Annotated in this window: 52 protein-coding genes and 1 pseudogene (2 of these 53 only partly in view); 22 read left to right on the top strand and 31 right to left on the bottom strand. The window is 61.8% G+C overall.

Going from position 1 to position 55525, the window contains the following annotated elements; all coding sequences use genetic code 11:
* Positions 1-1410: the 5' portion of a methyl-accepting chemotaxis protein gene (locus ACIGHL_RS01055; RefSeq protein WP_128119001.1), read on the bottom strand. It extends 186 nt beyond the left edge of the window; 1410 of the gene's 1596 nt are visible here — the first part of the coding sequence; the start codon lies at positions 1408-1410; the stop codon falls past the left edge of the window.
* Between the two features lie 297 nt (positions 1411-1707).
* Between ACIGHL_RS01055 and ACIGHL_RS01050 the strand changes: the two genes are divergently transcribed.
* Positions 1708-2079 (top strand): SpoIIAA family protein, encoded by a 372-nt coding sequence (locus ACIGHL_RS01050; protein ID WP_045425438.1) that lies wholly within the window; start codon positions 1708-1710, stop codon positions 2077-2079.
* A gap of 21 nt (positions 2080-2100) precedes the next feature.
* Here ACIGHL_RS01050 and ACIGHL_RS01045 read toward each other — a convergent pair whose 3' ends face one another.
* A complete protein-coding gene (locus ACIGHL_RS01045) occupies positions 2101-2997 on the bottom strand; it encodes a CAP domain-containing protein (RefSeq protein ID WP_241508971.1) in 897 nt (298 codons plus the stop codon).
* 165 nt (positions 2998-3162) lie between these two features.
* On the opposite strand from ACIGHL_RS01045, the pseudogene ACIGHL_RS01040 reads away from it, so the two are divergent.
* The 7 genes and pseudogenes from ACIGHL_RS01040 to ACIGHL_RS01010 all read left to right on the top strand — a co-directional run bounded on the left by ACIGHL_RS01040 (position 3163) and on the right by ACIGHL_RS01010 (position 12048).
* Positions 3163-3896, top strand: a pseudogene (locus ACIGHL_RS01040) (sulfite exporter TauE/SafE family protein).
* Between the two features lie 95 nt (positions 3897-3991).
* Positions 3992-4078, top strand: a complete 87-nt coding sequence (locus ACIGHL_RS01035; RefSeq protein WP_101153254.1) for a small membrane protein YohP — start codon at positions 3992-3994, stop codon at positions 4076-4078.
* 126 nt (positions 4079-4204) lie between these two features.
* Positions 4205-5503 carry a mechanosensitive ion channel family protein gene (locus ACIGHL_RS01030; protein ID WP_128119000.1) on the top strand — a complete coding sequence of 433 codons (1299 nt, stop codon included), beginning with the start codon at positions 4205-4207 and terminating at the stop codon, positions 5501-5503.
* A 150-nt stretch (positions 5504-5653) separates the two neighbouring features.
* Positions 5654-6838, top strand: a complete 1185-nt coding sequence (locus ACIGHL_RS01025; protein ID WP_064480266.1) for an efflux RND transporter periplasmic adaptor subunit — start codon at positions 5654-5656, stop codon at positions 6836-6838.
* Positions 6835-10002, top strand: coding sequence for a multidrug efflux RND transporter permease subunit (locus tag ACIGHL_RS01020; RefSeq protein WP_128118999.1), 3168 nt, complete (start codon positions 6835-6837; stop codon positions 10000-10002). The genes ACIGHL_RS01025 and ACIGHL_RS01020 overlap by 4 nt, the downstream gene beginning before the upstream one ends.
* Positions 9995-11473 carry an efflux transporter outer membrane subunit gene (locus tag ACIGHL_RS01015; RefSeq protein WP_128118998.1) on the top strand — a complete coding sequence of 493 codons (1479 nt, stop codon included), beginning with the start codon at positions 9995-9997 and terminating at the stop codon, positions 11471-11473. The genes ACIGHL_RS01020 and ACIGHL_RS01015 overlap by 8 nt, the downstream gene beginning before the upstream one ends.
* Positions 11474-11568: 95 nt before the next feature.
* Entirely contained in the window at positions 11569-12048 is a 480-nt protein-coding gene (locus tag ACIGHL_RS01010) for a DUF3597 domain-containing protein (RefSeq protein WP_128118997.1), read from the top strand.
* 523 nt (positions 12049-12571) lie between these two features.
* Here the strand turns inward: ACIGHL_RS01010 and ACIGHL_RS01005 are convergent.
* The 11 genes from ACIGHL_RS01005 to ppc form a co-directional block, all read right to left on the bottom strand.
* Complete coding sequence (locus tag ACIGHL_RS01005) at positions 12572-13384, bottom strand: inositol monophosphatase family protein (protein ID WP_128118996.1); 813 nt, start codon at positions 13382-13384, stop codon at positions 12572-12574.
* A 152-nt stretch (positions 13385-13536) separates the two neighbouring features.
* On the bottom strand, positions 13537-13788 hold the full coding sequence (locus tag ACIGHL_RS01000; RefSeq protein ID WP_128118995.1) for a DUF2789 domain-containing protein: 252 nt from the start codon (positions 13786-13788) through the stop codon (positions 13537-13539).
* A 189-nt stretch (positions 13789-13977) separates the two neighbouring features.
* Positions 13978-14238: a hypothetical protein gene (locus ACIGHL_RS00995; protein WP_128118994.1), complete on the bottom strand. Its 261-nt coding sequence runs from the start codon at positions 14236-14238 to the stop codon at positions 13978-13980.
* A gap of 265 nt (positions 14239-14503) precedes the next feature.
* Positions 14504-14929, bottom strand: coding sequence for an HPF/RaiA family ribosome-associated protein (locus ACIGHL_RS00990; RefSeq protein ID WP_045425410.1), 426 nt, complete (start codon positions 14927-14929; stop codon positions 14504-14506).
* Between the two features lie 154 nt (positions 14930-15083).
* Positions 15084-15866 carry a class I SAM-dependent methyltransferase gene (locus ACIGHL_RS00985; protein ID WP_128118993.1) on the bottom strand — a complete coding sequence of 261 codons (783 nt, stop codon included), beginning with the start codon at positions 15864-15866 and terminating at the stop codon, positions 15084-15086.
* Positions 15867-15923: 57 nt separating this feature from the next.
* Positions 15924-16616 carry an extensin-like domain-containing protein gene (locus ACIGHL_RS00980; protein ID WP_128118992.1) on the bottom strand — a complete coding sequence of 231 codons (693 nt, stop codon included), beginning with the start codon at positions 16614-16616 and terminating at the stop codon, positions 15924-15926.
* Between the two features lie 60 nt (positions 16617-16676).
* Positions 16677-17552, bottom strand: coding sequence for a DUF72 domain-containing protein (locus ACIGHL_RS00975; RefSeq protein ID WP_241508969.1), 876 nt, complete (start codon positions 17550-17552; stop codon positions 16677-16679).
* A gap of 207 nt (positions 17553-17759) precedes the next feature.
* Positions 17760-18122: a hypothetical protein gene (locus ACIGHL_RS00970; RefSeq protein ID WP_231107995.1), complete on the bottom strand. Its 363-nt coding sequence runs from the start codon at positions 18120-18122 to the stop codon at positions 17760-17762.
* A 58-nt stretch (positions 18123-18180) separates the two neighbouring features.
* Positions 18181-18858 (bottom strand): tRNA (adenosine(37)-N6)-threonylcarbamoyltransferase complex dimerization subunit type 1 TsaB, encoded by a 678-nt coding sequence (gene tsaB / locus ACIGHL_RS00965; RefSeq protein WP_128118991.1) that lies wholly within the window; start codon positions 18856-18858, stop codon positions 18181-18183.
* A 143-nt stretch (positions 18859-19001) separates the two neighbouring features.
* Positions 19002-19649, bottom strand: a complete 648-nt coding sequence (gene adk / locus ACIGHL_RS00960; RefSeq protein WP_128118990.1) for an adenylate kinase — start codon at positions 19647-19649, stop codon at positions 19002-19004.
* 255 nt (positions 19650-19904) lie between these two features.
* Complete coding sequence (ppc, locus tag ACIGHL_RS00955) at positions 19905-22541, bottom strand: phosphoenolpyruvate carboxylase (RefSeq protein WP_128118989.1); 2637 nt, start codon at positions 22539-22541, stop codon at positions 19905-19907.
* A gap of 198 nt (positions 22542-22739) precedes the next feature.
* On the opposite strand from ppc, the gene ACIGHL_RS00950 reads away from it, so the two are divergent.
* The 3 genes from ACIGHL_RS00950 (at position 22740) to lptF (ending at position 24578) form a co-directional block, all read left to right on the top strand.
* The gene (locus tag ACIGHL_RS00950; RefSeq protein ID WP_128118988.1) at positions 22740-23081 is read left to right on the top strand and encodes a pilin assembly protein; all 342 of its coding nucleotides are present in this window, start codon (positions 22740-22742) and stop codon (positions 23079-23081) included.
* Between the two features lie 250 nt (positions 23082-23331).
* Complete coding sequence (locus ACIGHL_RS00945) at positions 23332-23730, top strand: DUF4398 domain-containing protein (RefSeq protein ID WP_128118987.1); 399 nt, start codon at positions 23332-23334, stop codon at positions 23728-23730.
* Between the two features lie 44 nt (positions 23731-23774).
* The gene (gene lptF, locus ACIGHL_RS00940) at positions 23775-24578 is read left to right on the top strand and encodes a lipotoxin F family OmpA-related lipoprotein LptF (protein ID WP_128118986.1); all 804 of its coding nucleotides are present in this window, start codon (positions 23775-23777) and stop codon (positions 24576-24578) included.
* A 78-nt stretch (positions 24579-24656) separates the two neighbouring features.
* Here lptF and ACIGHL_RS00935 read toward each other — a convergent pair whose 3' ends face one another.
* Positions 24657-24995: a PA3694 family proteiin gene (locus ACIGHL_RS00935; RefSeq protein WP_045425387.1), complete on the bottom strand. Its 339-nt coding sequence runs from the start codon at positions 24993-24995 to the stop codon at positions 24657-24659.
* 286 nt (positions 24996-25281) lie between these two features.
* Here ACIGHL_RS00935 and ACIGHL_RS00930 point away from each other — a divergent pair, with 286 nt between their 5' ends.
* Positions 25282-26850 carry a class I adenylate-forming enzyme family protein gene (locus tag ACIGHL_RS00930; RefSeq protein ID WP_128118985.1) on the top strand — a complete coding sequence of 523 codons (1569 nt, stop codon included), beginning with the start codon at positions 25282-25284 and terminating at the stop codon, positions 26848-26850.
* 241 nt (positions 26851-27091) lie between these two features.
* Here the strand turns inward: ACIGHL_RS00930 and ACIGHL_RS00925 are convergent, their stop codons facing one another.
* From ACIGHL_RS00925 to ACIGHL_RS00890, 8 genes are all read right to left on the bottom strand, one after another.
* Positions 27092-28021 carry a 2-hydroxyacid dehydrogenase gene (locus tag ACIGHL_RS00925; RefSeq protein ID WP_128119285.1) on the bottom strand — a complete coding sequence of 310 codons (930 nt, stop codon included), beginning with the start codon at positions 28019-28021 and terminating at the stop codon, positions 27092-27094.
* A 51-nt stretch (positions 28022-28072) separates the two neighbouring features.
* Complete coding sequence (locus ACIGHL_RS00920) at positions 28073-28819, bottom strand: class II aldolase/adducin family protein (RefSeq protein ID WP_045425379.1); 747 nt, start codon at positions 28817-28819, stop codon at positions 28073-28075.
* 65 nt (positions 28820-28884) lie between these two features.
* Positions 28885-30567 (bottom strand): long-chain fatty acid--CoA ligase, encoded by a 1683-nt coding sequence (locus ACIGHL_RS00915; RefSeq protein WP_128118984.1) that lies wholly within the window; start codon positions 30565-30567, stop codon positions 28885-28887.
* A 21-nt stretch (positions 30568-30588) separates the two neighbouring features.
* Entirely contained in the window at positions 30589-31371 is a 783-nt protein-coding gene (surE, locus tag ACIGHL_RS00910) for a 5'/3'-nucleotidase SurE (protein ID WP_128118983.1), read from the bottom strand.
* The gene (locus ACIGHL_RS00905; RefSeq protein WP_128118982.1) at positions 31368-32435 is read right to left on the bottom strand and encodes a phosphotransferase; all 1068 of its coding nucleotides are present in this window, start codon (positions 32433-32435) and stop codon (positions 31368-31370) included. The genes surE and ACIGHL_RS00905 overlap by 4 nt, the downstream gene beginning before the upstream one ends.
* 10 nt (positions 32436-32445) lie before the next feature.
* On the bottom strand, positions 32446-33213 hold the full coding sequence (locus ACIGHL_RS00900; protein ID WP_128118981.1) for an SDR family NAD(P)-dependent oxidoreductase: 768 nt from the start codon (positions 33211-33213) through the stop codon (positions 32446-32448).
* A gap of 34 nt (positions 33214-33247) precedes the next feature.
* Positions 33248-34459 carry an acyl-CoA dehydrogenase family protein gene (locus ACIGHL_RS00895; protein WP_128118980.1) on the bottom strand — a complete coding sequence of 404 codons (1212 nt, stop codon included), beginning with the start codon at positions 34457-34459 and terminating at the stop codon, positions 33248-33250.
* Positions 34452-34970, bottom strand: a complete 519-nt coding sequence (locus ACIGHL_RS00890) for a PaaI family thioesterase (RefSeq protein ID WP_181689940.1) — start codon at positions 34968-34970, stop codon at positions 34452-34454. The genes ACIGHL_RS00895 and ACIGHL_RS00890 overlap by 8 nt, the downstream gene beginning before the upstream one ends.
* 435 nt (positions 34971-35405) lie before the next feature.
* Here ACIGHL_RS00890 and dctP point away from each other — a divergent pair, with 435 nt between their 5' ends.
* The 3 genes from dctP to ACIGHL_RS00875 all read left to right on the top strand — a co-directional run bounded on the left by dctP (position 35406) and on the right by ACIGHL_RS00875 (position 38365).
* Positions 35406-36440: a TRAP transporter substrate-binding protein DctP gene (gene dctP, locus ACIGHL_RS00885; protein WP_045425362.1), complete on the top strand. Its 1035-nt coding sequence runs from the start codon at positions 35406-35408 to the stop codon at positions 36438-36440.
* 78 nt (positions 36441-36518) lie between these two features.
* The gene (locus ACIGHL_RS00880; protein WP_045425359.1) at positions 36519-37058 is read left to right on the top strand and encodes a TRAP transporter small permease subunit; all 540 of its coding nucleotides are present in this window, start codon (positions 36519-36521) and stop codon (positions 37056-37058) included.
* Positions 37055-38365 carry a TRAP transporter large permease gene (locus ACIGHL_RS00875; protein WP_045425356.1) on the top strand — a complete coding sequence of 437 codons (1311 nt, stop codon included), beginning with the start codon at positions 37055-37057 and terminating at the stop codon, positions 38363-38365. Before ACIGHL_RS00880 ends, ACIGHL_RS00875 begins: the two co-directional genes overlap by 4 nt.
* A gap of 60 nt (positions 38366-38425) precedes the next feature.
* Here the strand turns inward: ACIGHL_RS00875 and ACIGHL_RS00870 are convergent, their stop codons facing one another.
* The 7 genes from ACIGHL_RS00870 to recJ form a co-directional block, all read right to left on the bottom strand.
* Positions 38426-39721, bottom strand: coding sequence for a flavohemoglobin expression-modulating QEGLA motif protein (locus ACIGHL_RS00870; protein WP_446697501.1), 1296 nt, complete (start codon positions 39719-39721; stop codon positions 38426-38428).
* A 284-nt stretch (positions 39722-40005) separates the two neighbouring features.
* The gene (gene lysS, locus ACIGHL_RS00865) at positions 40006-41508 is read right to left on the bottom strand and encodes a lysine--tRNA ligase (protein WP_446697502.1); all 1503 of its coding nucleotides are present in this window, start codon (positions 41506-41508) and stop codon (positions 40006-40008) included.
* A gap of 196 nt (positions 41509-41704) precedes the next feature.
* A protein-coding gene (gene prfB / locus ACIGHL_RS00860) for a peptide chain release factor 2 (RefSeq protein WP_101153256.1) occupies positions 41705-42800 on the bottom strand; the annotation gives its coding sequence in 2 pieces (ribosomal slippage) (positions 41705-42727 and positions 42729-42800; 1095 coding nt in all).
* A gap of 158 nt (positions 42801-42958) precedes the next feature.
* Entirely contained in the window at positions 42959-43729 is a 771-nt protein-coding gene (locus ACIGHL_RS00855) for a tellurite resistance TerB family protein (RefSeq protein ID WP_128118976.1), read from the bottom strand.
* Positions 43730-43756: 27 nt separating this feature from the next.
* Entirely contained in the window at positions 43757-44866 is a 1110-nt protein-coding gene (locus tag ACIGHL_RS00850; RefSeq protein ID WP_128118975.1) for an NADH:flavin oxidoreductase/NADH oxidase, read from the bottom strand.
* Positions 44867-45161: 295 nt separating this feature from the next.
* Positions 45162-47258, bottom strand: coding sequence for a molybdopterin oxidoreductase family protein (locus tag ACIGHL_RS00845; protein WP_128118974.1), 2097 nt, complete (start codon positions 47256-47258; stop codon positions 45162-45164).
* A gap of 314 nt (positions 47259-47572) precedes the next feature.
* Positions 47573-49288 (bottom strand): single-stranded-DNA-specific exonuclease RecJ, encoded by a 1716-nt coding sequence (gene recJ, locus ACIGHL_RS00840; RefSeq protein WP_128118973.1) that lies wholly within the window; start codon positions 49286-49288, stop codon positions 47573-47575.
* A 305-nt stretch (positions 49289-49593) separates the two neighbouring features.
* Between recJ and ACIGHL_RS00835 the strand changes: the two genes are divergently transcribed.
* The 3 genes from ACIGHL_RS00835 to ACIGHL_RS00825 are packed head-to-tail and all read left to right on the top strand — an operon-like array spanning position 49594 to position 51955.
* Entirely contained in the window at positions 49594-50343 is a 750-nt protein-coding gene (locus ACIGHL_RS00835; RefSeq protein WP_128118972.1) for a 5-oxoprolinase subunit PxpA, read from the top strand.
* The gene (pxpB, locus tag ACIGHL_RS00830) at positions 50340-51044 is read left to right on the top strand and encodes a 5-oxoprolinase subunit PxpB (RefSeq protein WP_128118971.1); all 705 of its coding nucleotides are present in this window, start codon (positions 50340-50342) and stop codon (positions 51042-51044) included. Before ACIGHL_RS00835 ends, pxpB begins: the two co-directional genes overlap by 4 nt.
* Complete coding sequence (locus ACIGHL_RS00825) at positions 51041-51955, top strand: 5-oxoprolinase subunit C family protein (RefSeq protein ID WP_128118970.1); 915 nt, start codon at positions 51041-51043, stop codon at positions 51953-51955. The genes pxpB and ACIGHL_RS00825 overlap by 4 nt, the downstream gene beginning before the upstream one ends.
* Before the next feature lie 107 nt (positions 51956-52062).
* Here the strand turns inward: ACIGHL_RS00825 and ACIGHL_RS00820 are convergent, their stop codons facing one another.
* A complete protein-coding gene (locus ACIGHL_RS00820) occupies positions 52063-52605 on the bottom strand; it encodes a YaeQ family protein (protein ID WP_128118969.1) in 543 nt (180 codons plus the stop codon).
* Positions 52606-52780: 175 nt separating this feature from the next.
* Here ACIGHL_RS00820 and ACIGHL_RS00815 point away from each other — a divergent pair, with 175 nt between their 5' ends.
* Positions 52781-52999 carry a bacterioferritin-associated ferredoxin gene (locus tag ACIGHL_RS00815; protein ID WP_082082138.1) on the top strand — a complete coding sequence of 73 codons (219 nt, stop codon included), beginning with the start codon at positions 52781-52783 and terminating at the stop codon, positions 52997-52999.
* 198 nt (positions 53000-53197) lie between these two features.
* Positions 53198-53668 carry a bacterioferritin gene (bfr, locus tag ACIGHL_RS00810; RefSeq protein ID WP_045425321.1) on the top strand — a complete coding sequence of 157 codons (471 nt, stop codon included), beginning with the start codon at positions 53198-53200 and terminating at the stop codon, positions 53666-53668.
* Positions 53669-53824: 156 nt separating this feature from the next.
* Here bfr and grxD read toward each other — a convergent pair whose 3' ends face one another.
* Positions 53825-54151 carry a Grx4 family monothiol glutaredoxin gene (grxD, locus tag ACIGHL_RS00805; protein WP_019341028.1) on the bottom strand — a complete coding sequence of 109 codons (327 nt, stop codon included), beginning with the start codon at positions 54149-54151 and terminating at the stop codon, positions 53825-53827.
* Between the two features lie 270 nt (positions 54152-54421).
* Between grxD and argF the strand changes: the two genes are divergently transcribed.
* Together argF and ACIGHL_RS00795 are read left to right on the top strand one after the other, a co-directional pair.
* Positions 54422-55342 (top strand): ornithine carbamoyltransferase, encoded by a 921-nt coding sequence (argF, locus tag ACIGHL_RS00800; protein ID WP_128118968.1) that lies wholly within the window; start codon positions 54422-54424, stop codon positions 55340-55342.
* Positions 55339-55525 carry the 5' portion of an ABC transporter ATP-binding protein gene (locus ACIGHL_RS00795; protein WP_128118967.1) on the top strand. 923 nt of this gene lie beyond the right edge of the window, so only the first 187 of its 1110 coding nucleotides appear in the window; the start codon lies at positions 55339-55341; its stop codon lies beyond the right edge, outside the window. The genes argF and ACIGHL_RS00795 overlap by 4 nt, the downstream gene beginning before the upstream one ends.

The raw sequence follows: 55525 nt of genomic DNA, 5'->3' as shown, positions 1-55525 counted from the left end.
CTGGTTGGTCATGCCGCGAATGGTCTGCACCGCGCCGACAATCTGTCCCAAGGCATGTTGCGCCGCTTCGATCTGTGTAAGCGTTGTCGTGCTGCTCTGCCGTGAAGCGTCCATGGCTTCGCCGGCACGTGTAGCCTGGCTCTGAAGCCGCTCGACCAGCACACTGACTTCCTTGGCTGAATCCTGCGTACGGCTGGCCAGGCTGCGGACCTCATCTGCCACCACGGCAAAGCCGCGACCCTGCTCGCCCGCGCGCGCAGCCTCGATGGCAGCGTTAAGCGCCAACAGGTTGGTCTGCTCGGCGATGCCACTGATGACGTTGAGGACCTTGCCGATTTCGTGGCTGTCCTGCACCAGCTGCTGCATCACGCCGGCCAAGCCATCGACATGCCCGGTCAGGGCGCGAATAGCCGTAACCGATTGGTTCATCACTGCGTTACCAGCGCTGGTTTCCTGCTCGGCGACGTCGGCGGCGCTGGCCGCTTCGACAGTGCTACGCGCGACTTCCTGCGAAGTGGCGAGCATCTCGTTCATTGCAGTGGCCACCTGATCGATCTCGGCCTGCTGACTTTCAACGTTGCGCGCACTGTCGCCCGCCAGACTTGCCATGCGCACGCACTGACCATCGGCATCATCGGCGGCCTGGCGCACGCCACGGATCATCTCGCCAACCTCTCCCAGCAGACGGTTGTAAGCGAGGGTGATCATGCCGATTTCGTCGTCCGCATGGCGTACCTGCATAGGCGAAGAGAAGTCGCCCTGGCTAACCTTCTCCAGCCGCTCACGGAGCTGATCGACATGCCGCATCAACCAGTTCATGCCAGCCACCCGACCGAGGACAACCAATAACAAAATGGTCAGAGTCGAACCCATCGCAACCCAGAGCTGCTGGGTCGTATTGCGGTTCACTTCAGTCGAAATCAGAGACACCACCTCGTTGGAGGCGGCGAGAATCTCATTGGCATCCGCCGCGATCGTTTTGAGATCAGCCTGCTGGCCAGCCGCCAACAACTGTACGGCTGGACGATAGCGCTGCCATATCTGGTCGACGCGCTGCAGATGAGGCTTGGCGCTGGCCAACTCCACCGGGGCGATGCCCTGGCTACCATCGCCATTGAGCAGGAGACGATGAGACTGCTCGAAGCGCTGGATGGTTTTATCCACCTCAGCCGGGCCACCGATGCCCTGTGCGGCCAGCAACGCCTCTTTCATCATCTTCTGGCTGAGCATGCGCTGGGCACCGGCCATGTCGATCTGGCTGGCGTCCTTACTGGACATGAATAGCACACCGGCCGTTAGCGCCGCGCAAAGAAAGATCAGGCTGTAGGAAAAGAAGAATTGCTGATTGATGGTACGCAGACCCAGCCCGCGCAAGAGAGATTGAATGACGTTCGCCAAGGTGCTGGTCATGGGAGATATCCAACTGCAGGAGAGGATGCGACACAGTCGACAGAAAGGATCGCGATTACACACTTCTCGGCTGCAGCCGAAGCAACTTGATAGCCATAGACAAACTTTCGCAAAAGCCCGCCACACAAGGGTTTTAGCCGATTTTAATCGCTCATGACCGGCCGGTCGGCGCCTTGATCCAGATCACTAAAGAGGCTGGTAAAAGTGGTTTTTTAGCTCAACCGAACGCCACATAACGACTATGGTCAGGTAATGGCAGGGCTACTTGGCTGCCACCCATTTCATTGAGGATTCGTCATGTTTCATGTAACCCGCATTGGTGATAAACGCATCGACGTGGATTTCTCCGGCAAACTCGACAGCAGCGAGATGCGCTTTGCCTTGGACGAACTGCTGAGAAAATCAGAAGGCATCAGTCACGGCCAGATGCTCTATCGCATCGGCGACTTCGATGTTCCGACGCTGGGCGCGATGGGTGTCGAACTGGCACGAATTCCCCAGCTGTTTCGCTTCATCCGCCGTTTCGATCGCTGCGCAGTGGTGTCCAGCAAGGAGTGGCTACGCAAGGCCAGCGAGATTGAGGGCGCACTGTTCCCCGGCCTGTCGATCAAGGCCTTCGACGAAAACCAGAACACCGAAGCGCACAACTGGCTGGAGAGCCAGAACTGAACCCGCTCCCTCACCAGCAGCCTAGCGAGGCGTGCCGAACACCTGTGTCCAGTAGCTGCCGGCGGCGCTGGACTTTTCGATCGCATAGGCCGCGCCCATCTCGGTGAAATCCGGGTTCATGATGTTGCTGCAGTGCCCAGGGCTGGCCAGCCAACCGGCCATGACCTGCTTCTCCGAGCCTTGCCCAGCCGCAATGTTTTCGCCGATCCGCTGCCAGCTATAGCCGGCACGGCTGGCGCGGTCGCTGACCTGACTGCCATCCGGAGCCCGATGGCTGAAGTAATTCTGCGCTGCCATGTCACGGCTGTGGGCGAGCGCAGCATCGCCCAGCTTGGCATTCCAGGTCAGTGCGGGAGCCGCCTTGAACGAACGGCTGCCGCAGGTTCGCGGCTTGGACCGCGCTTCGTTGACCCGTTGCAGAATGTTCTTGCCCACCTGCTGCCAGTCGCCTAGATCAGGCGACAGCAGCGGTTGGGCCAGTAGCACCTGCCAGGTGTTGCCCTTGCGTGACACGCCGATCTCAGCGAACTCGTGACTACGTAGCGGCGCGCAATAACGCTGCTTCAACGCTTGCATGGCTGTTTTCGCGTCCCCCGGGCCGGCAACGGACATGGCCTGCAGCTTGGCCGGTCGATAATCCGCAGCTTGCAGCGCTTTCTGCAGCTGAGCGCCGCTGGCGGCCGGCTGCACATTCAGTGCCTCGTTCGGCGCCAGAGGCCCGACAGTTTGGCCCTTGCCGTCCCCGCAACTTTCTTCCGCCTCACGGAATTCGTTTATCAAGCCAATCAATGGGTGAGGCTCCTGAGCTTGCGCCTGGCACGCCAGGCTTGTCGCCAGTACCAGCAGAACGCCAGCTGCCGCGCGGGACGGCTCCATGCATGCGGAGGCGTGAAATGGAATCGCGTTAAATGGGCTCATGGATCACCTGTCAGTCTGCGTTAAAGATGCTGACCACGATCCACTGCAAGCGATCCTCTCTCTCGCACATTGCCGCGGCCAGGCACGTGGCGAAGATGCGATGATGCGATGATGCGATGATGCACAACGAAGCCAACCCGTGACCCTGCCCGGCCGATCACACTCATGACGCTTTCTGACTTTCTGCTGTTCGCCCTGCCGGCGATCTTTCTGACCGGCCTGTCCAAAGGCGGCTTCGGTGGCGCTCTGGGCGGGATCGCCGTACCGTTGCTGGCCTTGGCAATCTCGCCGAAACAGGCCGCCGCGGTAATGCTGCCGATTCTCTGTCTGGCCGATGTGGTGGGTCTCAAGGCCTATGTCGGTCACTGGGACAAGGCGAACCTGAAAGTGATGATGCCCGGTGCGTTGATCGGCATCGCGCTGGGTTCGCTGACCTTCGGCATGCTCGACGAGCGCATGATCGGGCTGATGATGGGCGCGATTGCGGTCGGCTTCGTGCTGTTGGGTCTGTTCACCAACAACGACAAGCCGCGACCGCTGCAGCGGGGTCGCGGTACATTGCTTTCCTCGATTGCCGGTTTCACCAGTTTCGTCGCCCACGCCGGCGGGCCGCCAATCATGATGCACCTGCTGCCGCAGCAGCTGGACAAGCTGCGCTATGTGGCGACTATCAACCTGTTCTTCCTGATGACCAACGCGATCAAGCTGATTCCCTATGCCGCGCTCGGCCAGTTCAGTCGCGAAAACCTGTTGATCAGCCTGACGCTGGCACCAGTGGTGCCGTTCGGCGTCTGGGCCGGGCTCTGGTTGCACAAGCGCATCGACCACAAACTGTTTTACCGAATCGCCGCGTGGGCATGCTTCTGGCCGGGCTGCAGCTGATCTGGAAAAGCCTCTGAATCTGCAGCGGCTATGACCGGCCGCCCGGTTTTCTGAACGTTTTGCGCGCATGCCCAGTCGGATTCAGTGAACCCAATGCAAAGGAGTCATCCTCATGCTGAAGTTTCTGGGCAGCACAGTAGGCATCATCTTTCTGATCGGTCTGTTGGTTGTGATCGGCTTGTTCGCGCTGATTTTCTAACGCCAACTGAAGACGATCGCATAGCAACCACAGTCCCTCGGTACGCACAACCGCAGGTTGCAAGTTTCATCAACAGGCCGCCGCCAACCCGGCGGCCTGTTTGTTTACGGCTACGGCATTTCAACCATGATGACCCTGTCTCCTCGCCTCGTGACTGCTTTTTCCGTCCTGCTACGAACGCTTGGCCTGCTGGCCCTGCTCTGCGTCGCAATGCTGCCGACATCACACGCCTGGGCGCAGGAAGGGGTCGCGACCGTGCGCCTGGACGGCCGTGCCTTGTTTCGCATCGGCCCCCACGAAGAGCTTGAAGCGCGCCCGCGAGCACGACAGATCGAACGGCAATTGGCGGCTGTGCTGGAAACGCCGAAGGGCATCACGAAAGCGCGCATCGAGCCCACCGAAGCCGAGGACGACGACGGCCTGCAGATCAGCGTGGCCGGCCGCCCATTGATGGTGGTTACACCAGCTGATGCCGAAGCCAATGGACAACCGCTCGACCGCCTCGTCCGAGACTGGGCAGCGATACTCGACCGGGCCCTGGCGACGGCTGCCAAACGCCGCGATTCGGACCGTGGACGGTTTATAACCTCGGTACAGTCGAGCGTCGAAAATGCCTTTGCGCGCCTGCTCGAGTCAGCGATCAATATCATTCCGCGGGTACTGGCCGCCCTCCTGGTCCTGCTGCTGTTCTGGGGGCTTGCTACTGCTGTACGCGCGCTCATGAAGAAGATTGTGAGCCGCCTGGCCAACGACCTGACCGTCGAAAATCTGGTCCGGCAGGTGAGCTATTACGCGATATGGGTGCTCGGCATCATCGTTGCCGCAAGCGCCTTTGGCTTGGAACCGAGCACCCTCGCCACCGGGCTTGGCCTGACCAGCCTGGCGCTGGGTTTTGCCCTCAAGGACATCCTCTCCAACTTTGTCAGCGGCCTGCTGATCCTGACGCTGCGGCCGTTTCAGCTGGGCGACCAGATCATCATTGGTGAAACCGAAGGGAGCGTGGAGCGCATCGAACTGCGCGCCACCCAGATTCGCACCTATGACGGGCGCCGGGTACTGGTGCCCAACGCTGAGACCTTCACTTCGCGCGTCACCAACAACACAGCGGCGCCGATCCGCCGCGGCAAGGTGGTCTGCATGCTGTATTACGGCATCGATATCGACACTATCAACGCGGTCATGCGCGACGCCGCCCAGCAGACGCCCGGTGTGTTGGCCACTCCGCACGCTGAGGTACTACTCAATGATTTGGGCGAGAGTCAGCTGGTGTTCGACGTCCTGTTCTGGTGCGACTCGCGCCGCTCGGATTTCGTTACCACCGCGTCGGAGGTGCGCAAGGCGCTGGTCGCCGCGCTGCGCTCGGCCGGCATAGCGCTGCCGGACCAGGCGCGACAACACATCGTGGTACATACGCCGAAAAGCTGACCGCCCATCGCGTCGAGCATTTGCGGCAGCGTGGCCGCTATCGAGCCGAGACGGGGGATTTAACCGGAACCGTGCCCGCCACCCGCGGTCGAGTGTAGGTCAGCGCGCTATACCGCGGCGAAGACAGTACGAGACAAAAGGTCCGACTGAATGAGGCAGTTATTGCAAAACGCTGTGCTGATCAGCGCCACGGCGCTGCTCATGGCGGCCTGCTCCGACGACAAAAAAACCGAGCAAGCCGCACCGCCACCGCCCAAGGTGGAGGTCGTGACGGTCGATCCCAAACCGATCCCCAACATCATCGAGCTTCCAGGGCGCGTCCAGGCCATTCGCATCGCCGAGATCCGCGCGCGGGTCAACGGCATCATCCAGGAACGGCTTTACGAAGAAGGCACCGACGTCGAGGTCGGCACGCCCCTGTTCCAGATCGACCCGCGCGAGATGCGCGCCAACCTCAAGGCAGCCAAGGCAGCCCTAGAGCGTGCCGAAGCCACCGCGTTGAATGCAGCGCAGGACGTCAAACGCTACAAAGGCCTGGTCGCCAAACAGGCCATCAGCCAGCAGGAATACGACACCGCTCTGGCCACCTTACGCACCGCCAAAGCGGATGTATCGCAAGCCGAGGCCAACGTGCAATCGGCCGAGCTCGAATTGGAATACACCACAGTCGAGTCCCCCATCGAAGGTCGGGCCGGGCGCGCGCAGGTCACCGAAGGCGCGCTGGTCAGCGCCAGCGAGGGCACCCTGCTGACCACCGTGGAGAAGTTCGACCCGGTCTATGTGAACTTCGCCCAATCCAGCTCCGATCTCCTGCAGATCCGTGCACGGCTCGCCTCCGGCGCCCTTGAGCTGCCGGAGGGAGGGCGTGTGGAGGTCAAGCTGATCCTGGAGAACGGCCACGAATACCCGCATCTCGGCTACGTCAACTTCTACGCCATGAGCATCGACGAGAACACCGGCACCGTGGCCTTGCGCGCCGAGTTCCCCAACCCGGACAGGTTGCTCCTACCCGGCCAGTTCGTTCGCGGGCGCATCAATGCCGGCATCCGGCCTGATGGCGTGCTGATTCCGCAGCGTGCCGTCATGGTCAACGACCAGGCCGCGCGCGTACTGCTCGTGGGCGAGGACGACAAGGTCGTCTCGCGTGAAATCGAGCTCGGCGAGCTCCAGGGCAGCAAATGGGTCATTCGTGAGGGGCTGAAGGCCGGCGAAGTCGTGATCGTCGAAGGCGGCGGCAGCGTCCGCAGCGGTGCTGCGGTACGGACCACGCCTTACCAGCCTGAAGGCCCACCGGAAGCGCCAGAGTCCTCCATGGCGACCGAGTCCAGCCAATGACGCCGGCGTTCTTCATCCGGCGCCCGGTCTTTGCCTGGGTCATTGCGCTGGGCATCCTGCTGGGGGGCGTGTTGGCCCTGCGCTCATTGCCCGTCGAGCAATACCCGAGCATTGCCCCGCCGACGCTGCGCATCAGCGTGACCTACCCTGGCGCAGACGCATCGGTGCTCGAAACCAACGTCACCCAGGTGATTGAGCAGGAGCTCAATGGCGTCGAAGGCTTTCTGTACATGGACTCGTCGAGCCGCTCCAATGGCAGTGCGTCGATCGAGCTGACATTCGAGGCCGGCACCGACATCGACATTGCCCAGATGGAGGTGCAGAACCGACTGAGCCGGGTCGAGCAACGCCTGCCGGAGGAAGTCCGCCGACAGGGCATCCAGGTCTTCCAGGCCTCGCAGGATTTCCTGCTGATCATCTCGCTGTTTTCCGAAAACGGCACCATGAGCACGCTGGAGCTCGGCCATTTCGCGACCACCCACGTCCTCGATGAGCTGCGCCGCGTGCAGGGCGTGGGTGACATCCGCGAGTTCTATACCGCCTATGCCATGCGGATCTGGCTAAACCCGGATCGGCTGGCCAGCTTCGGCCTTTCCGCTGCCGACGTGCTGGCCGCGGTGCAAGAGCAGAACAGCCAGTCTGCAGGCGGTGCACTGGGTGCCCTGCCGCTGGCAGAGGGAATCGAGATCAACGCGCCGCTGGAAACCCGCGGTCGCTTCAGCACCCCGGAAGAGTTCGCCTCGATCATCCTGCGTGCGGGCCCGGACGGTTCGGCAATCCGCCTGCGCGACGTCGCGCGCGTGGAGCTTGGCGCGCAGAATTACACATCACGCAGCGAACTCAACGGCCAGCCGGCAGCGGGCCTGGCCGTGCAGCTGTCGCCAGGTGCCAATGCCCTGGATACGGCGGCTGCCGTCAAACAGCGAATGCGAGAGCTGGCTGAGGGCTTCCCGGAGGACGTCTCCTGGACGGTACCGTTCGACTCGACCCCTTTTATCGCCTCGTCGATCCAGCAGGTGGTCGTCACGCTGCTCCAGGCAATGGCATTGGTGGTGCTGGTCATGCTGCTGTTCCTGCAGAACTGGCGCACCACGGTCATTCCCACCATCGTCATCCCGATCACACTGGCCGGTACCTGCCTCGGCCTGTGGATCGCCGGGTTCTCGATCAATCTTTTAAGCCTGTTCGGCATGGTCCTGGCGATCGGCACCCTCGTGGACGATGCCATCGTGGTGGTTGAGAACGTCAAACGGATCATGGACGAAGAGCAGCTGCCGCCCTATCAGGCGACGGTCAAAGCCATGGAGCAGGTGACCGCGCCCATCATCGGCACGACCCTGGCACTGATCGCGGTGTTCGTGCCGCTGGCGTTTTTCCCGGGGTCGACCGGCGGCATCTATCGGCAGTTTGCCGTGACACTGTCGATTGCCGTGGCCACCTCGACAGTTCTGGCGCTGGTGCTGACACCGGCGCTCTGCGCAGCGTTGCTGAAACCCAGCCAGCCGGACAATGGCAAGCCTGGACTGGGCCAGCGTATCTTCGGTCCATTCAACCGCTGGATGGAGCGCACCACTGACCACTATCACCATGCGGTCGGCGGCATGCTCGCGCGGCCGATCTGGTTTCTACTGGCCTTTGTCGGCTTGCTGGCGCTGACGGCCTTTCTCTACCTGCGAATGCCCAGTGCCTTCCTACCGGACGAAGACCAAGGGTCGTTGATGACGGTCATCCAGGCCCCCGCCGGCGCGACGGTCGAGCGCACCGAAGAGGCCATCGAACAGGTCAAGGCGTTCTACGCCGATCATCCGTTGGTCGACGACGCCATTACGGTCTACGGCTTCAGCTTTTTCGGCCAGGGCCAGGCCCATGCGATGTCTTTTGTGCGGCTGATCCCGTGGGAGCAACGCACCGAAGAGGGCAGCTCCGCCCAGGCATTGGTACGCGAAGCCATGGGCCGTTTTTCGCAGATCAACGAAGCCCGCGTGTTCGCCCTGAACCCGCCCTCGATTCCCGGACTGGGCGTGGCCGGCGGATTCACCTTCAAGCTCGAGGACCGCGGTGGTCTGGGCTACCAGGCACTGCTCGATGCACGCAACCAGCTGTTGGGTAAGGCGAGCGAAAGCCCGGTGTTGCAGAGCGTCCGGCCAGAAGGTGCTGATGACGCTCCGCGCCTGCGGGTCAACATCGACCGTATCAAGGCCCGTGCGCTGGGTCTTTCAATCAGTGAGGTCAACGCGACACTGGCGATCGCTTTCGGCAGCGCTTACGCCAACGACTTCAACCGTGACGGTCGCGTCCTGCAGGTGCTGTTGCAGGCGGATGCGCCCTATCGAATGACGCCTCAGGATGTGCTCGACCTGAAGGTGATCAACGACGAGGGCGAAAGCGTGCCATTCGGCGCCTTTACCACCGTGGAGTGGACCGAAGGGCCGACTCAGTTGCAGCGCTACAACGGTTACCCTGCCCTGACCTTGTCCGGCAGCGCCGCGCCTGGTTCGACCACCGGTGAAGCCATGACCGAAATGGAACGACTGGCGAGCGAGCTGCCGGGCGGATTCAGCTACGAATGGACCGGCGCCTCGCTGGAGGAACAGCAGGCGTCCGGACAGGTCGGAATGCTGCTGGGGCTGTCATTGCTGGTGGTGCTGATGGTATTGGCAGCGCTGTATGAAAGCTGGACAGTGCCCATCGCGGTATTGCTGGTGGTGCCCTTCGGCGCGCTGGGCGCCGTGCTGTTCGCGATGTTTCGTGACCTGCCGGCGGACGTCTATTTCAATGTCGGCCTGGTGACCATCATCGGCCTGTCGGCCAAAAACGCAATTCTCATCGTCGAGTTCGCCATCGAAGAGGAAGGCCACGGCAAGAGCCTCACCGATGCCGTGATGAACGCGGTGCGTCTGCGTTTCCGCCCGATCCTCATGACGTCGCTGACCTTCATCCTCGGCATGCTGCCGCTGGTGTTGTCTACCGGTGCCGGCGCGGCTGGCCGCGTCGCGGTCGGTACTGGCGTCATGGGCGGCATGATCGTCGCCACGCTGCTGGGCCTGTTCTACATCCCGCTGTTCTATCTCTCCGTCCGTCGCTGGCTGACCAAGCGTCGCCCGCCGACTGCAGAAGACAAGGCGCACCCAGCCGAGGAAGAGGAGGCGCCAGACAATGCCTAGGTTTGCGCCCTTGCTGCTGATCGGCGCCCTGACGGGCTGCCAGCTTGCGCCGTCCCATGAGCCACCGCCCTCGCCCACCGCTGCGCACTACCCGGCAGACTATAAGCCCATGGACGGCGAGGTGTTGGCCAACGAGATCGGCTGGCGCGAGTTTCTTGAAGATCCACGCCTCGAGCTGTACATCGAAACGGCCCTGCAGCGAAATCGAGATCTGCAGATCGCCGTAGCCCGAATTGAAGAGGCCCGCGGCCAGTTCGGTGTCCAAGGCGCCGACCGCTACCCGACGCTGGCGGCTACGGCCGATGCCAGCCGTGGCCGCTTTCCAACCGGTAGTGCCGGTCGCGGTTCCACAGGCGGTGCGACCTCGGGAACATCGAGTGGCCAGATCACTGAGCAATTCTCCGTAGGGCTCGGTATCTCAGCGTTCGAACTCGATTTCTGGGGACGGGTGCGCAACCTTACCGAGGCTGCGCGCGCGCAATACCTGTCGACCATCGAGGCACAGCGGGCCTTCCGACTGTCGTTGATAGCCGATGTGGCCTTGACCTACCTCGCTGTGCGCGGCGCTGAGGCGCGCATCGAACTGGCCGAAGCGACCCTGCAAAGCCGCCGCGACGGCCTGCGCATTGCCCGCGTACGCTTCGAGGCCGGGATCACCTCGGCCTTGGACCTGAACCAGGCACAGGCGCTGCTGACCCAGGCCAAGACCGAGTTGGCCAACCTGCACTTGGTCCGAGCCGAGCAGGTCAACTACCTCACCCAGCTGATCGGGGGGCCGCTGCAACAGCCGTTGCCGGAGCCGCTGCCGCTGAACGAACAGATCGAACCACTGCGCCTGGATGCGGGGCTGCCCTCGGAGCTGTTGCTGGTACGCCCGGACATTCTCGGCGCCGAACTGGACCTGCGTGCGGCCCGCGCCAACATCGGCGTGGCGAGAGCTGCGTTCTTCCCGCAGATCTCGCTGACCGGCAGCTTCGGCTATATCTCCAATGAGCTGGACAACCTGGTCAGCCGCGACAACCGCACCTGGAGCATCGGCCCGAGCCTCTACCTCCCGCTGTTCGACTTTGGCCGCAACCGCGGCAACCTGACCGTCGCTGAGGCCCGCGAGAACGCGGCGGTGGCGCAGTACGAAAGCGCCATCGAAACCGCCTTTCGCGAGGTAGCCGATGCACTGGCAGGCCGCCGCTGGCTCGCAGAGCAGGTTGCCGCGCAAGCGGAGAACGTCGCCACGCTGCGCCGTATCGCCGACCTCGCCCGCGAACGCTACGCCGAAGGCGTGGTGAACTACCTTCAGGTGCTCGATGCAGAGCGCAACCTGTTCGACGCCGAACAGGCGTTCATCCAGGTAAAGCGTGCTCAGATTCAGAACCTGGTGAGCCTGTACATCGCGCTGGGCGGCGGTACCGAGGGTCCGTCGCCCGCAGCACCAACCGATACGACGCAGCGGGCCGCGACCTCTGGTCGCTAAGGCCCGGAGCAGCGCGCTTCCCGACCTGCGGCGCCGAATCCTCGACCTGTCATGGTGGTCCAAAAAATCACCACGTAATGACTAGAGGAATTGAAATGGGCCTGTTCGACACGATCAAAGACAAACTCGGCATGGGCGGCGTGAGCAACGAAGCGCACAAGCCGGTCGATCCGAACAACACGCCGAACCAGCATGCGCCGGACTCCGTGGTCGATTCGGAGCGGCCAACCGCTGCACACAACGCCACCACCACACCGCCTGGAACTGCGCCCAGCCCCGAAGGGGTGGCTCACTCTACGGGCCAATCAACCAGTGCTGTGGATGTTCCAGCAAAGCTCGACGCAATGGCTGCCAACCATCCAGAGCCGTTGAACTGGCGCACCTCCATCGTTGATCTGCTCAAACTGCTGGGTCTAGACAGCAGCCTGGAGTCGCGCAAGGAACTCGCCACCGAATTGGGCTGCCCGTCAGACAAGATGGGCGATTCGGCCCAGATGAACAGCTGGCTGCATCGCACCGTGATGCACAAGCTCGCCGAACATGGCGGCACCGTTCCACCTGAACTACGTACCTGATAAAGGTCTGGGTCTCGCCGGGTGCTGGTCACTCGCGGGCACTGATCGCCAGCAAGCTGGGCTCCTACAAGAAGACCGCGAGCGCCGGTAGGCGCGAGCTTGCCCGCGAACAGCTCCAGGCACCTCGTAGCATCGTCATCCGCAAACCCGGATCGCCAGCAAGCTGGCTCCTACAAGAACACACGCACACCCGTAGGAGCGCGAGCTTGCTCGCGATCAGCCCCAGGCACTCGTAGCACCGTCAGCCCGCAAAGCCGGATCGCCAGCAAGCTGGCTCCTACAAAAACACCGCGCATACCCGTAGGAGCGCGAGCTTGCTCGCGAACAGCTCCAGGCACCTCGTAGCAACATTAGCCCGCATACCCGGATCGCCAGCAAGCTGGCCCCTACAAGAACACACGCACACCCGTAGGAGCGAGCTTGCTCGCGATCAACCTTCAGGCACCTCGTAGCACCGATAGCCCACACGCCCCAGGTTTCGCCAATAGCCAAGCTGCCAATGCGAGAACAGCTAACGGCACACTCAATCGTCGAGCGATGGCCCGATCATCTCCGCCAACTGTGAATACACGCCCGGGCAGGCGACGAGATACGGATTGCCAAGCAGCAGCCCGTCGTTGCGGAAGAAGTCGTTGACCCGACCGCCCGCCTCTTTCACCAGCACCAGCCCCGCCATGCAATCCCAGCTTTTCAGCTCGGTCTCGTAGTAACCAAGCAGCCGCCCCGCTGCCACATAGGCGGTCATCAGGGCGCCGGAGCCATTGCGGAAGAACATACCGCCTTCGGCCAACAGCTTTTCCATGAACGGAATGAAGTGCTCCTTCCCACGAGGATGAAAGGTGCCAGTCGCGGTCACGCCTTGGCCGACGTGGGTCGCCGCGCTGACTTTCAATGGGGCGTCGTTGACGAAGGCACCCTTGCCCAGGCAACCGTGAAACAGTTCATTGTGGTTGGGGTCGGCAATCGCACCGAGGTGCGGCTCACCGTCAATCAACAGGCCGATCGACACGCACCAGTTATGCAGGCCGTTGACGAAGCAGGCAGTGCCATCGATCGGGTCGATGACCCAGACGCAGCGGGCGCCCAGATCGGCCGAACCGCTTTCTTCTCCCAGGAACCCGTCCTCGGGGAAAAGCTGGGTCAGTCGCTCGCGGATAAAGGCTTCGATCTGCTTGTCGGCAATGCTGACCACATCCTGCAGGTCGTCGCCTTTGTGTTCGATGGTCAGTGCCTCGCGCTTGCGGTAGAAGTCCATGCCAAGCTGAGCGGCCTCGAGGGCAAGGGCTTTGGCGCTGGCATAGCGCGCGTTGATATCGAGCAATTGCTGGGAAGTCATGTCCGTCCTGTGAAGCGGCTGCGCGGTAGTCGCGCGGAAAGGCGGATTCTAGTCAATCGATCACGATGGGCATACAGAGCGCCTTGGCTCACTGGCGCGCCAAGGCGTTGTCCACCTGACCTGACCGGCCAGGCGGAGCCGCCCGTTCTGACTCAGGGCAATTCTTCGCCCTGCTCGTGCAGGCGCACGTTGAGTTCATCGACCACTGGCGCCCATTCGGCGTCGTCCATCAACAGCTCCTTGAGAAAGGAGCCCTGCGCTTCGCTCCAGAATGGCGCCTCGGAGACTTTCACATGGTTGGGAATTGGGCGGTGGCTGGCGATGAACGCATCGATGCTCGCCGGGTCCGACGGCAGGCCGAGCTGTTCGAAGAGTGTGCCGAGGTCTTTGTTAGGTAATTCCATGTGCGGGCTCCATCAGGCTATGCAGAAAATTCGACCGCCTCGCTGGCGATCCCTGTTCTAGATAGAGACGATGGAGCACCGCACAGTTCAACCCGAAGCCGGCAAGGAGCTAATGCCAGCGCTTTGTAGGTATCACGAGGGAGTCAAAAAACCCGCCGCAGCCAATGGGCTGCGACAGGTTAGAAAGGGTCAGGCAGCCCTGTCGAACAGCTGCCGTCCCTGATCGAGGCACTGATCGACCAGCCACTTGCCATGGGCGATGGATGCCCGCTGTGCCTGTTCGAGTTCCGCCATGAAGGCGTGCCCAACCGGAAGCGCCATGCGCCGGGTTGTCTGCCCCTGGGGATTGCTGATACGGCATCCGCCGGCCCAAGGGGTCGGTGTGCCGGGATGTTCCATTACCTCCGCGGTAATGACGTGGTCACGGTATTCACACTGCATCATGGTCATGGTGTCACCTCGCCTGCTGGTGGCACGGGTTAGCCACTGGAGCTCGCCCACGTGCCTGATGATCCCCCTTTTCGTCATCCAATTGCCGCATATTCCCGAGCGCGCTACGGCCCGGCATCCAATGCAGCTCCATGGGGTATAGCACAAGCACGAACGCTCAGAGGCCCGGCCATCGGATCGACGGGGTCATGTGAGAACAGATGGTGGCGAGGTGTAGCGAGGGGGCAGGCTTCGCGGAGCGATGCCTGCCTGTTGCGAGATGACGTCAGGTATCAGAGCTGCGCAGCTGCTCGTCGGCAAGGAAGTCTTCTTCCAGCAAGGCGTCGCGGCCTTCCACTTCCAGGGTCTCGCCTTCCAGGGGCGTCGGCGCCGAGGCGCGCTTGCTGCGCAGCTTACCGAACTGGTGACTCAGCGCGTTGTTAAGCTTGTCGATGGCGCCATCGACCGCCAGCTCAAGCGAGGCTGCTTTGTGCGTAACGGAAACGGGTTGTTGGCCCTTCGGCCGTGCCTCGATCTGGCAGCGCTTGTCCTGCGCGCCGGCCTTCACGCCGTTCTCGTCGTTCAGGTGCACCACGACGCGGGTGACTTCATCGTCGAATCGATCCAGCTTATCGGCAACACTGCCACTGACCCAATCTACGAGACGGGCGCTGCCTTCGATGTGGTTATCGCTATGAACTTGGATCTGCATATGCTCTTCCTTCTACGCGATCTGGTAACCACCGTTCAGCCACAAACGGCCTGATCTAGGAATGCCACTATTGCGCAGAATAAGCAAGACCAAGAAAGTCGCGTTTCGCTTGTGATCACCGGCCTGATGCGGCCGGATCGTTACGAGACGTAAATCAGCTGCCAGATGCCAGTTTCTTCTTCGGGTAGATATCGTAACGACTGGACTTGCCCTCCAGGCTGTAGCCCGGATTTCGCCCATCGATTGCCGGCGCCTTGCGTGGCCGCTTCACCACCACCCGATGGCTGGCCAGCGCCAGCGCCTGTTCGAGCAAGACGCCCGCATCCAGATCATCACCAACAAAAGGCCGGAACAGGCGCATCTCCTTTTTCACCAGTGCGCTTTTTTCCCGGTGCGGAAACATCGGATCGAGATAGACGACCTGCGGCGGTTCGCCCTGCCAGTGCCCCATCAATTCGATGGCGTTGCCCTGCTGCAAACGCATGCGTTCGACGATGGGGCGCACCTCGCCATCGTCACGACCACGCCTCAGACCGTCTTCCAACAGTGCGGCAATCAGCGGCTGCCGCTCGAATAGCACCATTTCGCAGCCCAATGTCGCCAGCACGAACGCATCGCGCCCCAGGCCAGCCGTCGCATCCAAAACACTGGGACGGATGCCGGACTGGATGCCAACCGCCTTGGCGATCATCTGCCCGCTGCCCCCGCCGAACTGCCGACGATGCGCAGCACCGCCTTCGACAAAATCCACCCGCACCGGCCCTGGCGCGTTCGGCCCGAGCAACTGCAGCTGCAGACCGTCTTCCCCAAGCTGGAGCGCGAACTCCGCGTCGTCCGCTCGCATCGGCAAGCCCAGCCGCATCGCCCAGGCGTCAGCCTCTTCGGCGAATCGAGGAGCGAGGGCTTCGACGCAAACCAACGGAGAAGAGGCGGTCATAGGAAAACTCGGAAGCGGAAAAACGCCGCATTTTGCCAGAGGCGGCGCCGGGCTGCCTCAGCGGCACATGCCGAAACCGCCCATATCCACATGAAAATGATCGTGATGGGCAGCGTTGTACTTAGGGCTCAGGGTGATCTTGAACGCATTACAGGCGGCTGCCTTGACCTCACGGAGAAAGCGCGCCTTATCGTCATCGCCGTTCCAGTCGCGCGCAACGGTGATACGCGTGCCGTCTTCCAGGCGGAAGCCGGCCAGATCCAGCGCATTGGCCGAGGCGTGCTGACTGCGCCTGTTGCTTCGCGCAATATTGCGGCAGGCGAAACTGCCGAAGTGATCGATTCGAGCAACCGGCTGACCGAATACCCGCTGGGCCGCAGGCTGCAGACCATGCCGTTCGAACATCGCATAAGCTGCGGCCAGAGGACAGGTGGCCAGAAACGCACCGTTGAAGCGTACCGCTGAACCGCTGACGCGAACGGCGTTCTCGATCGGGCAGCCAGGCTGCGGCGTGCTGTCGGGCACGGCCACATAGTCCAAGTCGGACGTCTTCAAAGCCTGTTCACACAGGGCACGATCCTGCTGCAAGCGCTGCAGTTTGAACGAGGTCAGCAGGTTTGGCGCCTCGCGGATGTCCAGCGGTGCCCAGGGGTCCCACTTCGCCGGGACATCGACGTGCCCGCGCCACACCGCGTAGGCAAACCCAGCCAGTGCGACGAGCAGCAGCAGAAAGAAACGGCCAAATGTCATAGCCGTTTCGGCAACGTTGGGACATGAAGGTTGCAGCGCTGGCGATTGCGGCCTGTGCTGTCAGCCTTCCCCAGCCGCGCCGAGCAGGGAGAGCTGCGACTCGGTTTGCATGGGCGGCGCGGCCAGCGATGGCAAGCCGGGTAGGCGCTCGCTGAGCTGCTCATGGAAGCGCATGGCCAGCTCGGGCGCCAGGCGATTGTCTGGGGTATGCAAGTAAACGTGCGGACGCTTCCCTGCTTCGATCCAGTCGGCGACCTTGCCTAGCCAAGGCGCCATGAAGCGGTCATTGGCTTCCAATGCCGGATGCCCGACGAAGCGGAGCTGCGGAGACTCGCTGAACGCCGCTGGCCGCACCGGCAGCCGTGGCTTCTTGCTCTGGGCATGCAGCAGCGCCGGATCGCTGGACTGGCAGCTGAACAGCGCGCGCGTGTCCATGCAGACTCGCTCGACACCCCGCTCATGCAGCAACCGGTTCAGCGCCCGCTCCTCCTCACCCTTGGCAAAAAAGGCGTTATGGCGTACCTCCACGGCAAGCGGTCTGTCTAGCGTCTCGATCAGCTGCGCCAGCTCTGCCAGCCGAGCAGGGCCGAACGACGCAGGCAACTGCAGCCAGAATGGCGTCACCCGCGCGCCAAGCGGTGCCAACAAGGTGCGGAACGACAGGATCAGATCTTCGACTTCGTACAGGTTCGGCGCCTGGCTGATCTCTCGAGGCAGTTTGGCGCAGAAGCGAAAACCTTCTGGCATCAGCGCTGCCCACCGCTCGATCTTCTGCACCGAAGGCCAAGCATAAAGCGTGGTATTACCCTCGACCGTGTTGAATACGGAGCAATAGCGCGCAAGGTATTCACTGGCGGGCAAGCCCGGCGGGTAGAGCGAGCCACGCCAGGCGGCATCGTTCCAGGAGGGGCAGCCGAGAAAATAGGGAAGATTCAAACGCGGTTCACTAGCAGGCCGTTGAAAAAACGTGGGCGAAGCAGCCAGTGCAACACCGAAGGCGGCCCCGCAAAAACAGGCGAAAAGCGGTCGGAGTCGCGCTCGACTTTACGAGTTGTAAATGAGCATTTTGATCGGACTCGCGCACGAGCCTGTTTTTAACGCAGCAATGGCAACGCAGGTAGTTTTTCAACAGCCTGCTACGCCTCAGGCATAGAGATCCAGACCTAGCACTTCGTGAGCGTCGAGGTCAGCCGTGAAGCTGGCGGTGGTGCCATAGCTCTGCAGCGCCTGGGTGGCGCGGCTGGTAAGCGGTCGCTCCATCATGGCTTCGAAGCGCGCCGGCATAAAATCACCGGAGATAACCGAACCGTAGTCAGTCGACTCGCTTTTATTGCGTCGTGCGAGGTGTTCGTAGGTGGCATCGGCTTGGCTAGCCGGTGTAACGATGGACTCGCGTGCCTGCTCCGCAGCCCTTTCGCTTTCACGATAAGGGACCGGCGCACTGCCAGGCTGGGCAGGACGTTCAATGGGGTAGGCAGAGGGGGCGAGACCGTTAAGGCGCATCATTCACCTGTTCAAGTTCGCCGACTCTAGCGAGCCGACCCGCAATTGGCAATGCCGCTTGTCACCGAGGGGCCTTGGGAGTGGCGACATTGTCACGCAGGTAGATGGGCTGGGCCTGATCGGCCTCCACCGCTTCCCCACGCTGCCAGGCAAAGCCGGCCAACGTAAGCAGATCCAAAGAATGCGGTAGCAGGGTAGCGTCGCTCGCGGAAGGCTGAACGGCGAGACGCGCGCCATAACCCCAGCCCGTACCCGCACCGAACCATTGCCCTTCGCTTCCACGGGGAAGGCTGACCTGTTCCGGTGGCAACACCGCTTCGCTGCCGGCCAGCCGCATTTCACCCTGCTGCGCCCGATAGCAACCCCAGTAGACCTCGTCCATGCGGGCGTCGATCGCCACCGCCACCTGCTCCGCACGCTGTTCGCGGTAAGCGCGCTGGGCGATGGTTGCCAGGGTCGAGACTGGCAGCACCGGCCGCTCCAGGGCGAACGCCAGGCCCTGCACCACACCAACGGCAATACGCACCCCGGTAAAAGCGCCGGGGCCACGGCCGAATGCCAGGGCATCTACTGCCGACAGCGCGATGCCCGCCTCGCTCAGGAGCGCCTGGATCATGGGTAGAAGACGCTGGGCATGCAGCCGCGGAATCACCTCGTAATGGCTCAGCACCTGACCGTCATGCAGCAGCGCGACGGAGCAGGCTTCGGTGGCGGTATCCAGGGCCAGCAGCGTGGTCATCAGATGTTCCGGTCAGCAGGAAAAAGGGCGGCGATTGTAGCAGTTGCGCTTGTGCCGATTGAACAATGACGGCGCCGCCGTCCTGCAAATCTGGGAGAAACGAAAACGGCCCACAAGCGGGCCGTTTTGGGAATCAGGCGATATCAGCTGAGCGCTGCCATCACCTTCGAGGTGATCTCTTCCACGGAGCCGACGCCTTCGACGCGGCTGCACTTCGGCGTGCCTTGGGCCGCTTCGAGGTTCTGATAGAACGCAACCAGCGGCTTGGTCTGGGAATGATAAAGGCTCAGGCGATGGCGGATGGTTTCTTCCAGATCGTCCTTGCGCTGAATCAGCTCTTCGCCTGTCAGGTCATCGACGCCAGCCACCTTTGGCGGGTTGTGCTCGGTGTGATAGACGCGACCTGAAGCCGGATGCACACGGCGACCGGACAGGCGACCCACGATCTCTTCATCGTCTACTGCGATTTCCAGCACGTGGTCCAGCTTGACGCCGGCATCACGCAGCGCTTCGGCCTGTGGAATGGTGCGCGGGAAGCCATCGAAGAGGAAACCGTTTGCACAATCGGGCTGCTGCAGACGCTCCTGGATCAGCGCGATGATGATCTCGTCGGAAACCAGACCACCGCTATCCATCACGTCCTTGACCTGCAGGCCCAGGGGCGTGCCGGCCTTGACCGCTGCACGCAACATGTCGCCGGTGGAGATTTGCGGGACGGCGAACTTCTCGGTGATGAAGCGTGCCTGTGTGCCTTTCCCGGCACCCGGCGCTCCCAGCAGAATGACGCGCATGGAGTGAGTCCTCAAGTTTGCAAAGGGATGCCGCCAGGATCGATGCAACGCACCCTCACCTCTGGCGAATCAAAAATTCTGGTTTGCCGCCATGCGACAAAAGGTTGAACACGATACACAGCGCACAGAATGCAGACAAGCGGCGCCCATTGCGTCTTGGCATGCCGATCCCGCGTAGCGTGCGGTGCCGCTAAAATGCCGCTTACTGCCCATGGTGGCGGTTGCCAGACGCCACCTGAGCGAGACTGCGAAGGATCAGCCAGTGTTGCGCAGCCCTGCGGCAATACCCGCGACGCTGACCAGCAAGGCCTGCTCCAGAGGGCTTTCCGCCGGGCTTTGCTGTTGCCGTGAACGCGCCAGCAGTTCGGTCTGCATCAGATGCAGCGGATCGAGATAGGTATTGCGCAGACTGAACGCCTCCAACGTTGTAGGGCTGTGCGCCAGCAGCTCGGACTGCCCGGTCAACTCAAGCACCGCCGCTACAGCCTGCGACAATCTGTCACGTAAATCGCGCCCCAACGGTTGTAGCTCTGCGCTGACCAGTCGCGCGTCGTAGCGTTCGGCTATTTCCGCGTCAGCCTTGGCCAGGACCATTTCGAGCATGTCGATGCGGGTGCTGAAAAACGGCCAGTGCTGGCGCATTGTCTTGAGGCGTTCACTTTCGCCTCGCTCCAGCGCCCCGCGCAGCGCCTGCTCCCAGCCCAGCCAGGCGGGCAGCATCAGTCGCGTCTGGGTCCAGGCGAAGATCCAGGGAATCGCTCGCAGGCTTTCAACACCCCCCTCTCGGCGCTTCGATGGGCGGCTACCCAGCGGCAGACGCCCAAGCTCCTGTTCGGGCGTCGCCTGGCGGAAATACTCGACGAACTGCGGGTGATCGCGCACCACGCTGCGGTAGGTCGACACGCCGTCTGCGGCAAGCTGCTCCATGGTTTCGCGCCAGTCCGGCTCGGGCATCGGCGGCGGTAGCAGGGTCGCTTCAAGCACGGCAGCCAGATACAGGCTGAGGTTCTGCTCGGCAATATCCGGCAGGCCGAACTTGAAGCGGATCATCTCGCCCTGCTCGGTGGTGCGGAATCGCCCCGCTACCGATCCGGGTGGCTGCGAAAGAATCGCCGCATGCGCCGGTCCGCCGCCACGCCCAACCGTGCCGCCACGGCCATGGAACAGCAGCAATTCAACCTGATGAGCGCGGCAGATCTCGACCAGGCTTTCCTGCGCACGGTATTGCGCCCAGGCCGCCGCAGTGGTGCCGGCATCCTTGGCCGAATCCGAGTAGCCGATCATTACCTCTTGCGGACCGTGGAGCCGCTGACGATACCCCGGCAACCCGAGCAGTTTGTCGATGGTCGGCCCGGCATTGTCGAGATCGGCCAGCGTCTCGAATAGCGGCACGACCCGCATCGGCCGTTGCAGCCCAGCTTCCTTGAGTAGCAGCTGTACGGCGAGTACATCCGAGGCGCCCCTTGCCATCGAGATGACATAGGAGCCGAGCGATGCAGCTGGCGCCTGCGCCACCACGCGGCAGGTGTCCAGCACTTCAGCCGTTTCGGCCGAGGGCTGGAAGTTCGGAGGTAGCAAGGGCCGACGGTTGTTCAACTCCGATTGCAGGAAGTCGAGACGCTGCTGCTCGTCCCACTGATCGTAATGGCCGATCCCCAGGTAATCGGTAATTTCGGCCAACGCGGCAACATGCCGGGACGAGTCCTGGCGGACATCCAGGCGCACCAGAAACAAACCGAAGGCAGCAGCCCGGCGCAACGTATCGAGTAAGTCGCCATCGGCGATCATGCCCATGCCGCAGGCATGCAGCGAGTGATAACAGAGCTCCAACGGCTCACACAGGTCCTGATTATCGAACAACACTTGCGCTGGTGCCGGCTGGTCATGCTCGATAGCACCGTTCGCCCAGTCACGCGTGGCTTGTAGGCGCTCGCGCAGGGTCCTGAGCAAGGTCCGGTAGGGCTCGGCCGACTGCCCGCTGCGGTTGAGCAGTTCATCGCTGGCGGTCTGCATCGACAATGCAGTAATCAGGCCGTCGATGTCGCGCAGGAAAAGGTCCGCCGCGACCCAGCGTGCCAACAGCAAAACCTCACGGGTCACCTTCGCCGTCACATTGGGGTTGCCGTCACGATCGCCGCCCATCCAGGACGCGAAACGGATCGGCGCGACGTCCAGCGGCAGGTGCAGACCGGTGCTGCGTTTGAGTGCTTGGTCGGTCTGGCGCAGCACGTTCGGCAGCGCTTGCCACAATGAATTCTCGATGACGGCGAAGCCCCACTTCGCCTCTTCTACCGGTGTCGGTCGGCTGCGACGAATCTCCTCGGTGTGCCAGGCCTCGGCCACGAGCCGCTGCAGACGCAGCTCGATCTTGGCCAGTTCTCCCTGGCCAAGATCGGTGTGGTCCCGCGCCGCCAATTGCGCGGCAATGGCGTCGTATTTCTGGATCAGGGTCCGTCGTGAGACTTCAGTCGGGTGCGCCGTCAACACCAGCTCGATGTCCAGGCGGCCAACCTGGCGTGCCAGAAACTCCTGGCCGAAGCCTTCGCCCTTCAGGCGCTCGAGCAGGCCACCTAATGCACCAGCTTCGGGCGGGCCCGCTTCGTCAGGTCCACGCCTGCGCACCTGGTGATATTGCTCGGCGATATTGGCCAGGTTGAGAAACTGGCTGAAGGCGCGGGTCATCGGCAGCAGCTCGTCATCGCCCAACCCGTCGAGCGTGTCCTGCAACAGCCGAGCCCCATCAGCCGAGCCACGGCGCGCGCCCTTGGCGCCCTTGCGGATGCGCTCGATCTTGTCGAAGAAGGCATCGCCGTGTTGCTCGCGAATTGCATTGCCCAGGAGCTCGCCGAGCAGATGAACGTTTTCGCGCAAACGCGCGTCGATCTTCGCCATGTTCGCCTCTCTTTACAGGCCGCCGCATCGGAAGCACGTAAACAATGCTGCCCATGCTGAACGGCTACGCTGTATGAACCGTCCAAACAGAGTGCACAGCGTCTACGACGAAGACAAGGCATAGCAGAACAAGCCTGTCGATGCTGGCTCGTAATACCCGCCAATATTGCTCGCCAAGCGAGCTAAGGATGGAGCTAGATGAAAATTTCAGAACTGGTCCGGGAATGGGAAAGCAGCGCCACCGGCCGCATGAGCACCGTGCAGTACACCATTCCGCTGGATGTCGAAAGCGCGGCAAGGCTGGCAGCGCTTGCCGAGATGTATCCGAAGCGCAGCACTGAGGAACTGTTAGGCGAACTGGTGGGTGCAGCGCTCGAAGGGATCGAGACTAGCCTCCCCTACGAGCAGGGCTCCAAGGTGATCTCGACGGACGAGCAAGGCGACCCGATCTATGAAGACGTCGGGCCAACGCCGCGCTTCCTGGCCTTGTCACGCAAGCATCTTGAGCGCCTGCTTGCCGAGCGCGCTGAGCAAGCCTGATCGATTTTGAACGTTGGCACCAACGTCGAATGGACGTACGAGGCGGCGTGCCATCGCCCCCTCGCGCCCGCTAAATGGCTCTAGGCAGCCCTTTTCTAATCGTTGGGCTTGTTTTTACTGGAACGATTACGCCCAGCCGGCCTCACAAAACCATGCCCGTTTTATTGCTGACCGCTCCTGACGCGTTCAAAGCACAGCCTAACGGGCACTGTTCTCGATATCCCATCCGATATCCCACTGGAGACTGGCCATGAAAATGAACACCATCGAAAGCCCTCTATCGCGATTTCAGCTGCCCAAGCTGGCAGCCGTTGCACTTGGGGGCCTGTTGCTGGTTGGTTGTGCCGGCAATCCACCAAACGAGCAGTTCGCCGTGACCGAATCGGCCGTGCGTGGCGCGATGAGCGCTGGGGCCACCGAATACGCCCCTGTGGACATGCGCGCCGCTCAGGAAAAGTGGAAGCAGGCCGAACTCGCGATGCAGAAAGAAAACTATGAGGAAGCCCGTCGACTCGCCCAGCAGGCCGAGTGGGACGCCCGGGTTGCAGAGCGCAAGGCACAAGCCGCCAAGGCCCAGAAGGCCGTTGAGGACGCTCAGAAGGGGATTCAGGAGCTGCGCGAAGAAAGCATGCGCGGCCTTCAGCAATAACCCCCTTCCCTTCCGCACTCTCATTTAGCAGAGGATGAATCGACATGCATAAGCTAGTAGCCATCCCCACAGCGATCGCCATGAGCATCGGCCTTGCTGCTTGCTCGTCGCAGCCAAACCAGAATCTGGAAACGGCACGCAGCGAGTTCTCGTCACTGCAGAGCAATCCGCTGTCACAGAAATACGCTGCGCTGGAAACCCAGGACGCCTCCAAGCAACTCGACGAAGCCAACAAGGCCTACCTGAACGACGCGGATGAAGAGCGCGTCAACCAGCTAGCCTACCTGGCCAACCGTCGGATTGACCTGGCCGAACAGACCATCGAACTGCGCAAGGCCGAGCAAGCGATCGAGCAGGCTTCCACGCAGCGCGCACAAGCGCGGCTGGAATCCCGTGAAGCGATGCTCAAGCGTCAGCAGAACGAGATCCGCCAGCTACAGCAGGATTTGCAGGCCAAGCAAACGGAACGCGGCACCCTGGTGACCTTCGGCGACGTGCTGTTCGACCTGAACAAGGCTGAGCTCAAGGCTGCCGGTATGCGCGACGTTCAGAAGCTCGCCGAGTTTCTCAACGAGAATCCAGAGCGCAAGGTCATGGTCGAAGGCTATACCGATAGCACAGGCTCCGATTCGTACAACCAGCAGCTATCCGAGCGTCGAGCTGAAGCGGTGCGCCGCGCCCTCGTCCGCTCCGGTGTAGAAATCGATCGAATCCAGACCGTCGGTTACGGTGAAGCGTATCCGGTTGCGAGCAACGACTCGCCTGCCAGCCGGGCGAGGAACCGCCGCGTTGAAGTGACGATCTCCAACGACGACAAGCGTGTAGCACCGCGCTCTTCGATGGAGTGACGGCGTCTCCAACCGCACCGTGACACCGAAGCCCGCCGTTATGGCGGGCTTCTTGTTTTGCAGCTTTAAACAGCGACGCTATGGCTTGTTTGCCGGTGCCCTCTCGGTCGGCACCTGCTGGCCCATACAGCGGATCGCCCGCTTGCGATTGTCAACCAGCACGCCAGTCAAGCCCTTCTGCTCGGTATCGAAGAGCACCAACACACCGTCAATGCATTCTGCGACCTGTGGCGCGGGTTTGAGCGAGACCCGATAGTCTTCGCCGGGAACGGTTTTGAGCATCGTGTAGTCGGCCAGCAACAGGGCGTCCTCCGGCTTGGCGATGTGCACATAACCGTAGTAGGACAGCACCGCAACGGTGCCGATGACGCTGCCGATAGCGGTGAGAATCAGCGGGATGGGGTTGCGTTCGGACATGACGTGTTCGCCTGATCAAAGAGCCGGCATTGTCGCAAAAATAACGGCCTCAGCGCGAAATCCGCTGACCGCCTGACACCAATCGACCAAGCTAAGCGCACGTCCGGCAACGCGGGTTTGCCATGCGAATGCCAGCAATCGTGAATATCAGTAATCACCTGTCATTGCCGAGGCGAATAGCGCTTCCCGCGCACGCGCTAATTGCCGAAGGTTGCTCGATCTGCTGTGCTGCCATGCTTGCCGTTGCATGCAAGCGTCCTCTTGCCTTCTATAGAACGAGTCCGCAATGGATCTTTCCGCCAGCCCCGACGCTCTCGATCTGAACCAACCATTCGCTGCGGTCCCAGACCTTATCGCCTATTGGGCCCGGCATCGGCCCGACCGCGCCGCGTTGAAACAGGATGAGCGCAGCGTGAGTTACGCCGAACTCGACGCACTGATGAGCAGCGTTGCTGCGGCCCTGCAGCGTGATGGGATGCACGCCGGCGATGTGTTGGCGATCTGTGCATACAACTCCATCGAATACGCCGTCGTGTTTCTCGGAGCGTTGTGCGCCGGCGTTGCAGTAGCCCCTTTGGCGCCCTCGGCCAGCGCCGAAAGCCTGCTGATCATGCTCGCTGACGCCGCGCCCCGCCTGTTGTTCGTTGACACCCATGCGGCCCAGCATCTGGAGCCGGTGGCAACTCGCCTTCCTTGCCCAGCCCTGCGCCTGGAGCAGACAACTGAGGGCGGCCTGTCCGCCTGGCTGAGTGATGCACCGCCGGAGCCCGTAGCGATCCAGCCGGGATGGGCGTTCAACATCATCTATTCCTCCGGCACCACAGGCGAGCCCAAGGGCATCGTGCAATCACATGCCATGCGTTGGGCCCATGTACGCCGCAGCGCTGCCTACGGGTACGGCGACAACGCCACGACGCTGATTTCCACGCCGCTGTACTCCAACACCACGCTGGTGGCCTTTCTGCCGACGCTGGCCCTGGGCGGCACCGTGGTGCTGATGCCCAAGTTCGACGCCGGGGAATACCTGAGCCTGGCGCAGCGGCACGCGGTCACGCACACCATGCTGGTGCCGGTGCAGTACCAGCGGATCATGGCCCGCGAGGACTTCGATCAATACGACCTCGGCCGCTTCCGCTACAAGATGTGCACGAGCGCCCCGTTCAATGCAGTGCTAAAGGCGGATGTTCTGGCGCGCTGGCCGGGCGGGCTGATCGACACCTATGGCATGACCGAAGGCGGCGGCACCTGCATCCTTACAGCCCATGAGCATCCGGACAAATTGCACACCGTCGGCAAGCCTGCCGAGGGGCATGACATTCGAGTGATCGACGACGCGGGTAACGAACTGCCGGAGGGCGCCATCGGCGAGATTGTCGGGCATTCGCCAGCGATGATGACCGGCTACCTGAACAAACCCGAGAAGACCGCCGAAGCGGAGTGGTTCGACCCCAGCGGCAAGCGCTTCATCCGCACGGGCGACGTCGGCCGTTTCGATGCCGAGGGTTTCCTCACCCTGCTCGATCGCAAGAAGGACATGATCATCTCCGGTGGCTTCAACCTGTACCCGAGCGATCTCGAAGCAATCCTGCGTGAGCACCCGGCCATCGCGGACGTGGCCGTGGTAGGCGTGCCTTCAACGCGCTGGGGTGAAACGCCGGTCGCCTTCGTCGTCCGCGCGGCGAATGCGACCGACACGCCTGAGACGCTGCTGGGCTGGTTCAACGAACGCGTCGGCAAGACCCAGCGCCTGGCCCGACTGCAACTGATCGATGAGTTGCCACGCAGCGCCATTGGCAAGGTACTCAAGCGCGAGTTACGGGATCGGTATCTGACGGAGCACGACGCTGTAGATTGAAAACCGGTCGCAAGGGAGCCCGTACCGTTCGGCACGAGGCTCGCTGCGCAAGAGTGATGGTCCGATCATGTCGACGGCCGGCAGGGAGCACTTTAAAGCAGGCCTTCGGCTTGCGTTCGCCGCGGAAACGCTCCGATAGGCCTCGTTGTGCGCACGCTGCTTCATGGGACGCCTGCCTCGGGGCGAAGCTTTTGACTTCCGAAAGCAGGCAAGTCAGTTCAGGCGGCGCTATACCAGCGCTTCAATAGCCTCGCTGGATATCGATAACACCGCTGATGGGCTGGCCCTTTTCCAGCGCGAGGATCTTGTCGGCGATCTGAGCAATGGTGGCCTCGCGCAAGGTTCGCGCCGAAACATGCGGAGTGATAGTGACCTGTGGCATCTGCCAGAACGGATGCGACGACGGCAGCGGTTCTTCCCGGAACACGTCGAGCACTGCTCGGGTCACCTTGCCCTCTTCGATGGCACGGCAAAGATCTTCGTCGACCAGGTGCTCGCCGCGCCCAACGTTGATGATTACCGCGTCAGGCCTTAGCCGCGACAGCAGCGAGTGGTCAATCAGATCGCGGGTACTGTCGGTCAGCGGCAGCGTGTTGACCAGCACGCGCGTTTCAGCGAGGAAGTCATCGAGCTCCACCTCGCCAGCAAAACTGCGCACCCCGTCTATGCCATGTGCGGAACGCGACCATCCCATAACCGGGTAATCCAGTGTCGCCAGCGTCTTGGCGACCCGCTGGCCGATATGCCCGAGCCCGAGCACACCGATCGGCCACTCGCTGCGCTCGATGGGCCGCCGTAACTTCCACTGTCCGGCCGCCTGCTGCTCACGATAGGCGTCCATGTCGCGACTGATGCCAATCACGTGATAGGCAACGTACTCCGCCATCTGCACCGCCATACCGGCATCTTCCAGGCGCACTATCGGGATATCGCGCGGCAGGTTAGGTATCCGCACCAGCGCATCCACGCCTGCGCCAAGGTTGAACACCGCCTTCAGTTGCGGCTCCTTGTCGAACAGCGTCGCGGGCGGATGCCAGACGATGGCGTAGTCAGCGGCGCAACTCGGATTGTCCGGCTGCCACACCTGGATTTCGGCGTCTGGCAGGTGTTGCTGGATCAGGCTGGTCCAACGTTCGGGCTTGGGGTCGGCGGCGACGAAGAGGATTTTCATGGTCACTCAGCTTTATTCCTTGGAAGACGTCCGGAGCGCGCTAGCGTAGCGCTATATCGCATAGACATGACCATTGGCTTCCAGCAGACGCAACAATGCGGGCCAGGTCAGTTTGGCGGCGCTGCCCAGCTCGGCCGATTGCTGGCGAGTCGTCTCGATGGCAGCCGCTGAAGGCATATGGGTCGGGCCGCAGGCCTGAGCGCGCACCTGAATCTCGCAGGCCTTCATCAGGAAATAGAGGTAGGTGAAGGCTTCGGCGACAGTGCCGCCTGCCGTCAACACGCCGTGGTTGCGCAGCATCATCATCCGTTTGTCACCGAGGTCGCGGATCAGCCGCTCGCGTTCGCTCAGGTCCAGCGCCACGCCTTCGTATTCGTGATAGCAGAGGTGATCGAGGCAGAGCATGGCCGTCTGGCTCAGCGGCAGCAGCCCATCGCGATGCGCCGAAACCGCGACGCCGTCAGCAGCATGTAGGTGCATGACCGCACCGGCATCTTCGCGGCCCATGTGTACCGCGCTGTGGATGGTGAAACCGGCCGGGTTGACCCGATGCAGGCTGCCGCTCTGGACGATCTGCCCCTCCTGATCGACCTTGACCAGCGACGAGGCGGTGATCTCCTGAAACAACAGGCCGTAGGGGTTGATCAGAAAATGGTGTTCCGGCCCCGGTACGCGGGCGGAGAGATGGGTGAACACCAGGTCATCCCAGCCGAAATGCGCGACCAGTCGATAGGCCGCCGCCAGATCCTTGCGCACCTGCCATTCGGCTTCCCGGTTCGTAGCGGTTGAATCTTGCATAGCATCTGCTCCGTTGATTTCGAAGGCGCCAGCCGGCGCGTGGCCTTGTAATGGCTTCGCTGCCGTCAGGCCTGCTCGGTGCTGGCGGCGTGTTTGCGGTTTTCTTCTTCCTGCAGCGCACGCCACATCAGCTTGCCCGTGGAGGACCGCGGCAACGATGCGACGAACTCCACGTAGACCGGCGCCTTGTAAGCGGCCATCTCGGCCTTGCACCAGTCGATGATGTCCTGCTCGCTGACCAGCCCGGCCTGCCCATCGCGCAGCACGACGCATGCCTTGACCGTCTCACCGCGCTTGGGGTCGGGCCGCGAGATCACGCAGCACTCCTGGATCGCCGGGTGGCGGTACATCAGGCTTTCCACTTCCGACGGCCAGACTTTGAAGCCGGACGCATTGATCATCCGCTTGACCCGGTCTACCAGGAAGAAATAGCCCTCTTCATCGTAGTAGCCCATGTCGCCGGTGCGGAAAAACCTGTGGCCATCGAGCTTGATGAAGGCGCGCTCGGTCTCTTCCGGACGGTTCCAGTAACCTTGGAACAGCTGCGGCCCACGGCTGATGATTTCGCCTACTTCATTGGGGCCAAGCTCCTGCCCGGTATTCAGATCGATGACGCGGCTGTCGACATCGAACACCGGAATCCCGAGGCACTGCGCCTTGGGTCGCGGCACCGGGTTGATATGGGTGGCCGCGATGGTTTCGGAAAGCCCATAGCCTTCGATGTAACGCAGGCCGGTAAGCCGATGCAGCTTCTCCTCAACCGCCTTGGGCATTGCGGCGCCACCGCCGCCGACGCTGACCAGGCTGGACAGGTTGTAGCGCTCCAGGTCCGGATCGGAGAGAAAGTCGATGGCCATCGTGGCGATATTTACCCAGCCGGTCACGGCGTGGCGCTCGATCAGTTGCGCTGCAACCTTGCGGTCCCAGCGGGTCATGATCACGGCGGTGCCGCCGTTGTAGATCGGCCCGCTCATGGCGCCCTGCATGCCCGTGACATGAAAGTAAGGCAGTGTCGCCAGGATTACCGATTCGCTGGTGCTGTTGGTCCAGATGATGCGATGGATGATGGTCGCCATCGCCGAACGATGGGTATGCATGCAGCCCTTGGGCGCGCCGGTGGTGCCGGAGCTGTAAGGGAACACACAGAGATCGTCCGGACCGGCCGTGTGCGGACCGGGCGCGTGGCCGGCCGCGATAGCCTCGCGCCAGGCGGTGCCGCCTGAGAACGTCGGCGCGGCGACGGGCGCCTGCACTTCGGCCGGCAGCGCCAGATCGGTGGGCTGGCGGACATACTCCGAGTAGGCCGCAACGATTACCTGACGCAGCTGCGCCGTGCCGACCAGCGGCGCGATGAAGCCGGTCAGTTCTTGCCCGCAGATACATACGGCCGCGCCCGTGTCGTGCAAGTAGTGCTCCAGCTCGGCGCTGTGGTTCATCGGGTTAACCGGTACCACCACCGCGTCCGCGCGCAGGATTGCATAGTAGGCGATGGTGAATTGCGGCGAGTTCTGCATATACAGCAGCACCCGATCGCCCTTGGCGACGCCCAACTGCTGCAGGTAACCGGCCATCGCTTCGACTTCGCGCAGCAGTTCAGCGTAGGTGATCAAGGTGTCGTAGAAAACGATCGCCGTCTTGTCCGGAAAGCGGCGCGTGGAAATCTCGAGATTGGTGAACAGGCTGGTTTCCGGCACGCTCAGGTGCTTAGGCAGATCCTCGGGCCAGACCGCATGATGGCGAGTGAACATTTCTGAACTCCTGAATCGCTGTTAAAGGGCCAAGTCGGCCATGGCCCTTTCTTCGCCCCACTCGAGCCAGCCCCGGGTGTCGCGCAAGGGTGTGATCGCGATGCGCTTTTCACGCAGCGCAGCGACGTCGGCCTCAGGGGCGACGATATGTGAAGACGAATGCTCGAAGCCAAGCCACCAGTACGGCAAGCCGCGTCCGTCACGCCCTGCCTGCAAACGCGGCCGGGTGATCGAGCCGCGCGATTGCTGGGTCATTCGCAGATGGCTGACGAGGTCAGCCGAACAAGCCGGGAAATTCACGTTCCAGCAACAGCCGTTTTCTTCACGACGTGCCCAGAGCGCACGGATCGTGGTTTCCGCGTAGGTCTCGACACAGGACCAATCGATCCCTGTGCGATCAAGAAAGGCCTGGCTCAGGCCGATGGCCGGAATGCCCAGCAGGTCGGCGCTGAGTACCGCGCCGAGGGTGCCCGAATAAGGCACCGAATCGCCGATGTTCGCCCCGCTGTTGACGCCCGAAAGCACCAGATCAGGCGGCGAGTCCTGCAGCCATTCGGCCATGGCGAACATCACGCAATCCGATGGCGTTCCCGAGACGGCGAAACGCCGCTCACCATGGTGATACACCCGCAGCGGCGCGTGCACGGAAATGCCCTGACCGGTACCGCTCTGATCGTGCTCGGGCGCCACCACCCAGACCTCTTCGGCCAGTTGCGCGGCGATCCGCTCGAGCAACGCCAGCCCCGGCGCAGCGATACCGTCATCATTGGTCAATAAAACGCGGCGTAGCAACGGAACGCTCATACGGTTACCCCGCTGCCATTCTGGGCGATCCGCCAACCCGCTTCGGCCAGCAGGCCGGCGCGCTGGCCAACCTGCAACGCATCGGCATTGCTGGCATTGCCCTGCAACGCCCGGGCATAGACGCCCTGCAGGATCGCCGCGAGCCGGAACAGTGAAAACGCCACGAACACATGCCAGTCGTCGATGGCGTCGCGCCCGCTCTTCAGGCAATACCGTTGCAGTACGTCTTGCTCGGACGGAATGCCCTGCCCCTGCAGATCGATGCCGATCAATCCACGCAGTCCGTCGACACCCGCCGGCAGGTGATACGGCAAGCAGAAGTACGCGAGGTCTGCGAGCGGATGGCCGAGGGTCGACAGTTCCCAGTCGAGAATTGCCGCCACCTTCGCCTCACTCGGATCGAAAATCAGATTGCCGAGCCGGTAGTCACCGTGGGCAATGGCGCACTCGTCGCGCTGCGGCGCATGCTCAGGCAACCAGCGCATCAGCTCTTCCATCGCTGGCATGTCGCCGGTCCGGGACGCCTGATACTGGCCGGACCAGCGCTTCACCTGGCGCGCGAAGTAGCCCTGAGCCTTGCCAAAATCACCCAGGCCCACCTTTTCGACGTCAACTTGATGAAGCTCGGCCATCGTATCGATGGCGGCCAGATGGATCGGCCGGCGTTCGGCGGCAGTCAGTTCGTTCAACGCTGGATGGCCGAAGATCCGTCCCTCTATGTGATCCATGACGTAAAAGGCGGTGCCGATGATGGTTTCGTCCTCGCACAGCAGGTGTACGCGTGGGACCGGAACAGTGGTGTGCTCGGACAGGGCACGGATCACCTTGTATTCGCGCTCGACCATATGCGCAGACGGCAGCACCTTGCCCGGCGGTTTCTTGCGCAATACGTAGCGGGGACCGGCACTTTCCAGAAGATAGGTGGGGTTGGACTGGCCGCCCTGGAACTGCCGAACCCTTAGCTCGGGGCCCAATTCGGGCAGCTGCTGCCGAAGGTATTGAGCCAGCGCCGCCTCATCAAAACGATGCGCGGGAAGCACGTCGATCAGTTCGGGTTCGTTCATCGCTGCGCCCTCAGCATGCAGTTTCGCCGCCATCCGCGACGATCACCTGCCCGGTAATGTAGGCACTGGCGGGCGCCGCGAGAAAGACTGCCAGCCCGGCGATGTCCACCGGTTCGCCGATACGGCGCAGTGGCGTTTTCTCGGCAGCACGGCGGACCCGCTCTGGATCATCGAGCAAGGCCTTGGCGAAATCGGTACGTACAAGTCCCGGGGCGATGGCGTTGACGCGGATGCCTTTGGGCCCCCACTCCGCCGCCAGATTGCGCGCCAGCGCCGCCTCGGCGGCCTTGGATACGCCGTAGGTGCCGATCACCGTATTGCCGCGCAGCCCGGCGATGCTGGAGAGCATGATCACCGCACCCTCCCCTCGCTCGGCCATCTGTGGCAACACCATGTTCGAGAGCCAGAAGGTACCCTTGACGTTGGTGTCCATAATCTTGTCCCAGGCGTCGTCGGTCAGCTCGCTGGTCGGTCCATAAACCGGATTGGTGGCGGCATTGCAGACCAGCACGTCGATGCGTCCCCAAGCCTGCAGCGTGGTGTCGACCAGCCGCTGCAGGTCTTCTTTGCGACCCACATGGCACGGCACGGCGATGGCCTCGTGGCCAGCCGCGTTCAGCTCGGCAGCCACCGCTTCGCAGGCGTCAGCCTTACGACTGGAAATCACCACGCGCGCGCCGCAACGGGCCATTTCTTCGGCGATGGAGCGACCGATACCGCGAGTGGAACCCGTGATCAGCGCCACCTTTCCGGACAGGTCGAATAATGGGTTGGTCATCGGACGGCATCCTTTTGTTGGTTTTGTTGGAGGCTCAGCGCTTGCTGGCGTAGTTTTTCAGTTCCAGCTTGGCGATGGTATCCAGGTGTACCTCGTCCGGGCCGTCGGCCAAACGCAGGGTCCGCTGGTGCGCCCAGGCCGCGGCAAGGAAGCTGTCCTGGCTGACACCCTTGGCGCCGTGGACCTGAATCGCGCGGTCCAGCACGCGCAGCGCCATGCTCGGTGCGGCGGCCTTGATCATCGCGATCTCCTGGCGTGCCACTTTGTTGCCGACGGTGTCCATCATGCGTGCCGCTTTCAGCGTCAGCAGGCGGGTCTGTTCGATTTCGATGCGCGAACGTGCGATGTCCTTGCGGATCGAGTCGAAGTCAGCCAGCGGCTTACCAAACGCGACACGCGAATGCACCCGCTCGCACATGGCTTGCAACGCCCGCTCGGCTACGCCGATGGTGCGCATGCAATGGTGGATGCGGCCTGGGCCGAGTCGCCCCTGGGCAATTTCGAAGCCGCGGCCTTCACCGAGCAGCATGTTGCTGACAGGCACCCGGACATTGTTGTAATGGATTTCGGCATGGCCATGAGGCGCGTGGTCGTAACCGAACACGTGGAGCGCACGGACGATCTCGACGCCAGGCGTATCCAGCGGCACGAGGATCATCGACTGTTGCCGATGCCGCTCGGCCGAGGGATCGGTTTTGCCCATGACGATGGCGATCTTGCAGGTCGTGGTCATTGCGCCTGACGACCACCACTTCTGCCCATTGATCACATATTCGTCGCCTTCGCGGCGGATCTCGCATGCGATATTGGTCGCGTCGGATGACGCAACCTCGGGTTCGGTCATGGAGAAGCAGGAGCGAATCTCGCCGTTGAGCAGCGGCTTGAGCCACTGTTCCTGCTGCTCTGGCGTGCCGTAGCGCGCCAGCACTTCCATGTTGCCGGTATCCGGTGCGGAGCAGTTGAAGACCTCGGCGGCGACATGCGAGCGGCCCATGATTTCGCAGAGGTGGGCATACTCGAAATTGGTCAGCCCGGCGCCGTGTTCGCTTTCCGGAAGGAACAGATTCCACAGTCCCTGCGCTCGGGCTTTAGCCTTGAGTGTTTCGAGGATAGGCGGCGGTGCCCAGCGATTGTTGGCGGTGGCGACCTGCTCGTGAAAGACATGTTCGTTCGGGTAGATATGTTGATCCATGAACGCCGTGAGTTGCTGCTGGAGTTCCAGCGCCTTGCCGGTCAGTTCATACATTGCCGTCTTCCTTCTTGTTGTTAGGTGCGAGGAAATCCATCGGCACGCCTTGCGCCTGCTCGCTGCCGGAGCGCAGTCGGAAGGTCGCTTCACCAATCGCCAGCAGGCGATCATCTGCGTCGCGCACCTCACCCGAGCTGTTGAAAATGCGAGTCCCACCGGCACGTCGCCGTCCAATGGCGCGTATCACACCGCCCGAGCATTGGCCGGTAAAGGTGGTGTTGAGCACCAGGGTGATGGCCTTGCGAACGCGTCCCGGATAAGGGCAATAGGTGCCAGCTTCCGCGAGCACCACATCCAGCAGCGCAGTTATCACGCCGCCATGAAGCACGCCGGCCATATTCAGGTGGCAGGCCTGCACATCGAGCTCGATCACGGCTTCGTCTTCAGTCCAGGACACCTGACGATAGCCAAGCACCTGGTGAAAGCCAGGCAGGTCGCTGCCTCCGCTGATCGGCAAATGACTCGGCCGGCTGTCGTCAACCGGCGGCTCCGTCTCCTGCCCTTTCATCGGGCCACTGCCGCGCAGGTGCTAACAGCGACAGAACCGGAGCCTGCACATTGCATCTGGATGTTTCTTGCGTCGAGGCGCATGGCGAGTCCTCTCGATTGTTTTTGTGGGGAGTCCTCTTCTTTTTGAAGCTGGCATGCTTGAAACACTGCGTCAATTCGGAATCCAGTTCCATCAGGCAGAATTATGATGCCCCACAAACAGAACCGTCTAAGCTCAACCTTTGCTGGACAGGCAACGATTAGCCAGTCGCAGGACGCCGAACTCATTATCGAGAAAGGCCGCGATAGCCTTCTGCTAGCGCTTGAAAAAGCCCCGCGCTATGTTAGCTTTCGATCAGCTCTGCAAAAGTCAGTTCTGCTGTGCGAAACAAGCATGCGACGCACGTGATACAAAGATGGCCTCAGCCAGACAATTACAACAAGAGGACGCGTTATGAAATCCATGCTCAAAAAGCTACTCGTTCCCGCCGGTCTGGTAGCACTGGCGGTTTCCGCCATGGCTCCGCAGATGGCTGCCGCACAGGACGTCACCAAATGGCGCGTGCAATCGCATTGGCCGAGTGCCAGTAGTTCCTATCAAGACAGCCTCGTCAGACTCAAAAACGAAATCGAGCGGCGCACCGATGGTCGGCTGGAGTTGCAGCTGTTCGAGTCCGGCGCGCTGTTCAAGCCGCAGGAAACCTTCAATGCCGTCAGCCGCGGTATCGTCCAGATGGGCACCATTTCCCCCGGTTACGCACAGGACAAGATGACCCTCGCCGGTATCGCCTCCGGCCTGCCCTTCGCTTTCCAGAATGTCTGGGAGGCTGCGTACTTCCATAAGCAGATGGGCTTCGAGGACATGCTTCGTGAAGAAGCCGCGCAACACGGCGTGTACTGGTCGACCGACAAGGTCTACCCGACTGAAATGGTGGTGAAGAAGCCGATCAACAGCTGGGAGGACTTCACCAAGCTGAAGATTCGTTCATCCGGTGCGCTGCAAAAGTTTCTCGACGAGGCTGGTGCTTCGACCACCTATCTGCCTGGCGGCGAACTGTACCCGGCGCTCGATACCGGCGTGGTTGACGGTGCCCATTGGGGTGCCGTGCAAGGTGCCGCCAGCATGAGCTTCTACGAAGTGGCGAAGAATCACGTGCGGCCAGCACTGAACATCGCCGGCACCGATGTGATCATCATCAGCCAGAAAGCCCTGGACAAGCTGTCCGAGCGCGACCAGGAGATCGTCAAACAGATCCTTGATGAGCAGTTCTGGTATCGCACCAACGAGTACCTGTATCAGGAACAGATCGCCTTGCAGAAAGCCATCAAGGAACAGGGCGTAACGGTCAACGTATTGCCGGAAGACGTTCAGGCTCGGCTCCGCGAAGTGGCGAAGAAGACCTGGGAAGAAGAAGGCAAGCGCAGTGACAAGTCGGCCGAAGCCCTGCAAAAGCTCAAGACTTTCCTCAGTGACCTCGGCTACCAGTAAACCCCTCGCCTGACCCATCCTCGGCGCGATCACGCGCCGGGGGTGCGATTCGCTCAATCCTTGCTCGTGGGGCCTGTCATGCGCCTGATTCATGCCTACATCAACGGCATCACCCGGCTCAACGAATTCATTGGCCGCTGGGTGGCCTATCTGATCTTCCTGATTTTCATGCTGCTGCTGCTCGAAGTCTTCATGCGCTATCTGTTCTCGAGCCCGACCTCCTGGACCAACGAACTTGGACAGATGCTGTTCGGAGCCTATGTCGTGCTATCTGGCGGCTATGTCATGGCGCACCGGGACCACGTCAATGTGGATTTGCTCTACGCCTCCTTCGGTCCGCGCACACGCGCTTGGGTCGATATCTTCACCTCAAGCATGTTTTTCCTGTTTATGGCCGCACTGCTTTATTTCGGCAGCTCCATGGCCTGGGAGTCGGTTCAAGGCATGGAAACCTCCTACTCCGCCTGGAATCCGCCGGTCTGGCCGATCAAGGCGATGATCCCGCTCGGCACCTTGCTGTTGTTGCTTCAGGGGATCGCCAAGCTGCTGCAGGACATCCTGATTGCGCTAGGACATGAATCACCCAGCGACACCAGCCACGCGGGGGATGCGCAATGAGCATCGAAATCACCACGCTGCTGTTCTTCCTGACGCTGGTCTTCTTTCTGGTACTCGGCTTGCCGCTGGCCTTTGTGTTGGGCGGTGTCTCGGTGCTGTTCCTTTACTTCACTTGGGGCGTTGATGCCTTTTATATGGTCGCCTCGCAGATGTGGGGCACCATGGAAAGCTTCACGCTGGTCGCCATTCCGCTCTTCGTATTCATGGCCATGCTGCTGGAACGAACCGGCGTAGCACGCGACCTCTATCGCATGATGCACCTGTGGTGCGGCGGCATGCGTGGCGGGCTGGCAATCGGCACGCTGGGGATCTGCGCGGTGTTTGGTGCCATGGTCGGCATCAGCGGCGCGGCGGTCGTGGCGATGGGCACTATTGCCTTGCCTGCGATGCTCGAACGCGGCTACGACAAACGAATGGTGCTCGGCTGCATCAACACCGGCGGCGGCTGGGGCATCCTGATTCCACCAAGCATCATGATGATCCTTTACGCGATGATCAGCGGCCAGTCGGTCGGCAAGATGTTCGCAGCAGGCGTCTTGCCGGGTCTGCTACTGGTCGCGCTGACCGTTACTTACGTGCTGGTGCGTTCGTTCCTGCAGCCCCATCTGGCACCCGCACTGCCGAAGGAAGAGCGAGGCAGTTGGGGCGACAAGCTGCGCGCGATACGTGCAGTGCTGCTGCCCATCGGCATCGTTGTCATGGTGCTCGGCTCGATCATTGGCGGCTTGACGACCCCGACCGAGGCAGCCGCAATGGGTGTATTCGGCGCGCTGATCTCCGCTGCCGTCTACCGCAAACTGAACTGGCCGGTCCTGCAGGAAGCCGCCATTCGCACGTTCAAACTGACCGGCATGATCGCCTGGATCCTGTTCGCCGCCCATGCGTTCAGCTCGGCGTACCAGGGTATGGGCGCGCAGTCGCTGATCGAAGGGCTGATGATGGATCTGCCTGGGGGCCGCTGGGCCATCATCATCGTCATGATGGCGATCGTCTTTGTCATGGGCATGCTGCTCGATCCCGTCGGCATCATGCTGATCACGCTGCCGGTATTCCTGCCGATCGTCGCTTCACTCGGCTTCGATCCGATCTGGTTCGGCGTGCTGTTCGTGATCAACATGGAAATCGGCTACATGACGCCACCGTTCGGGTTCAACCTGTTCTACCTGAAAGGCATCGTGCCGCCCGGCATCACCATGAAAGACATCTACTGGTCGGTCATACCCTTCGTGATCGTCAATATCATTGGCATGGGCATCATCATGCTATTCCCGGAGATCGCAACCTACCTGCCGAATACGCTGTTCTGACGACGGGTCGCTGAAACGAAAAAGCCGGAGCGAAAGCTCCGGCTTTTTTGTGCGCTCCGGTCAGATGATGTTGGCGTAATCTGCTTCGATCCGATCCAGGCTCAGGTGATTGAGGAAGTTGGAAAAACACATCCAGGCCGACAGTGCATTCAGGTCCTGGAATTGTTGTGGCAGGTACTTGGGCGGCACCACCATGCCCTCCTCGACCAACTGGCGCAGGGTGCGCATGTCTTCCAGCGTGGTCTTGCCACAGAACAGCAGCGGAATCTGCTCCAGCTTGCCCTTGCGCACCGCCAGCTGGATGTAGTTGTAGATCATGATGAAGCCCTTCAAATAGGACAGGTCCTTGGTGAAGGGCAAGCCATCGGGCGTCGAACCGCGGAAGACGCGGCTGGCATTGCCGTAGCTGTCTTCCTCCGAATAGCCCTGCTCACGAAAGAAGCCGAACACATCCAGAAAATCCGCGCCCTCTTCGGCCATGTGGATGGCGCGGGTGCGGTTGGTGAGCTTGCGCAGGCGGGTCGGGTAAGACGCGAAGGCGATGACTTCCATCAGGATTGCGAGGCCTTCCTGGGTCACCGTAGACGACGGCGGCCCCTTGGCGAGGAAGGTGCAGATCGGCTGGTTTTGCCCGTTGAGCGTGGTGCCGACATGCACCAGTCCCTCGTGGACCTCCAGCGCACGCACGTCGCGTTCGTTGAACATCGCATCGCTGCGGATCTTGATGTAATCGGCACCGGCCGCGGCATCGGCGAGGATGCCATCGGATTCGAAGACCCGAATCACGCCTTCGCCCTCGCCGAACACCAAGTCCAGGCGACGTTGCAGCATGTCCACCGCCTGCGGAGCGTTAAGCGTTTTGGCTTCGTCTTTCAGATCGCCGCGGTCGGCGATGTTGTTCAGGTAGTCGGAAAGCATCAGGCCGAGGTCGGCGAGCGTCGGATCACCGGCATGGAAGGCGTCCGAAGCGGCACCATAAAGCTCTTGGGAAATCAGGCCGAAATCGGCGGTGCCGCGAGCCTCGAGCATGCGGATCACCATGCGGTATTCCTTGCACATGCGTCGCATGATCTGCCCGACCGGGTTGAACTGCCCCAGCTGACGGGTGATGTCGCGCTCGATGTTCTGGAACTCTTCCTTCTTGGCGCTGGAATCGAAGCCCAGCGGACGGCCCTCGTAGTAGGCGCGGTCGAGCTTGGGCAACTCACGGCCGCCAGCGGCGAAAAAGCCCTGGCGGACGCTGTCGTCCCACTTCACTGCATCGAGGACCCGCACCGGGGTTTGCGCCTCGACGATGCGATCGGACAGGCCGCGCACCGTGAGTTGGTATTCATCCAGGTTGTTGCGGGTATTCATCCGTACCTCGTCAGTGATGAGCCGTCGCCTTCAGGTTATACACCAGCGGACCATGGCAATCCGTGTCCGGTTCGCGAACGGCCCGCTAGGCGTATGGAAGTGTGTCGGCGGACATCGACCGATCTGAACCCGGCCGAAGAGGGCCACCTGGGTAACCCCAGCGATGCCGCTTAGGCCTGAGCATGGCCTTGGCGGAGTCACCCTGCACCCCGCGCCGCGAGCTCAAACCACAGCGTGGGTAAGACGGCCGCTCGGCCGAACATCCGAGCGGCTGCTCGCCATGGTCAGACTTCAGGACGCATGTGCGGGAACAGGATCACGTCGCGGATCGACGGCGAGTTGGTCAGCAGCATCACCAGTCGGTCGATGCCGATGCCCTCGCCCGCGGTCGGCGGCATGCCGTATTCCAGCGCACGGACGAAGTCAGCATCGAAATGCATGGCCTCGTCGTCGCCAGCGTCCTTGTCGCGGACCTGCGCGTGGAAGCGCTCGGCCTGGTCTTCGGCATCGTTCAACTCGGAATAAGCGTTGGCAATTTCACGGCCGCCGATGAACAGCTCGAAGCGGTCGGTGACGCTTGGGTCGTCGTTGCTGCGACGCGCCAGCGGCGAGACTTCGAACGGGTAACGGGTGATGAAGGTCGGCTGCTCCAGCTTGTGCTCGACCAACTCCTCGAAAATCATCACCTGCAGCTTGCCCAGCCCTTCGAAGCCGAGCACCTTGGCACCGGCCTTCTTGGCGATGGCGCGGGCGGTGTCGATGTCCTGCAGGTCGGCAGCGCTGATTTCGGGGTTGTACTTCAGAATCGCATCGAACACCGAGAGCCGGGCGAAGGGCTCGCCGAAGTGGAACAGCTTGTCGCCGTACGGCACATCGGTACTGCCCAGGACCAGCTGCGCCAGCTCGCGGAACAGCTCTTCGGTGAGGTCCATGTTGTCTTCGTAGTCGGCGTAGGCCTGGTAGAACTCGAGCATGGTGAACTCGGGGTTATGCCGGGTCGAAACGCCTTCATTACGGAAGTTGCGGTTGATCTCGAAGACACGCTCGAAGCCACCGACCACCAGGCGCTTGAGGTACAACTCCGGCGCGATACGCAGGAACATCGGCAGGTCCAGCGCATTGTGGTGAGTTTCGAACGGCTTGGCCGCGGCGCCGCCGGGAATGGTCTGCAGCATCGGCGTTTCGACTTCGAGAAAGTCGCGTTCGTTGAGGAACTTGCGAATATGACCGATCACCTGCGAACGCACGCGAAAGGTGTGGCGGGTTTCTTCGTTGACGATCAGGTCGACGTAGCGCTGGCGATAGCGCTGCTCGGTGTCGGTCAGGCCGTGGTGCTTGTCCGGCAGCGGGCGTAGCGATTTGGTCAGCAGGCGAACGTTTGTCATCTCGACATAAAGATCGCCCTTGCCGGAACGCGCCAGGGTGCCTTCGGCGGCAATGATGTCGCCCAGGTCCCAATGCTTGATCGCTTCCAGCGTCTCGGCTGGCAGGGTCTTGCGATTGACGTAGACCTGGATGCGCCCGGTCATGTCCTGCAGGACCATAAAGGCGCCCCGGTTGAGCATGATGCGCCCGGCAACCTTTACCGGGATCGCCGCTTCAGCCAGCTCTTCCTTGGTCTTGTCGACGTACTTCTGCTGCAGGTCGTTGCAATAGCTGTCGCGACGGAAGTCGTTGGGGAAAACGTCGCCCTTGGCGCGTTCGGCAGCCAGTTTTTCCTTGCGCTGAAGGATCAGGCTGTTTTCTTCCTCGTGGATGGCGTGCTGGTTCAGCGGTTGTTCGCTCATGGTTTAAAAATGCCTGGATCGAATGAATGAATCCCGGGGAGGGTGTGTTGGAAGGCGTTTCGCTTCATTCCATCACCTGCCTGCCACCTATTTTGGTGGGCTGAAGCCCACCCTACATCTGGACGCTTGGAACTCGAGTTGGGTGGGCCGGGCGACGTTCCGCTTCAGCCCACCGACGCTGGCCAAGCGCAGTAGCTTACAGCCCCTGCTTCAGACTGGCTTCGAGGTATTGGTCGATGTCGCCGTCCAGCACCTTCTGGCAGTCGCTACGTTCCACGCCGGTACGCAAATCCTTGATGCGCGAGTCGTCGAGCACATAGGAGCGAATCTGATGACCCCAGCCGATATCGGATTTGGTGTCTTCCAGCGCCTGGGAGGCCGCGTTGCGCTTCTGCATTTCCTGCTCGTACAACCGGGCCCGCAGCATTTTCATGGCGGTGTCCTTGTTGGCGTGCTGGGAACGCTCGTTCTGGCAGGCCACCACCGTGTTGGTTGGTACGTGGGTAATACGTACCGCCGAGTCGGTGGTGTTGACGTGCTGACCACCGGCACCGGAAGAGCGGTATGTGTCGATGCGCAGGTCGGCCGGATTGATGTCGATCTCGACCCTGTCGTCGATCTCGGGCGAGACGAACACTGCCGAGAATGAGGTGTGGCGGCGGGCGCCAGAGTCGAACGGGCTCTTGCGCACCAGGCGGTGCACGCCGATCTCGGTGCGCAACCAACCAAAGGCGTATTCGCCTTTGATGTGTACGGTGGCGCCCTTGATACCGGCGACTTCGCCCTCGGACAGCTCGACGATCTCGGCGCTGAAACCGCGTTTGTCGGCCCAGCGCAGGTACATGCGCAGCAGGATGTTGGCCCAGTCCTGGGCTTCGGTGCCGCCGGAACCGGCTTGGATGTCGAGGTAGGCGTTGTTGGGGTCCATTTCGCCGCTGAACATGCGACGGAATTCCAGCCCTTCGAGGATGCCGCGCAGGCGGTCGAGTTCGGCGGCGACATCGTCTACGGCGCTCTGGTCGTCTTCTTCGACAGCCATGTCGAGCAGGTCGCGGGAATCGGCCAGGCCGCCCTCGAGGTCGTCGATGGTCTCGACGATCTGCGCCAGGGTGGCGCGCTCGCGGCCCAGATTCTGGGCGTACTCAGGTTTGTTCCAGACGTTCGGGTCTTCGAGTTCGCGGTTTACTTCGACGAGACGATCATGCTTCTGATCGTAGTCAAAGATACCCCCGAATTGACTGGGTGCGCTCGGACAGGTCCTTGATGCTGTTGAGGATCGGGTTGATTTCCATAGGTCGGCAGCTCTCAATCGGACGGTGCGAAAAGCCGGCGATTATAGCGCAGCAGGCCGTCGCTGACAGCCCACACGGGACCGCCGGAGCGGCAAAAGTCAAGCGGACTTAGTTTTTAGGAACGAACGGAGGCGGCCCAGTGACCGCCCCGCATGCGGTCAGGCGGAGACGCCGCGCACTTGGCTTTCCAGCTCGGCCTTCAGCCCCGCATCGAGTTTCAACTGGCGGGCCAGTTCGTCCAGGTAGGCACGCTCCATGAACTGCTCTTCGTCCACCATCAGCACGCTGGCGATATACATCTCCGACGCCATTTCGGGCGTGGTAGCAGCCGCGGCGACGTCTACCGGATCGAGTGGTTTGTTCAGCTCGGCTTCAAGCCAATGCTGCAAAGCTGGGTCATCAGTGAGCTGGGCCAGTTCAGCCTCGATCATCTTGCGCTCCTGCTCGTCGACGTGCCCGTCGGCTTTGGCCGCGGCGACCAGCGCCTTGAGGATGCCCCGGCTGTGCTCTTCCACTTGCTCGGGTGGCAGCCGGTCGACTGTCTTTGGCTCGGTCTGAACGGGGTTCGGCTGATTCACCCCGGCCCCACCCTGCTGCGCCTGTTGTGCCTGCCAGTTGCCGTAGGCTTTGTAGGCCAGCATGCCGAGCGCGGCCAGGCCGCCATAGGTGACGGCCTTGCCACCCATGCGACGCCCTCGCCGGCTACCGAGCAACATGCCAAGCGCGCCGGTTGCCAGCGCGCCTTTCCCACCGCCGCCCGCACCTCCGAGCAAGCTGCCGAGTGGTCCGACTGCGCCGGAAAGCATGTCACCGAGCGAGCCGCTGCTGCTGCCCTTCGGAGCGCCTGGAGGCGTAACGGAGTTCTGCTGTTTTTGTAGAAGGTCCTGCCCAGACTTGAGCAGCTGATCGAGCAAACCGGAGGCTTTCATGGTATTTCCTGCTTACGAATGGAGGGGTTAGTCGAGCGAATCGGGGACCTGCCGGATCGGCGTATTACGATGGGCTGCACGTACATATTGGGCAGGCCAGGGCACCGAGTTATCACGCAGATCTTCGGCCGCGTGCAGCGGCCAGTAAGGGTCGCGCAGCAGCTCGCGGGCGAGCAGGATCAGGTCCGCCTGACCGGTGCGCAAAATGTGTTCGGCCTGGACCGCCTCGGTGATCATGCCGACCGTGCCAGTGGCGATACCCGCTTCGCGGCGGACCTGCTCGGCAAACTGGGTTTGATAACCCGGCCCAACGGGAATCTCGGCGTTGACCGCTGTACCGCCGGACGATACGTCGATCAAGTCGACGCCCAGCGTCTTCAGCCGACGCGCCAGTTCGACGGTTTCTTCCGAATTCCATCCGTCCTGAACCCAGTCGGTTGCCGACAGGCGAACGAATAGCGGCAGCTCCTCCGGCCATACGGTGCGCACCGCCTGGGTAACCTCCAGTAGCAGCCGAATGCGGTTTTCAAACGAACCGCCATAGCCATCCTGACGCTGGTTGGAAAGCGGTGAGAGAAACTGATGCAGCAAGTAGCCGTGGGCGGCGTGTATCTCTGCGATCTTGAAGCCCGCCGCCAGGGAACGCTCGGCGGCACGAACGAATGCCTGGATGACGTCTGCGATCCCTGCGTCATCGAGCGCAGTGGGCACCGCATGCTCCGGGTCGAAGGCAATGGTCGACGGCCCCACCGGTGTCCAGCCTCCAGCGGCGATGGGAACGCTACCGTGGCGTCCGAGCCACGGCTGCCAGGTGCTGGCCTTGCGGCCGGCATGCGCCAGCTGGATGCCCGCGACCGACCCCTGAGCCTCGATGAAGCGCGTAATGCGCCGCAGCGGCTCGATGTGCTCATCCGACCATATGCCCAGATCCTCAGGCGAAATCCGCCCATTGGCTGTAACTGCAGTCGCCTCGATAATCACCAGCCCCGCGCCACCCACCGCACGACTGCCCAGGTGCACCAGATGCCAATCGTTGGCCATGCCAGCCTTAGCCGAGTACTGGCACATGGGCGATACGGCAATACGATTGGGCAGGGTCAGCTGGCGCAGGGTGAGCGGCTGGAAGAGCTGTGTCATGGAAACCTCGACTGCATGGGATGCGTTTTGGACATCCTTCAGTACAGACTGTTTCGGTGACTTTGCTCGGCTTGGACTGTGTTTGCCGAAGAATCGGTGACGGGGTGTTGCAAGCTGTGCGCGAGCAAAATCCCTTCACCGGTGCGGCGCAACGCCTGCACAACGTGAAGATGCATCCGGGCGGCGCCGCGCGCAACGTTGGCTAATGCCGCGGGCTTCGGGCTCCACAGCCGTCTAGAAAGAGTTAGAGCATCAGAAGATCAGCTTGCCCGCACCGATCAACCAACGCCTTCAGTTACGCCGCCTCAACCTCAACCGGCACGCCATTGAGCGCTGCGTTTCCAGACAAAGCATCGAGCTGGCGCTCATCGGTAAGGTCGTTGGCACTGGCGCCCGGCTGACGATTGGCGATCTCTAGCTGGACGCCGGGACGACCATGGCCCCAGCCATGCGGCAGGCTGACCACACCGGGCATCATCTCGTCGCTAGTGGCGACTTCAACTTCGATCATGCCAACCCGCGAGCGCACCCGCACGCGCTGACCATCAAGCAGTCCCAGCCGGCTCAAATCTGCCGGATTCATCAGCAGCTGATGGCGCGGCTTACCCTTCACCAGACGATGATAGTTGTGCATCCAGGAGTTATTGCTGCGCACGTGACGGCGTCCAATCAGCACCAGCTGACCGGCAGGCACACTGGTCGCGGCAGCGAAACGCTGGAGGTCACCGAGGAACAGCGATGGCGCCGCCTGGACCCGCTGCCCCTCGGTTTTCAAGCGGCTGGCCAGATTCGACTTCAGCGCACCGAGATCGAGCCCGTGCGGATAGTCGCGCAGCTTGGAGAGGGTCAAGTTGAGCTCGCTTTTTTCGCCATACGGACCGGCGCGCAAGCCACGGTCAATCATTTTTTCTGGCGCCATGGTGGGTTTGAGCTCAGCGTCGACACGCGCTGCGAAGGCCCTGGCCAGACCGACGAAGATTTCCCAGTCATGCAGCGCACCCGCCGGCTTGCGGAGGACCGGCTTATTGAAGCGGGTCACGTTGCGCACGGCGAAGACGTTGAAGGTAGTGTCGTAGTGATCATGCTCCAGCGGCGCTGTCGGCGGCAGGATCAGGTCGGCGTATCGAGTGGTTTCGTTGATGTAAAAATCGACGCTGAGCATGAACTCCAATCCGTCCAGCGCCTGTTCCATTTTTCGCCCGTTCGGCGTGGAAAGTACCGGATTGCCGGCAACGGTGACCAGCGCCCGAATCTGTCCTTCCCCTTCGGTGAGCATTTCTTCGGCCAACGCTGAAACCGGCAACTCGCCACCGTATTCCGGCAGGCCCGATACGCGGCTCTGCCAGCGGTTGAAGTGCCCACCTGAGGTGTTCGCGACCAGGTCCACCGCCGGCTCCGTGCAAAGCGCGCCGCCCACACGATCCAGGTTGCCTGTCACCAGGTTGATCGACTGCACGAGCCACTGACACAGCGTCCCGAACGCCTGTGTCGAGACGCCCATCCGCCCGTAGCAGACCGCTTTGTCTGCGGCAGCGAAGGCCCGCGCCAGTTGTCGAATCTGCCCTGCCGGCACGCCGCAGCGCGGCCCCATCGCTTCCGCAGTGAACGGCGCAACCGCGGCTCGGAGTTCATCCAGCCCCTCTACCGGAAGATGGCTGGCACGTGTCAGGCCTTCATCGAATAACGTATTGAGCAAGCCGAACAGCAACGCCGCATCTTCACCCGGGCGTACGAACACATGCTGATCGGCAATAGCGGCGGTTTCACTACGGCGCGGATCGACTACCACCAGCTTGCCGCCGCGCGCCTGCACGGCCTTGAGGCGCTTTTCCACGTCTGGGACGGTCATGATGCTGCCATTGGAGGCCAGCGGATTGCCGCCAAGGATCAGCATGAAATCGGTATGGTCGATGTCTGGAATCGGGATTAGCAGGCCGTGGCCGTACATCATCAGGCTGGTCAGGTGGTGGGGCAGCTGATCGACCGAGGTGGCGGAGAAGCGATTGCGGGTTTTCAGCTGACCGAGAAAATAGTTGCTGTGGGTCATCAGCCCGTAGTTGTGCACGCTGGGGTTGCCCTGGTAGACCGCCACGGCGTTATTGCCATGCCGCTCGCGGATCTCAGCCAGGCGCTCGGCGACCAGCGCAAACGCCTCGTCCCACTCGATCGCCTGCCACTCGTTGCCGACACGACGCATCGGATGGCGCAGGCGGTCCGGATCGTTCTGGATGTCCTGCAACGCGACGGCCTTGGGGCAGATGTGGCCGCGACTGAAGCTGTCCTGAGCGTCGCCCTTGATGGAGACGATCTGCTCATCGCGGGTTTCGATGGTCAGGCCACAGATAGCCTCGCACAGGTGGCAAGCACGGTGGTGCTGGGTCGTTTCGCTCATCGCAGGCTCCGGAGGATTGTTCTTGTAATCCAATCACTCTAGGCCGGAGCCAGGCCGGCGCCAATCATGCACGTCGTGGCATATATGGGGCGATTCAGATAACCGATCTTCGTCAGCTGCCCGTTACCCTTGGAGCGAGAGCAGCCTTTCTGCCGGAGACATCCCAACACCGAGCCACCGACAAGCTGGCAGCATCGATGTGGAGCGATCCGCTACTTGTAGGAGCGAGCTTGCTCGCGATCAAGGCCTCCATGCAGCAGAAACTCACCTAAAGCTCTTTAGCCCTTACATCCCCAGCGGGCAGATTCGATCGGTCAGCGCGCCGCTATATGCGCCACCAGTAGCTGCACGCTTTCCCGACCGCGAAACTCGTTCACGTCCAACTTGTAGGCCAGATCGGCCCAGCGCACGGTCGGGTTGGGCCACAGCTCGCGATCGATGTTGAAGGCGATGCCATCGAGGGTCAGCGAGCCGCATTCGCTCTTGAGCACCATTTTCAGGTGCTTCTCGCCGACCAGTCGCTGCTGCACCAGCTGGAACACGCCGTGAAACACCGGCTCGGGAAAGTGCTGTCCCCAGGGCCCGGCATTGCGCAACGCCTTGGCCAGTTCCAGATGGAACTCCTCAATGCTCAGCTGCCCATCAGTTAACAGCCGCCCGGTGAGGTCGTCTTCGCACAGCTGACGCCGCACCTCAGCGTCAAAGGCCGCCGAGAACGCGCCGAAATTCGCTTCCGGCAACGACAGACCAGCCGCCATCGCGTGGCCGCCGAACTTGCTGATCAGGCCGGGATGGCGCGCCGCGACAGCATCCAGTGCATCACGGATATGAAAGCCCGGCACCGAACGCGCGGAGCCTTTCAGCACGCCCTCCCCAGCGTCAGCAAAGGCGATGGTCGGACGGTGATAGCGTTCCTTGAGCCGTGAAGCGAGGATGCCGATTACGCCTTGGTGCCAGTCCGGTTCGAACAGGCAGAGGCCGAATGGCATGTCTTCGAGCGGCAAATCCTTCAACTGCGCCAGCGCCTCGCGCTGCATGCCCTGCTCGATGCCCTTTCGGTCCTGGTTGAGCTGATCGAGCTGAACGGCCATGTCGCGCGCCAGCGTTTCGTCTTCACAAAGCAGGCATTCGATACCCAGCGCCATGTCGTCCAGCCGCCCCGCCGCGTTCAATCGCGGGCCAAGGATGAAGCCAAGATCGGTCGAGGTGATGCGGCTGTGATCGCGCCCGGCGACCTCCAGAATTGCCCTTAACCCGGGCCGCGCACGACCAGCACGGATTCGAGCCAAACCTTGATGAACGAGGATTCGATTGTTCGCGTCCAGCGGTACCACATCGGCAACGCTGCCGAGCGCAACCAAGTCCAGCAGCTCGGCCAGGTTCGGCTCGGCCCAGCCATTGCGGGTAAACCAGCCGTTTTCACGTAGCGCGGCGCGCAAGGCCAGCAGCACATAAAAAATCACCCCGACCCCGGCGATGCACTTGCTCGGGAAGGCACATTCCGGCTGATTGGGATTGACGATGGCATCGGCCGCCGGCAGTTCTGCGCCCGGCAGGTGATGGTCGGTCACCAGCACCTTGAGCCCCGCCGCTTTGGCCGCCGCGACGCCGTCCACGCTGGAAATGCCGTTGTCCACGGTCACCAGCAGATCAGGCCGACGCTCGAGCGCCACGGCAACGATCTCCGGCGTCAGGCCGTAGCCATACTCGAAGCGATTGGGCACCAGATAGTCCACATGTGCCGCGCCCAATCGGCGCAGCCCCAGCACGCCGACGGTACTGGCGGTGGCTCCATCGGCATCGAAGTCGCCGACGAAGAGGATGCGCTGGCGAGCTTCCAGCGCCTCGACCAGCAATACCACGGCGGCATCGATGCCCTTGAGCTGGCCATAGGGGATCAACCGCGCCAGGCCCTTGTCCAGCTCGCTGATCGACTGCACACCACGAGCTGCGTAGAGACGCGTCAGCAGCGGCGGCAGGTCGCCCAGGTCGGGGAGCTGTTCGGGAAGCGGGCGGGGTTCGATGCGCATCTGTTGATTATCCGGTGCAACTGAAGTGAGTGACATTGATGTAGCGAGCGGGGCCGGGCAGCCAAACGCAGGACGTGGCAGACGCGACTGGCAGGGTCGCTATTGGCGCAAATGGCCAGACAGTCGCAGCGGGAAGCGCTGACGCGACCTGCGCCGCTTGGACCGGCCGCAAGCATACAGGAATGAAATGTTGCCGGGCCGCCCGGCGACGTGTGCCCAATGATCAGCAATCGCAGATCAATGCTTTATCATCGTGCCGACCGCACTAGGCCAATACGAAACCCGCCATTACCCCGGAGACCGTCATGAAGCGCCTGCTACTCAATTGCGATATCGGCGAGAGTTTCGGGGCCTGGACGATGGGCTTGGACGCCGAGGTCATGCCCTTCATCGATTGCGCCAACATCGCCTGCGGCTTTCACGCCTCGGATCCGCAGATCATGCGCCGCACCGTCGCCCTGGCAACGCAACATGAGGTCAAGATTGGCGCGCACCCCGCCTACCCCGATCTGGTCGGCTTTGGTCGGCGCTCCATGGCCTGCAGCCCGGATGAAGTGGAGAACATGCTGCTCTATCAAATCGGCGCACTGGACGGCATCTGCCGCGCCGAAGGCACTCAGGTTCGCTACGTCAAACCGCACGGCGCGCTCTACACCGACATGATGCGCAAGCCCGAATTGCTCCGCGCGGTGATGAAAGCCGTCATCGCTTACTCGCCGGCGCTGCCCTTGATGCTGATGTCCACTCGAGACAACCGCACTGCCCAGATGCTGGCCGACGAGCTTGGTGTGACCCTGTGGTTCGAAGTGTTCGCCGACCGCGCCTACGACCCGGACGGCATGCTGGTCTCTCGCAGTCAGCCCGGCGCCGTTCATCACGAAGCCGATATAGTCGCTTCCCAAGCCTTGCGCCTGGCTAAAGGCGAAGCCCTTATTGCCAGCGACGGCAGCGCGCTGGTGCTGCGCGCCGACAGTCTCTGCGTACATGGAGACAACGCCGGCTCCGTCGCCGCAGTCCAGCGGATACGCCAGACACTCCAGAGCCTGGCAGGATGAAGCCACGAATCGAAGTGGTCGGCATCGATTGTCTGATGCTGCGCCTGTTCGACGAGATCGACGAAACCCACATGCCGTGGCTACTCGCTGCGGCCCGGCGGCTACGCGAGGTGTTCGGTGGGGCGCTGCTAGATCTCGTCCCCTCCTATACAACCTTGCTGGTGCATTACGACCTGAGCCAGCTGGTTGACGATCAGGCGCATCAGCGAGTGACTGAAGCGCTGCATGACCTGCAGCCGGACACAGACGGACAGTCACGTGAACTGAATATTCCGGTGTGGTACGACCCAAGCGTCGGACCTGAACTGGAGGCATTGGGCCGACGCAGCGGGCTCGGCACGGCAGGCGTGATCGAAAGGCATAGCGCGCGCATTTATCAAGTCTTTGCGCTGGGCTTTGCGCCGGGTTTCGCCTTCATGGGGCTGGTTGAAGAATGCCTCGCCAGCCCGCGCCTGCAAACGCCGCGTAAACGAGTGCCAGCCGGCAGCCTGGGGATCGCCGATCGCCAGACGGCCATTTACCCTCTGGTATCGCCAGGAGGCTGGAACCTCATCGGACGCAGCCCGACTCGCCTGTTTGACCGGCAGTTGGACGGCTACAGCATCTGGCAACCCGGTGACCGGGTCTGTTTCCAGCCCGTTGATCGCGTCGAATTCCTGCGGCTCGGCGGGGACGACACGCCCTACGAGGAAGCGCCATGAGCCTGTTGATCGAGCGCAGCGGCGCGCTGGCCAGTCTGCAGGACGGCGGTCGATTCGGCGTCCGTCATCTGGGCGTCACCCAGGGCGGCGCTGCCGACTGGGTGTCGCAAGCATCGGCCAACTGGCTGCTGGGTAATCCGCTTCAGGCCGCGACAGTGGAAATCACGCTGGGCAATCTTGTTCTGCTTGCCGAAGCGGACGGCTACCTGGCCCTGTGCGGCGCCGACCTTGCCGCAACGCTGGAAGACCAACCCATCACGCCAGGACGCAGCTTCAACATCCGCAAGGGCCAGCGCCTGCGTTTCGGCACGCCGCAACTGGGCGTGCGCGCCTATCTCGCAGCCCCCGGCGGATTCACGGCGCCGCAACTTCTGGGCAGCTGCGCCACGGTACGCAGAGAGGGACTCGGTGGTTTGCACGGCAATGGCCAGCCACTGGTTACAGGCGACCTTCTGGCCTGGAATGGCGCCCCAGCTAGCAAGCGCGAATTGAGACCTGAACAGACCCCAGCGCTGTTTACCGGCGCTCCGCTGCATGTCGTGCTAGGGGCGCAGATCGGAGACTTCAGCGGCCAGAGCCTGTTCGACGCGTTCAACTGTTCGTGGACAGTGGATCAGCGTGCCGACCGCATGGGCATTCGTCTGCTAGGGCCAATGCTGCGCTGTTCACGGCAAACGATGATTTCAGAAGGCGTACCGCTGGGCGCCATCCAGGTCCCGCCAGATGGCCAGCCCATCGTATTGCTCAACGACCGGCAGACGATTGGCGGCTACCCGAGACTGGGAGCGCTGACGCCACTTGCGGTCGCACGCCTGGCGCAGTGCCTGCCAGGCACCGAGGTGCAATTGAAACCGGTGGCACTGCAAGCCGCGCAACGCGAGCAACGGCTGTTGCTCGCCCAGTGGCACTAACGGCGTCAGCGGCGCGAAACCATGCACAGCTGACCAGCCTGCAAGTGTCCGAGCAGGCAGGCGCACCTGGCTCGGCCTAGAGGCAAGCCTGGTCAGTTGCTGAAAGCTCAGCCGCGCTCGCCGATCAGCCAGTCCAGCGGCACTTCGTGCTGGCCACGCTCGTCGGTGATGAACAGCGCGCCTTCGCTGACCATCACGCTCCAGCTGACCGACCTGGGCAGATCGCGCGCGACGGCTTCCAGCGCTTCTTGCCCCACGGCTACCACGTTGATCTTTTTCAGGCTGCGCACGCTGTCGAGCACCTTGGTCTGCCATACCCGCAGATTGCCGTAGGCCACCAGGCTGAAACGTTCGGCGCGCCGCGAGCACCAGGTGATCCGCTCGGCATCCGGCTGGCCGACCTCAATCCAGTGCAGCACGCGGTCATCGAGGCTCTTCTCCCAGAGCGCCGGCTCATCGACATCCGACAGCCCCCGACCGAACGCGAGCTTTTCGTCATACCAAAGCACGTAGGCGATCAGCCGTGCCACCAGCCGCTCCTCGGTTTCCGAGGGATGCCGAGCAACAGTGAAGCGCAGATCCTGATACACGTGGCGGTCAAGATCGGTGAGATTGATCTCTACCTTATAAGGTGTGGCTTGCAGGGCCATGACAGCTCCAGGCGGCAAAAGGAGCCGCAGTTTAGCCTATTGGCACAGCCTCAGAGGCGACCGTAGCGTGGGTTCCTGCGCCGCCCGGAGAAGGCAAAATCCGACGAGCGTTCTTTGACAATCGTTCTCATTATATTTAGCATCCACCTATTCGCAGACCCAACGGGTAGTTCATATGTACGTGTGTCTTTGCCAGGGCGTTACCGACGGCCAGATCCGTGAAGCCATCTACGAAGGATGCTGCAGCTATCGTGAAGTGCGAGACGCTACCGGCGTGGCTACCCAATGCGGTAAATGCGCGTGCGTCGCCAAGCAGGTTGTTCGCGAAACCCTGAGCGATATACAGAGTGCCAGCACATCTCTTGCTTACCCTGCAGGTTTTGCGCCCGCCTGAAACCCTGTCGATTTTCCGGAGCCGGGCGCATGCCCGGCTTTTTTCTGCCCGCAAATCAACACGTTGCCTGCAAGTCGCGGAACAGACTTATTCTTATTCCGGTTTACCCTTTTTAATTCAATGACTTAGGTTTGACAGAGCCCATCTTCGTGGCCAGACTGCGCCCATTACGAATCCGATTCGACGCAGGGCACGGACATGAAAGGCGACAAGCTAGTTATTCAGCATCTCAACAAGATTCTTGGCAACGAACTGGTCGCGATCAACCAGTATTTCCTGCACGCGCGCATGTATGAGGATTGGGGCCTCGGCAAGCTTGGCAAGCATGAGTACAAAGAATCCATCGACGAGATGAAGCATGCAGACAAGCTGATCAAGCGAATCCTGTTCCTCGAAGGCCTGCCTAACCTGCAGGACCTCGGCAAATTGCTGATCGGTGAAAACACTCGCGAAATGCTCGAATGTGACCTCAAGCTCGAGCAGGGTGGCATCCAGGATCTCAAGGTCGCGATCGCCTACTGTGAGAGCGTCGGTGACTACGGCACCCGCGAATTGCTCGAAGACATCTTGGAGTCCGAAGAAGAACATATCGACTGGCTGGAAACCCAGCTGAGCCTGATCGGCAAGGTCGGCATGGAGAACTATCTGCAGTCGCAGATGGACGAGTAAAGCATCCGAGCTGTAATGAAACGGGAGCCTCGGCTCCCGTTTCTTCGTTATTGCCTAGCAGTTCATCGTAAACACGAGCCGCTTTTTGACCTGAGCGAGCCGAAATGCAGACGAAAAAAAACCCGCGGCCAGGCGGGTTCTTTTTTGGAGTCGCGATCAGGCGCCAGCTTTCTCAACGGCTTGCTTGATCAGCGGTTGCAGCTCACCCTTTTCGAACATTTCCAGGATGATGTCGCTGCCACCGACCAACTCGCCATCCACCCACAGCTGGGGGAAGGTCGGCCAGTTGGCATACTTCGGCAGATTGGTGCGGATTTCAGGATTTTGCAGGATGTCGACGTAGGCGAACTTCTCGCCACAGCCCATCACAGCCTGGGTCGCACGGGCAGAAAAGCCACACTGCGGGGCGTTGGGCGAGCCTTTCATATAAAGCAGCACCGGGTTCTTTTCGATCTGCTCTTTGATGGTTTCGATGATATCCATGGGGCACCTCGGCTAGTCTCGGTTGCCGCGCATTGTACAGAACAGCAGGCTAAAAGCCGAGTCACGTGCTCGGCTTTTATCAGCTCGCATCCGGCACGGCTCGCCTGCAGCGCAGGAATCTGGCGCGCTGAGGCCGATTTGCGCCGGCTGAGACTTTCTGGATAAGATCGCGCCTTTCCCGTTTCGTCGCCATCTATGCGACCCCTGTCGTAGGCCCTTCTTTTTCGTCGAAATCTCCGGCCTCGACTGCGGCAATGAAAGGTAGTTGATATGAGCGCAAGGCATTTTCTCTCACTGATGGATTGCACGCCCCAGGAGCTGTTAGGCCTGGTCCGTCGCGGCATCGAGCTGAAGGATCTGCGCGAGCGCGGCATTCTGTTCGAGCCGCTGAAAAACCGCGTCCTGGGCATGATTTTCGAAAAAGCCTCGACCCGCACGAGACTGTCTTTCGAAGCAGGGATGATTCAGCTCGGCGGCCAAGCCGTGTTTCTCTCGCCGCGCGACACGCAATTGGGCCGCGGCGAACCGATCAGCGACTCAGCCATCGTTATGTCGAGCATGCTCGACGCCATCATGATCCGCACTTTCGCTCATTCGACGCTGACCGAGTTTGCAGCGAACTCCTCGGTGCCAGTGATCAACGGCCTTTCAGACGATCTACACCCCTGCCAGCTGATGGCCGACATGCAGACTTTTCATGAGCTGCGCGGCAGCATCGCGGGCAAGACCGTCGCGTGGGTCGGGGATGGCAACAACATGTGCAACTCCTATATGGAGGCCGCGCTTCAGTTCGATTTCCAGCTGCGTATCGCTTGCCCGGCGGGCTACGAGCCCAAGAGTGAGCTGCTCACGCAGGCCGGAGACCGGGTACAGGTATTCCGTGACCCACGCGAAGCGGTAGCTGGCGCACACCTGGTCAGCACAGACGTCTGGGCCTCCATGGGCCAGGAGGACGAAGTCGCCGCTCGCATTGCCACCTTCCGCCCCTATCAAGTCGACCGCGCCTTGCTCGACGCGGCAGCCGAAGACGTCCTGTTCATGCATTGCCTGCCGGCGCATCGCGGCGAGGAGATCAGCCACGACCTGCTCGACGACAAGCGAGCAGTCGCTTGGCAACAGGCCGAAAACCGTCTGCATGTACAAAAAGCCCTGCTTGAGTTTCTGGTCGAGCCGGCATACCACCACGCATGAGCCATGAACCGCTGCTGCATCTGCGCAACCTCGACTGCGGCTATGGCGGTCAGAGCATCGTGCAGAGTCTCAATCTGCACCTGAATCGCGGCGATATCGGCTGTCTCCTGGGGCCATCCGGTTGCGGTAAAACCACTACATTGCGGGCTATCGCCGGGTTCGAGCACGTCAACGAAGGCGAGA

It is taken from the genome of Pseudomonas sp. NPDC077451 (assembly GCF_044543345.1).
In the GTDB taxonomy this organism is placed as follows: Bacteria; Pseudomonadota; Gammaproteobacteria; order Pseudomonadales; family Pseudomonadaceae; genus Stutzerimonas.
Note: the sequence above shows the minus strand (reverse complement) of the source record. Positions and strands in the feature narration are given on the sequence as shown.

What these genes read in the sequence shown, in the direction of transcription:
- ACIGHL_RS01050 (WP_045425438.1), top strand. Translation starts at nt 1,708, where the DNA reads ATGTTTCATGTAACCCGCATTGGTGATAAACGCATCGACGTGGATTTC.
- ACIGHL_RS01045 (WP_241508971.1), bottom strand. Translation starts at nt 2,997, where the DNA reads ATGAGCCCATTTAACGCGATTCCATTTCACGCCTCCGCATGCATGGAG.
- ACIGHL_RS01035 (WP_101153254.1), top strand. Translation starts at nt 3,992, where the DNA reads ATGCTGAAGTTTCTGGGCAGCACAGTAGGCATCATCTTTCTGATCGGT.
- ACIGHL_RS01030 (WP_128119000.1), top strand. Translation starts at nt 4,205, where the DNA reads ATGATGACCCTGTCTCCTCGCCTCGTGACTGCTTTTTCCGTCCTGCTA.
- ACIGHL_RS01025 (WP_064480266.1), top strand. Translation starts at nt 5,654, where the DNA reads ATGAGGCAGTTATTGCAAAACGCTGTGCTGATCAGCGCCACGGCGCTG.
- ACIGHL_RS01020 (WP_128118999.1), top strand. Translation starts at nt 6,835, where the DNA reads ATGACGCCGGCGTTCTTCATCCGGCGCCCGGTCTTTGCCTGGGTCATT.
- ACIGHL_RS01015 (WP_128118998.1), top strand. Translation starts at nt 9,995, where the DNA reads ATGCCTAGGTTTGCGCCCTTGCTGCTGATCGGCGCCCTGACGGGCTGC.
- ACIGHL_RS01010 (WP_128118997.1), top strand. Translation starts at nt 11,569, where the DNA reads ATGGGCCTGTTCGACACGATCAAAGACAAACTCGGCATGGGCGGCGTG.
- ACIGHL_RS01005 (WP_128118996.1), bottom strand. Translation starts at nt 13,384, where the DNA reads ATGACTTCCCAGCAATTGCTCGATATCAACGCGCGCTATGCCAGCGCC.
- ACIGHL_RS01000 (WP_128118995.1), bottom strand. Translation starts at nt 13,788, where the DNA reads ATGGAATTACCTAACAAAGACCTCGGCACACTCTTCGAACAGCTCGGC.
- ACIGHL_RS00995 (WP_128118994.1), bottom strand. Translation starts at nt 14,238, where the DNA reads ATGACCATGATGCAGTGTGAATACCGTGACCACGTCATTACCGCGGAG.
- ACIGHL_RS00990 (WP_045425410.1), bottom strand. Translation starts at nt 14,929, where the DNA reads ATGCAGATCCAAGTTCATAGCGATAACCACATCGAAGGCAGCGCCCGT.
- ACIGHL_RS00985 (WP_128118993.1), bottom strand. Translation starts at nt 15,866, where the DNA reads ATGACCGCCTCTTCTCCGTTGGTTTGCGTCGAAGCCCTCGCTCCTCGA.
- ACIGHL_RS00980 (WP_128118992.1), bottom strand. Translation starts at nt 16,616, where the DNA reads ATGACATTTGGCCGTTTCTTTCTGCTGCTGCTCGTCGCACTGGCTGGG.
- ACIGHL_RS00970 (WP_231107995.1), bottom strand. Translation starts at nt 18,122, where the DNA reads ATGATGCGCCTTAACGGTCTCGCCCCCTCTGCCTACCCCATTGAACGT.
- tsaB (WP_128118991.1), bottom strand. Translation starts at nt 18,858, where the DNA reads ATGACCACGCTGCTGGCCCTGGATACCGCCACCGAAGCCTGCTCCGTC.
- adk (WP_128118990.1), bottom strand. Translation starts at nt 19,649, where the DNA reads ATGCGCGTCATTCTGCTGGGAGCGCCGGGTGCCGGGAAAGGCACACAG.
- ppc (WP_128118989.1), bottom strand. Translation starts at nt 22,541, where the DNA reads ATGGCGAAGATCGACGCGCGTTTGCGCGAAAACGTTCATCTGCTCGGC.
- ACIGHL_RS00950 (WP_128118988.1), top strand. Translation starts at nt 22,740, where the DNA reads ATGAAAATTTCAGAACTGGTCCGGGAATGGGAAAGCAGCGCCACCGGC.
- ACIGHL_RS00945 (WP_128118987.1), top strand. Translation starts at nt 23,332, where the DNA reads ATGAAAATGAACACCATCGAAAGCCCTCTATCGCGATTTCAGCTGCCC.
- lptF (WP_128118986.1), top strand. Translation starts at nt 23,775, where the DNA reads ATGCATAAGCTAGTAGCCATCCCCACAGCGATCGCCATGAGCATCGGC.
- ACIGHL_RS00935 (WP_045425387.1), bottom strand. Translation starts at nt 24,995, where the DNA reads ATGTCCGAACGCAACCCCATCCCGCTGATTCTCACCGCTATCGGCAGC.
- ACIGHL_RS00930 (WP_128118985.1), top strand. Translation starts at nt 25,282, where the DNA reads ATGGATCTTTCCGCCAGCCCCGACGCTCTCGATCTGAACCAACCATTC.
- ACIGHL_RS00925 (WP_128119285.1), bottom strand. Translation starts at nt 28,021, where the DNA reads ATGAAAATCCTCTTCGTCGCCGCCGACCCCAAGCCCGAACGTTGGACC.
- ACIGHL_RS00920 (WP_045425379.1), bottom strand. Translation starts at nt 28,819, where the DNA reads ATGCAAGATTCAACCGCTACGAACCGGGAAGCCGAATGGCAGGTGCGC.
- ACIGHL_RS00915 (WP_128118984.1), bottom strand. Translation starts at nt 30,567, where the DNA reads ATGTTCACTCGCCATCATGCGGTCTGGCCCGAGGATCTGCCTAAGCAC.
- surE (WP_128118983.1), bottom strand. Translation starts at nt 31,371, where the DNA reads ATGAGCGTTCCGTTGCTACGCCGCGTTTTATTGACCAATGATGACGGT.
- ACIGHL_RS00905 (WP_128118982.1), bottom strand. Translation starts at nt 32,435, where the DNA reads ATGAACGAACCCGAACTGATCGACGTGCTTCCCGCGCATCGTTTTGAT.
- ACIGHL_RS00900 (WP_128118981.1), bottom strand. Translation starts at nt 33,213, where the DNA reads ATGACCAACCCATTATTCGACCTGTCCGGAAAGGTGGCGCTGATCACG.
- ACIGHL_RS00895 (WP_128118980.1), bottom strand. Translation starts at nt 34,459, where the DNA reads ATGTATGAACTGACCGGCAAGGCGCTGGAACTCCAGCAGCAACTCACG.
- ACIGHL_RS00890 (WP_181689940.1), bottom strand. Translation starts at nt 34,970, where the DNA reads ATGAAAGGGCAGGAGACGGAGCCGCCGGTTGACGACAGCCGGCCGAGT.
- dctP (WP_045425362.1), top strand. Translation starts at nt 35,406, where the DNA reads ATGAAATCCATGCTCAAAAAGCTACTCGTTCCCGCCGGTCTGGTAGCA.
- ACIGHL_RS00880 (WP_045425359.1), top strand. Translation starts at nt 36,519, where the DNA reads ATGCGCCTGATTCATGCCTACATCAACGGCATCACCCGGCTCAACGAA.
- ACIGHL_RS00875 (WP_045425356.1), top strand. Translation starts at nt 37,055, where the DNA reads ATGAGCATCGAAATCACCACGCTGCTGTTCTTCCTGACGCTGGTCTTC.
- ACIGHL_RS00870 (WP_446697501.1), bottom strand. Translation starts at nt 39,721, where the DNA reads ATGAATACCCGCAACAACCTGGATGAATACCAACTCACGGTGCGCGGC.
- lysS (WP_446697502.1), bottom strand. Translation starts at nt 41,508, where the DNA reads ATGAGCGAACAACCGCTGAACCAGCACGCCATCCACGAGGAAGAAAAC.
- ACIGHL_RS00855 (WP_128118976.1), bottom strand. Translation starts at nt 43,729, where the DNA reads ATGAAAGCCTCCGGTTTGCTCGATCAGCTGCTCAAGTCTGGGCAGGAC.
- ACIGHL_RS00850 (WP_128118975.1), bottom strand. Translation starts at nt 44,866, where the DNA reads ATGACACAGCTCTTCCAGCCGCTCACCCTGCGCCAGCTGACCCTGCCC.
- ACIGHL_RS00845 (WP_128118974.1), bottom strand. Translation starts at nt 47,258, where the DNA reads ATGAGCGAAACGACCCAGCACCACCGTGCTTGCCACCTGTGCGAGGCT.
- recJ (WP_128118973.1), bottom strand. Translation starts at nt 49,288, where the DNA reads ATGCGCATCGAACCCCGCCCGCTTCCCGAACAGCTCCCCGACCTGGGC.
- ACIGHL_RS00835 (WP_128118972.1), top strand. Translation starts at nt 49,594, where the DNA reads ATGAAGCGCCTGCTACTCAATTGCGATATCGGCGAGAGTTTCGGGGCC.
- pxpB (WP_128118971.1), top strand. Translation starts at nt 50,340, where the DNA reads ATGAAGCCACGAATCGAAGTGGTCGGCATCGATTGTCTGATGCTGCGC.
- ACIGHL_RS00825 (WP_128118970.1), top strand. Translation starts at nt 51,041, where the DNA reads ATGAGCCTGTTGATCGAGCGCAGCGGCGCGCTGGCCAGTCTGCAGGAC.
- ACIGHL_RS00820 (WP_128118969.1), bottom strand. Translation starts at nt 52,605, where the DNA reads ATGGCCCTGCAAGCCACACCTTATAAGGTAGAGATCAATCTCACCGAT.
- ACIGHL_RS00815 (WP_082082138.1), top strand. Translation starts at nt 52,781, where the DNA reads ATGTACGTGTGTCTTTGCCAGGGCGTTACCGACGGCCAGATCCGTGAA.
- bfr (WP_045425321.1), top strand. Translation starts at nt 53,198, where the DNA reads ATGAAAGGCGACAAGCTAGTTATTCAGCATCTCAACAAGATTCTTGGC.
- grxD (WP_019341028.1), bottom strand. Translation starts at nt 54,151, where the DNA reads ATGGATATCATCGAAACCATCAAAGAGCAGATCGAAAAGAACCCGGTG.
- argF (WP_128118968.1), top strand. Translation starts at nt 54,422, where the DNA reads ATGAGCGCAAGGCATTTTCTCTCACTGATGGATTGCACGCCCCAGGAG.